Origin of the sequence: Serratia sp. CY44782 (assembly GCF_052168715.1) — a bacterium.
Taxonomy (GTDB): domain Bacteria; phylum Pseudomonadota; class Gammaproteobacteria; order Enterobacterales; family Enterobacteriaceae; genus Serratia; species Serratia nevei.
Window position 1 is genome coordinate 1 of sequence record NZ_JBJNME010000014.1, and the last position, 55,992, is coordinate 55,992.

Sequence of the window (55,992 nt, forward strand, 5' to 3'; positions counted from 1 at the left end):
GCAATAGCGCGGTGGTCCCACCTGACCCCATGCCGAACTCAGAAGTGAAACGCCGTAGCGCCGATGGTAGTGTGGGGTCTCCCCATGCGAGAGTAGGACACTGCCAGGCATCAAATAAAACAACAAGCCTCATGCGAAAGCATGGGGCTTTTTGTTTTGTCTGTTATCTGGCGTTCTGCACGAGCATGGGCATGCGAAAGGCCCGTCGGGAACGGGCCTTAACGCCGCGTGCGGCGGCCCCGGAGGGGAGAGTCTCAGGATGAGACGAATTGTGTAGGACAAATCCGCCGGGAGCGGATTTGAACGTTGCGAAGCAACGGCCCGAAGGGGGCGGGCAGGACGCCCGCCATAAACTGCCAGGCATCAAACAAAGCCGAAAGCCCTGAACTGACGTTCAGGGCTTTTTGCTATGCGTAAAATGGAAAATCCCCGTTGTAACCCGCTTCATCTTTCATCTCACGATTCTATATTCATCACAAAATCAATTCATTTTTTGAATGAACTCCAGATATTCTTCGTCCGCTATTAAGTTTGGCTGTTAACTTATAAGTAACAATAAAGTAACAACCAGGGCGGCAGGAAGCCGAATTTCATCATTGCTATGGCTCGGAGAACATATCATGACAGAAACAACCTCGGCTCTTGAGGGTGAGCGCGGCGTCGAACAGGGGGCGCTGGATAACAAAAAACGCATTTTCGCTATCGTTGGGGCTTCGTCAGGCAATCTGGTGGAGTGGTTTGATTTTTACGTTTACTCCTTCTGCTCAATCTACTTTGCCGCCTCATTTTTTCCAGCGGGCAACAGCACCACGCAGCTGCTGCAAACCGCTGGGGTATTCGCCGCCGGCTTCTTTATGCGGCCTATCGGCGGCTGGCTGTTCGGTTACATTGCCGACAAGCATGGCCGAAAAAACTCAATGCTGCTTTCGGTCTGCATGATGTGCGCCGGATCGCTGGTGATCGCCTGTCTGCCGACGTATGAGTCGATCGGCAGCTGGGCACCGGCGCTGTTGCTGATCGCGCGATTGTTCCAGGGATTGTCGGTAGGCGGAGAATACGGCACCAGCGCCACCTACATGAGCGAGGTGGCGATCAAGGGCCGACGCGGCTTCTATGCGTCGTTCCAATATGTCACGCTGATTGGCGGGCAACTGCTGGCGCTGCTGGTATTGGTGATCCTGCAGCAGGTCTTGTCCGCCGGTGAGCTCAAGGCCTGGGGATGGCGTATTCCGTTTGCCCTGGGTGCCGTGTTGGCGGTGGTGGCGCTGTACCTGCGCCGCTCGCTGAATGAAACCTCCGATGCGAAGACGCGTAACCACAAGGATGCCGGTTCGCTGACGGGGCTGTGGAAAAACCGCAAGGCGTTTCTGATGGTGCTGGGCTTTACCGCCGCCGGTTCGCTGACCTTCTACACCTTCACCACCTACATGCAGAAATATCTGGTGAACACCGCGGGTATGGACGCCAAGCTGGCCAGCGCCATCATGACCGTCGCGCTGTTCGTCTTCATGCTGCTGCAGCCGGCGGTTGGCGCGTTCTCGGATAAAATCGGCCGTCGCAGCTCGATGCTGATCTTCTCAGCATTGGCCACGGTGTTGACGGTGCCAATTCTGTTTGCCCTGAAAGAGGTGACCAACCCCTTTATGGCATTCGGTCTGATCGTGCTGGCGTTGTTCGTCGTCAGCTTCTACACCGCGATCAGCGGGCTACTTAAAGCCGAGATGTTCCCGCCGGAGGTGCGTGCGTTAGGGGTAGGCTTGTCTTATGCGGTAGCGAATGCCCTGTTCGGCGGTTCGGCGGAATATGTCGCGCTGTCGCTGAAATCGTTCGGCGTGGAGAACGCTTTCTTCTGGTACGTTTCCGGCATGTGCCTGCTGGCGTTGCTGGTCTCGCTCCGGCTGCATCGCAAAGGCAAGGAGATACAGCTGTAATAAAAACCCCGGCCTTGGCCGGGGTCAGAGTACATCTTACAGGATACGGCTAATCAGCCGATCGATGCGGATACGCCGCAGACGGCGAATCAGCTTGCGCACCTTGATCGGATACTGCTGAATGCTTTGCAGCTCCTGATAGTGGCCGACCACGGTGGTGTGGGTGCGGATGCATTCCAGCTCTTTTTGCCGCTGCTCGCGCATTTCCTGCTTGGGATCGTGGATCAGAATGGCGTTTTCCAGATCCAGCCGCCAGGCGCGTGGGTTGAGGTTATTGCCGGTGACCAGCTGCCACTCTTCGTCTACCCACATGCCTTTCAGGTGATAGCTGTTATCGCCATCTTTCCACAGACGCACGATCAGCTGGCCGGTGTCGACGTAACGCTGCAACCGGCTCAGGAAGCGGCGCAGGTTGATCTCGTACAGGTAGGGCAGTGCGCCGATGATTTTGAACGGCTGGTCTTCCGGAATATAGAAGTCGTTGGCGGTTTTGTCGCCGACGATGATCTCCACCTGTTTGCCCTGGCGCAGCAGATAAATGATGTTGCGTACCAGCAGCGCCGGCAGGTTGAAATAAGGGGTACACAGCGTCAGTTTCTGGTCGGTGCACGACATCAGGTGATGAATGGTTTTATTCAGCACGCTTTGCTTGCCAAGCCCAACCAGCGGCGTCACCGCCAGCTCATCGTTGCCGGCCTTGTCGCGGAAGTGGTAACCGGCGCGGCGCAGGGCGAAACGGAACAGACGGGTCTCGTTTTTGATCTCCGGGCTTTTCGGCCGATCGCTGCGATCGAGGCGCTGTACGGCGCCGGCGGTGAGCAGATGCTGCTTGATGTAATCGATCAGGGTATCGGCCAACACCTCATTGGTGATCAGCTGGTAGCGATCGTAACGGTATTTCTCATGCTGATGCAGATAGACGTCATTGATGCTGGCGCCACTGTAGATCACGGTATCGTCGACTACGAAGCCCTTCAGATGCAGTACGCCCAGCGCTTCGCGGGTATTGACCGGCACGCCGTAGATTGGCACCGACTGCTCCGGATGCTGGCTGGCCATGGCGCAGTACCAGTCGGCGTTGGTATTGGCCGCGGCGGCACCGATGCGCCCGCGCTGTGCGCGGTGCCAGTCGACCAGTACGCAGATTTCCAGCTCGGGGCGCCGCTGCTTGGCTTGATACAGCGCATTGAGGATCTCGCGCCCGGCGTCGTCATGCTCCAGATACAGGGCTACCAGATAGATGCGTTGGGTGGCGTTGGCGATGGCATCCAGCAGCGTAGTGCGAAAGTCGGACGGCGCGTACAGCGTACGAACATCAGCAACCGTCTGGGGGAGTTTGGGCAGTTGTGCAAGGTGTTGTTGATGTTTGCTACGTTTAAATTTTGACAACATCACAGTGCGTTTCTTCTCTCATGATTGATGGCCGGAACGCCACAGGCTTAAAAACAATAAACCGAATAATCGGGCGATAATACCATTAGTTGCCTCGATTGTGCGTATGTTTTGGCGTTAAGTGGTGGATTCGTAGCGCATTGCGACGCAGGTCACTGCGCGTCGGCGGCCTGCAGCGGCAGCGTCAGATTGACGATGCCGTCCTCAAGCTGCACCTCGATGCCAAAGCCCAGCCGCTGCGCCAGTGCGATCATGCCGCGGTTATTCGGCATGGTGATGCCGCTCAGGCGGGTCAGGCCATGAGCGCGCGCATAGGCGATCATTTTCTCCAGCAGCTGACGGCCCAGGCCCACGCCTTTCAGATCGGAACGCACCAGCACGGCGAATTCGGCGTCGGTGTTGTCTGGATCGGACAGCGCGCGGGTCACGCCGATGATCTCGTCTGCACGCACCGCTACAAAGGCCATTTCTCGATCGTAGTCGATCTGCGTCATGTTGGCCAAATCGTCATGGGTAAACTCGTTGATCTCGCTGAAGTAGCGATAATAGAGATCTTCCTTGGTCACTCTATCGATGAAATGCTTCAGCGCCGGCTCGTCTTCCGGCAGGATTGGGCGGAACAGGCATTGGCTGCCGTCTTTCAGCGCGATGGTCTCTTCCAGCTCCTGCGGATAAGGGCGGATCGCCAGCCGTGCCTGCGGATCGCCGCTGAACGGCGCGAGCTGCATCGAAACGTCCAGCAGGGTGAACTCGCTGCCGGAGGCCAGCACCGGGTGAATATCCAGCCGGGCGATCTCCGGGCAGTCGAGGATCAGGTTGGAGACCTGCACCAGCAGGCGGCTCAGCCCAGGGATATCCAAAGGCCGCAGCGCGCTGCGCCCGCGGATCTTGCCGCCTTTCACCGCCTGCAGCACCAGATAACGCGCCAGCGCCATGTTCAGCGGCGGCAGCGCGACCGCCACCTGATTTTCCTGGCGCCACTCTACGCCGCCTTCGCCCAGCATGATCAGCGGGCCAAAAATCGCATCCTGTTCTACCGCGATGCGCAGCTCCTGGGCGCCGGCGCGGTTGGCCATGCTCTGCACCAGCAGGCCATGGATGCGCGCCTGGGGATAGGTGCGCTTCACGCGGTCGAGGATCGCCTCCGCCGCGCGCTGCACTTCGGTCGCGGTGCGCAGGTAGAGCATGACGCCCTGAACTTCCGATTTATGCGGGATATCCGGCGAACGCAGCTTCAGCGCCACCGGGTAACCGATCTGTTCGGCAATGTGTACCGCTTCGGCGCTGTCCTCGGCAATCCAGGTCGGCAGGGTGCTCAGGTCATAGGCCTGCAGGATGGATTGCACCTCGTGGGTATCCAACTGGGTGGCGCCTTCGGCCAGCGCCTGATGGATAAGGCGGTGGGCGTCGGCGGTGTTGGCGGTCAGGCCGACCGGCAGCGCCGGCGTCTCTTTCAACTGCTTCTGGTTGCGGCGATATTCCACCATATGCATAAAGGCGGTCACCGCGCCTTCCGGCGTGCGGTAGGTGGGAATGGCGGCCTCGGTAAATAACCGGCGGGCCTCTTGCGAAGAGTATTCGCCGCACCAGTTGGTCAGCAGCGTGATGCGTTTGCCGCGCGGATGGCGGTGCAGCGCCTCGATCAGCCGTTCCGCCGTGGCGGTGCCCGGCGCCGCCGCACTTGGCGCGTGGATTAACAGCAGCGCATCATAGTCGTGGCTGTCGAGCAGCGCTTCGATTGCTGCCAGGAAGCGCTGCGGCGTGGCATCGTCGCGCAGGTCGAGCGGGTTGCCGGCGCGGATGAAATCCGGCAGCGCGTCGCTCAATGTCGCCAGGCTCTCATCGCTCAGCGTGGCCAGCTTGCCGTTGCGTCCGAGCAGTTCGTCCAGCGCCATCGCCGCCGGCGCAGCGCCGTTGCTGACGATCATCAGCCGCTCGCCGCGCAGCGGATGCATATGGCTGAGGGTTTCCACCGCCGAGAACAGCTCATGGGTATCCTGCACGCGCAGTAGGCCGGCGCGCTGGATGGCGGCGTCATAGGCGGCGTCCAGCCCCAGCTGGCTGTTGAGCAGCAGCTGCGCCTGTTGGCTGCGGCCGCTTTTGATCACCAAAATGGGCTTGTTGCGCGAGGCGCTGCGCGAGGCGGAGAGAAAGCGCCGCGCATCGCTGATGTTTTCCAGATACAGCAGAATGGCGCTGGTCTTGCTGTCGCGCGCCAAAAAGTCGAGCAGGTCGTCGACGTCGATGTCCAGGCTGTCGCCCAGCGCGATAAAGTAAGAGAAGCCGACTTCGCGCTGCTGCGCCCAGTCGAGAATGGTGTTGGCCACGGCGGCGGACTGCGAGATAAACGCCAGCTTGCCCTTTTGGATCGGCACCGGCGAGAAGCTGGCGTTGATGCCCTGCCACGGCGCCAGCAGCCCCAGGCTGTTGGGGCCCAACAGCCGCATGGCGTAGCGCTGCGCGCAGGCCTTCAGCTCGGCAAACTGTTCCGGCGGCGAAGAGAGTACGATGGCGGTTTTACAGCCGCGTTGGCCCAGCGCTTCAATCAGCGCCAGATTGCGTTTGGCGTGGGTGCAGATGATCGCCAGATCCGGCGTCAGCGGCAGGCTGGCGACGTCGGGGTAGGCCATGACGCCGCAGACCGCCTTGTAGCGCGGCGTGACCGGCAAGATGGGCCCGCCGAAACCGCCGGCCAGCAGGTTGCTCATCATCAGGTTGCCGGCGCGGCCGGGCTGCTGCGAAGCGCCCAGCACGGCGATCGATTTGGGACGTAGTAGCGCTTCTAACCCTCGCTGGCTCATGCACGGCTCCTTTTGGCAACGTTACGCCTGATTTTAGGCGCTTTCTGGCTACATTGCTGTGACCGGTGCCTCCGGCCGGGTCGGTTTTCCCGCCAGATATTGTTGACGGAAATAGCGGAAATGCTGATTCAATCCGTCGGCGGCCGGCAGATCGCCCGCCTGTTGCAGCAGGGCGGCGGCCACTTCCGCCGTGCAGTGTTGCTCGGCGCGGCTGGCTTCGCGCAGCTGGTAGTCCGATGCCGCGTCGACGTTGAGGGAAAACACCGGGAATTGATTGAGGTACGGGCTTTTACGGAACATTTTGCGCGCTTCCGCCCAGGTGCCGTCCAGCATGATGAACAGCGGCGGTTTGCCGCCGGCGGGCAGCTCGCTGAACACCGGCCGTTCGGCGTCGGCGTAGGAAGCGGGGAACACCACATAAGGCTGCCGCGCCGGATCGTTGATGGCCGCCAGCAGGGCCGGATCGACTTCGGTGCGCGACCAGAGGAACGCCTGGGTGTCCGGCAGGATATCGGCGATCAGGCGGCCGGTGTTGCTGGGCTTGAGCGGCTCGGCGCCGAACATGATCAGGCAGAAACGGCTGCCGGCCTGCTGCGGGCGAATGGTGTCGCACAGGCAGTTTTTATGCGGCAGCAGGCAACCCTGACAACGCGCCACCCGGCAACCGCGCGCCAGAAAAGGGCGGGTGGCGCGGTCTAAACGGAATTGGCGCAGGCGAAGTACGGCGTTGTCGGTCATAACGATCCTGGGGAAAAACCGCCATTGTAACGCAGAAAAAAGCCCGCCGGGAGGGGCGGGCTTAATCGGGGCGCGTTCGCGCGCGATGGCGGGATACGGCCTATACTTGCCGAATCACACTAACTCGTTGAGCCAGTTGTCAAACGGCGCTTTTGGCATCGCGCCGTTGAGCATATCGACCATCTTGCCCTGACGGAACACCATGATGGTCGGGATGCTGCGGATGCGGAAACGGGCGCTCAGCTCCGGCTCGGCTTCGGTGTTCACTTTCACGAAGCGCACTTTGCCGGCGCGCTCTTCGGCCACGTCTTCAAAGATCGGCGCAAAGCTGCGGCACGGGCCGCACCACGGCGCCCAGAAATCGACCACGACCGGCAGATCGTCCTGCAGCAACTGGTCCAGCGTGGCGGCGGTGGCATTGATCACTTCACCGTCGAAGAGCTCATGGCCGCAGCGGCCGCATTTCGCGTTGTCCGCCAAACGTTCTTCCGGCACGCGGTTGGTGGCATTGCAAGCTGCACAAACTGTATTCATGTTGACCTCGGGTACAGAGAAAGCATGGTCCCCGCAACGCAGTTGCGGAGATGTTTCTTTAATGCTGACAATTATCGGCAAAACCCGGCGCATGAACAATGAGGTTTGTTCAATGGATGTGATAGTTGGGAGCTTTTAGCGCAAGTTGGTGGCTTCGTGCACCAACATCAGGTAATCTTCGCGCCCTGCGCGTTGGTGGAGAAGACAATGAACGATTCATTTAGTGGCAAGAACGGTAAGGTCAAAGTGATGTACGTCCGCAGTGACGACGACAACGGCGACGACCGCAACAAGAATAAACGTCCGGCCGGCAAAGGCCGTCCGGCTGACGGTGCGCGCTCCGGCCGCACCGGTCAAGACAAGGCGCGCGGCGGCAACGATCGCCGCGGCGCCGACTCCCGCCGCAGTGAAAGCGATCGTCCTCGCCGTCCGGCGCGCACTGAAGATCGCGGTGGCAACGAGTCGCCGTGGAGAACCGTTTCGCGCGCGCCGAATGAAGAGCCGGCGTTCGATCACGGTGGTATCAGCGGCAAAAGCTTTATCGATCCGGAACAGCTGCGCCGTCAGCGCGCGGAAGAAACCCGCGTTTACGGTGAAAACGCCTGTCAGGCGCTGTTCGCCAGCCGCCCGGAAGCGATCGTGCGCGCCTGGTTCGTGCAGTCGGTCACCCCGCGTTTCCGCGAAGCGCTACGCTGGATGGCGGCTAACCGCAAGGCTTACCACGTGGTGGATGAGGAAGAGCTGGCCAAGGCGTCCGGCACCGAGCACCACGGCGGCGTCTGCTTCCTGATCAAAAAGCGTCAGGGCCTGGATGCGCAGACCTACCTGAAAAGCGCACCGGCGACCGACTGCGTGCTGGCGCTGGAAGAAGTGGGTAACCCGCATAACCTGGGCGCCATCGTCCGTTCTTGCGCCCACTTCGGCGTCAACGGCGTGCTGCTGCAGGATCCGGCGCTGCTGGAATCCGGCGCGGCGGTGCGTACCGCAGAAGGCGGCGCAGAGCATATCAAGGCGATCAACGCCGACGATTTCCTGTCGGTGCTGGACACCTTCCGCAAGGCGGGTTACACCATCGTTACCACCTCCAGCCATAAAGGCACCGCGCTGGCGCAGGCCAAGCTGCCGGCCAAGATGGTGTTGGTGCTGGGCCAGGAACGTGACGGTCTGAGCGACAGCGCCTGGCAGCAGGGCGACATGAACGTGTCTATCGGCGGCACCGGCAAGGTGGAAAGCCTGAACGTTTCCGTGGCGACCGGCATTCTGCTGGCGGACTGGTGGCGTCAGAATCAGGCGTAATCTGTTCTACGTCGGATAAAAAAACGGGCGCCCCAGGGCGCCCGTTTCGTTTATTGAAGCTTAGTGAGCGCCGCCGCCCCCACCGCCGCCGGAGCTGAACGGCGGTTTCGCCACCCACACCAGCACCAGCAGCACCAGGAATACCCCGGCCGACAGCCAGAAGATCTCGTTGGCGGAGATGATCAGACCCTGCGCGGTGATTTCGTTGGCGATATACGCCGACGCCTGTTGTTTGCTCATGCCGAGCTGCTCCAGCTGCCGGTACATCTCCTGCGACTGCGGGTTGTACGGATTGACGAACTCCGTCAGCTGCGAATGGTGCTGCGATTCGCGCTGCGTCCACAGGGTGGTGGTGATCGAGGTACCGATCGACCCCGCCAGCGTTCGCGTAAAGTTCGACAGGCTCGACGCCGCCGCCATGCGTTCCGGCGGCAGGCCGGACAGCGTGATGGTGGTCAACGGCATGAAGAAGCAGGCGATGGCAAAGCCCTGGACAAACTGCGGCCAGGCGGAAGCGCCGAAGTCCATGCCCGGTTCAAACGTATAGGCGCGCCAGTAGAAGCACACGGCATACATGATGAAGCTGAAGGTGACCAGCCGGCGCATGTCGAGCCGGTTGCCGAACTTGCCGATGATCGGCGACAGCAGCACCGGGATCAGCCCAACCGGCGCCGACGCCAGCCCCGCCCAGGTGGCGGTATAGCCGTACACCTCTTGCAGCAGCTGCGGCAACAGCACGATGGCGCCGAAGTACAGCATGTAGGCCAGGCTGATACACAGGCAGCCGATGGTGAAGTTGCGCGACTTGAACAGCGACAGATCCACCACCGGATGCTCGTCCGTCAGCTCCCACACCACCAGGAACAGCAGCGCCACCACCGCGACGACGGTGAGCGTGATGATCTCGGTCGAGTTGAACCAGTCCAGCTCCTTGCCCTGATCGAGCATGATCTGCAGCGAACCGATGCCGACGATCAGCAATACCAGGCCGACGGTGTCGATCGGTTTGATCTCGGTTTTGGTTTCCCGCCCCTTCAACGTCGCCATCGCCGCCACGATCACGAAGACGCCGATCGGGATGTTGATGAAGAAGATCCAGCCCCAATGGTAGTTGTCGCTGATGTAGCCGCCGAGGATTGGCCCAAAGATCGGCGCGACGATAACGGTCATCGACCAAAGCGCCAGGGCCATCGCTCGCTTGGCGGGCGGATAGTTGTTCAGCAACAGGCTCTGCGACAGCGGGATCAGCGGCCCGGCCACCACGCCCTGGATCACGCGGAAGAAGATCAGCATGCCGAGGCTGTTGGAGATGCCGCACAGCCAGGAGGCGAGGGCGAACAGCGCGGTGGACCAGAGGAACAGCCGCACTTCGCCGAAGCGCTTCGCCAGCCAGCCTGTGATCGGAATCGAGATGGCGTTCGCCACGCCAAACGAGGTGATCACCCAGGTGCCCTGCGAGTTGGAAGACCCGAGGTTACCGGAAATGGTGGGGATCGCCACGTTGGCGATGGTGGAGTCCAGCACCTGCATGAAGGTCGCCATGGCGAGCGCGACCGTCATCCAGGCAAGCTGGGCGCCTTCAAGCGGTTTCTGTGGCAAGATGGCCTCCCGCGCGCTTAGCCGGCGTTCGCATGGATCACGTCGGCGATCAGCTGGTTAACCGGCGCCAGATTCAACGCCAGCGCGTCGCTCTGGTACAGCGGTTTGTCGCGCACCACGTCGGCCAGCACGCGGCCGTCCAGGTTGGCGGTGTCGACGGTCACCAGCGTAGAAAGACCGATGCGCAGCGGATGATCGGCCACCTGCTTGGCGTCGAGCTCAATACGCACCGGCAGACGTTGCACTACTTTGATCCAGTTGCCGGTGGCGTTCTGCGCCGGCAGCAGCGAGAAGGCGCTACCGGTGCCCATGTCGATACCGGCCACTTTGCCCTGATACACCACGTCGTCACCGTAGACGTCGCTGACTACCGTCGCCGACTGGCCGATGCGCATGTTGGCGATCTGGGTTTCCTTGAAGTTGGCGTCAACCCAAATGTGATCGGCCGGCACCACCGCCATCAGCGGCGAACCGGCGGCGATCTGCGCGCCGACCTGCACGCTGCGGCGCGAGACATAGCCGGTGATCGGGCTGATCACTTTGGTACGCTGCAGCGCCAGCCAGGCATCGCGCATCTGCGCGGCGGCCTGTTGGATCGCCGGCTGCTGTTCCAGCGGGGTGTTCAGCACCATCGCCTGATTGGCGTTGTATTGCTGCACCGCCACTTCCAGCGCGGCCTTGGCACTGTCGACCGCATCGCGAGCGTGTTGCAGCTCTTCGCGGCCGATGGCGTCAACGCTGCCCAGCACCACGCGGCGCTTTAGATCGTTCTCGGCCTTGCTCAGATCGGTCTTGCGCAGGGCGATGTTGGCCTGATATTGCTTGCTGTTGATGATCAGCTGGTGGGTCTGACGCACGCTGTTGGCCAGGCCGGTCTTGGCGCGTTCAAACGCCTGCTCGGCATCGGTCGGATCGAGCGTCAGCAGCACGTCGCCCTGCTTGACGTAGTCGGTGTTGTCGAAATTGACGCTGTTCACGCTGCCGGACACCTGGGCCATGATCTGCACCTGGTTGCCGGAGACGTAGGCGTCGTCGGTTTCCTGGTGATGACGCAGCACCAGGAACCAATACACTAAGTAAGCCACCCCTATAACAATGAAAATAACCGTCAGCAACAGCAGCCAAAATTTACGCTGCTTCTTTTTGCCGTTCGGCTGCTGCGGGTTTTGGATTTCCGCGCTTGCGCTCATGGTGTTCTCCAAGCCTTATATTATTATGCTTTCGAATCCGCTGCGGCCGGGGCCTGATAGCCACCGCCCAGCGCGCGGATCAGTCCTATCTTCGCCTGCAGTAAATTGCTGCTGGCATTCAACTCCGCCTGTTGCTGCTGTAATAGCTGCGTCTGGCTGGTCAACAGATCGTCGCGCCCGATAATCCCTGCCTGGTAACGGGCGTTGGCGACCTGATACACCTGTTGCATCGACCGGGCCGCGGACGCCGCCTGCAGCTGCTGTTGCGCAGAGCTCTGCTGGATGGTGATGGCGTCGGCGGTTTCCTGTACCGCATTCAGGATGGTTTGGTTGTAGGATTCCACCGCTTCGTCATACAGCGCGGATTCCTCGCCCAGCTTGCTGCGCAGCGCCCCGGCGTGGAAGATCGGCAGCGAAATCGCCGGCATCACGTTCCAGGCCTGGCTGGCCGCTTCAAACAGATTCGGGCTGGTGCCACTGGTATTGGTGGTCATCAGGCCGGCGAAGGCTGAAATGGTCAGGCTGGGGTAAAACTCTTTACGCGCGGCGCTGACGCGCTGGCTGTAAGACTCCACCAGCTGGCGTTGCGCGGCGATGTCCGGACGTTTGCCCAGCAGATCCGCCGTCAGCTCGCCCTGTGGCGCCATCAGGTTGTCTGCGGGCAGCGGCACCTGACGCAGGTGCTGCATGGCGTTCGGCCCCTGGCCGGCCAGCGCGGCGAGCTGGTGTCTGAGCTGCTCGATCTGCGATTGCAGCTGCAGGATCTGCTGCTTGGCGACGTCGGACTGCGCCTGGGTTTGTTGCGGCACGTCGACGCCGGTCAGGCCGGCCTGATAGCGCTGTTGGCGCAGCGCGGTCAGGCGCTCATTGTTGTTCACTTCCTGCTGCAGCAGCTTCTCGAGCGCCAGATTGCTCTGCAGCTGATAGTAGGCGGACGCCACCGAACTGGTCAGCGTCAGCGCCGCCTGTTCCTGCTCGGCGCGCGCGGCGTTGACCTGCGCCTTGGCGGCGTTCACCTGGTTGCGGTATTTGCCCCACCAGTCGAACTCGTACGCCAGGTTCAGCCCCAGTGAGTTGGAGCTTTCGTAGATCGGCTTATGCGGATACCCCAGTCCCATATTGACGTTTTGCGGCACGCGCTGGCGTTGGGTGCTGGCATTCAGATCCAGGTTCGGCCCGTTGGCGGCGCTGGCTTCACCCACCACGCTCTGCGCTTCGCGCACGCGGGCGGCGGCCTGCCGCAGGGTTGGCGAGCTTTGCAGCGTCTGCGTCATCAAGGCGTCCAGCTGCGGATCCTTGAGGGCGCGCCACCACTGCGGGCTGACGGCCAGCGAACTGACTTTCGGCTGAGCCAACTGCAGGCTCTGCGGATCCATCAGCGTGGATTGCGGGGCAATATTATCGGTCGAAGCACACCCGGCCAGCAGCAACACGGCGAACAGCGGGGTGAATCTCCAGTTAAATGGGGATCGCATAAGTAGGTACCTGAACAGAAATTGTGAATTAGGATAACTGTTCTGTGATTTCCATTTGATCCAGACGTGCCAGCAATTTGCGCGTCAGCTGTTCCAGCTGTTTTTGCTCATCGTCGGTCAGCGTGGACCACAGGAAATGCAGACATTGGTGCTGCGGCGGCAGCAGTTGACTGAGAAATTCTTCCCCCTGCGGCGTCAGATGCAGATGCAGGCAGCGGCGATCGTTGTCGCTTTCCCGGCGCTCGATCCAGCCGCGTTTCTCCAGCTCGTCGGCGATGCGGGTCGCATTGGTGCGCGAGGAGCCTAAGGCAGAGCTTAGCTCAGAAGGTTGGATGCTGTGGCTTTCCTGCGCATCCAGGGTGATCAGCGCCATAAACAGTGTTTCGTTAATCCCCTGCGCCTTCAGCATCTTATTGCGGTTTTCCAGCAGCTTGCCTTGCATGTGCATGCACAGGCGGGTCAGCAGGATTTCCTGATAAGGGAAATCTTTCTGCCGTGTGGCGCGGAAATTCAGCATTTGTTCTATGGGGGCAAACGAGCTTTCCATAATTTAGGGCCTCATTAATTTCGTTCGAGATAGTAACGACGGTGACAAATAATGTAAATGTTCAGCCGTGCGGATAATTTAGCAATTCGTGTCATTTGTCAGTGTTTGTAAAGAAGTGGCGCATGAAAACGCCAAAGTGAAGCCAAACGATCGGGAGCGGCGTCAGCCTGGACCGAAAAGCATTAACAGCTTTAATGTGACGCCAAAGGCCGTCGCGCCGAGCAGCGTCGACAGAATGATGCTTTTGCTGCGGTAGAAGCACAGCGCCAACGCGGCGAACCCCACCAACGTCGGCAGCAACTTGTCCGGTTCACGCATGACGACCGGTGTGCTGGAGACCACCAGCAGGGCGCAGATCGAGGCGATGCCGATGCTGTCGAGCAGCAGGGCGGCTTTACCGCGTTTGAGGCCGGGCTGGGCGCGCGCCGGGGCCAGCCGCAGCGGCAGATAACGGAACAGGTAATTGGCGCAGCCCACCACCAGGCCGATCACCAGCACATCAGTGTTCATGGTTGGCCTCCGCAGGGGCGGGCTGGAACAGGGCGGCGACGCAGCCGGCGCCGATGCCGGCCAAAATGGCGACCGGAATGGAGAACAGCACCACGCCGAGCAGCGCGCCGGCCAATGCGGCAGCAATGGTCAGGCTCTGCGGGCGCCGGAAGGCGGCCAGCAGGAAACTGAGAAACAGCGCCGGCAGCATGAAGGCCAGCGAGGCTTCGATCACCGGGAACTGCTCCAGCGGGCCGTTGCCGAACAGCGCGCCGAGCGCGGTGCCAGCCACCCAGGAAAGCCAGGAACAGAGCGCGATGCCCAGCATCCAGTTTTCGCTCCAGCTGCGGTTATTGCGCATCAGCCTGGCGGTAGCGGCGGCGAAGACCTCATCGGTCAGGCCAAAGGCCCACATCGCCGTTTTACCGGGCGACATGCGCGAGACGATGCGGTGGCGCAGCGCCGGGCCGTAGAGCAGGTGGCGCACATCCATCGCCATCACCGTCAACGCGGAGACCCACAGCGACATCCCGGCGCTCAACAGGGCGGTGATCACGAACTGGCTGGCACCGGCGTAGATAATGCAGGAGAAGAAAATGCTTTCCAGCGGGGAAAAGCCCAGTTTGACGGCACTGAGGCCAAAGGCGAATGCCACCGGGACATACCCGATGACGATCGGCAAACTGTCGACGACGCCGTTGGCGAAGGTGGCGCTGACGGCGGGCGGATTGAGGCTGTCTGCAGCTTGGCTTTGCATGGTTGTGGGTCGCAGGGTAGATAGGACTTCAATAGTTTATGCCCAGAACATTACCAGAGAGTAAGTAATGTTTATACCCTGCACCGCTAATAAATTTCTTAAGTGACTATTTGCACGATAATCAGATTGTCGCCGGCCCCTGCGGATCGTGGTGCTTGCCGAGCCACCAGGTCAGCAGGTTGAGCAGGCATAACACCCCGCCGGCGGCGGCCACGCCGTACCAGCCGGCATGCTGATAGGCCGAGGCGGAGAGCAGTGAACCGAGGGCGCCACCGATAAAGTAGCTGGTCATGTAGCCGGCGGTCAGGCGGTTGCGCGCGTCCGGCATGATGCGGTACATCACGCTCTGGTTGGTGACGTGTACCGCCTGCACCGCCAGATCGAGGATCAGGATGCCGGCGATCAGCGCCCACAGCGATTGTTTGGCGAACGCGATAGGTATCCAGGACAGCAGCAGCAGCACCAGGCCGACGGTGGTGGTCAATCCGGCTTTGCCCTTGTCCGCCAGATGCCCGGCGCGCGAAGCGGCCAGCGCCCCGGCGGCGCCCACCAGGCCGAACAGCCCGATCACCCCTTCGGAATAGTTGAACGGCGGCGCGGCGAGCAGAAAGGCCATGGAGGTCCAGAGCACGCTGAAGTTGGCGAACGACAGAGCACCGAGGATGGCGCGGGTGCGCAGCAGCGGCGTTCGGCAGAACAGGCTGAAGATCGAGGCCAGCAGCTGCGGGTAGTTCAGCCCGGAGTGTTGCTTATAGCGCGGCAGCGCGCGCCACAGGATCAGCGCCATCAGGATCATCAGCACGCTGGCGACCCAGTAGATGGTGCGCCAGCCGCCGAACGACGCCAGCGCGCCCGCGACGGTGCGCGCCAGCAGGATGCCGAGCAGCAGGCCGCTCATGATGATGCCGACGGTCTTGCCGCGCTTTTCCGGGTGGGCCAGAGTGGCGGCCAGCGGCACCAGGATCTGCGCTACCACCGAGAACAGCCCGGTAAGCGCGGTGCCGAGGATCATCATCGGCAGCGTGGCGGAGGTGGCGGTGATCAGCATGCCACCGGCGGCCAGCAGCGTCATGAACACGATCAGCCCGCGGCGCTCGAACATATCGCCGAGCGGCACCAGCAGCAGCAGCCCGGTGGCGTAACCGAGCTGCGCGGCGGTAACGATAAAGCCGGCCTGATTGACCGACAGGTTGAAGCCGGTGGCGATGGTTTCCAGCAGCGGCTGCGCATAATAGTTGCTGGCGACCGCCAGGCCGGTAGCGATAGCGATCAGTACGGTCAGCGCCGGGCTGAGCCCTGGGTGGGCGTTTTGTTGGCTCATGGTTTTTTCATCACGGGAAGAAGATGGCGCGCAGTATCCGGCAACGCACGCCGGGAAACCAATGTATAATTTTCATTTTATTTATCTCATTTCAAGATAGATGCCATGAACCTGAAACAGATCCGCTATGCGCTGGCGGTGGCGGAAGAGCTGAACTTTACCCGGGCGGCGCAGCGCTGCCATACGGTGCAGTCGGCGCTGAGCCACCAGATCGCCAAACTGGAAGAAGAGCTGGGCTGTACGCTGTTTGAACGCACTTCGCGTCGGGTGCGGTTGACCCCCGCCGGCCAGGCTTTCGTGGCCCCTGCGCAGCGCCTGTTGGCGGCGCAGCAGGCGCTGGTGGAAGAGGTGACGGCGGCTGACGGCGCGGTGTCCGGCACCCTGACCATCGGCACCATTTCAACGATAAACGTGATGGCTCTGACCGAAAGGCTCGACAAGTTTCATCGCCACTATCCGGCGGTGAATATCCGCCTGTACGTCGGCATGAGCGAAGCGCTGCTGGAGGACGTACGCCAGCAAAAATGCGATATGGCGTTCGTCGGCATCTGGCCGGGTGATGCCGATCTGCTGCCGATGTCGCACCGGCAGTTGGCCGATGAGCCGCTGGTGGCGCTGGTGGCGCCGCAGCATCCGCTGGCCGGCCGCGAGCGGGTGAACCTGCAGGCGCTGGCGGAAGTGCCGCTGGTGGATTTCTACAGCGGCACCGGCGCGCGGCGCCAAACCGATCGCGCTTTTCAGGCGGCGGGCATTCGTCGGCACGTCAGTTTTGAAATCGATCATATCGAATGGCTGGAGAATTTGGTGCGGCGCGGGTTGGCGGCGGGCATCGTACCGATCTCGACCGCGCAACGCTTGAGCGCGCTGGTGTCGATTCCGATTGAAGACGGGCCGCGGCGCCAGGTGTATTGCATTTGGCCGCAGCCCATGTCGACTATCGCCGAGCGCTTTTTGCATTTCAGCGGCATCGATATGGCGGGGTAGGGGCGCGGCACTGGCGGCGCCCCTGAACGGTTACGGCTTCGCCGCTTCGGCGGCGGTTTTCACCCAGCCGTCGAAGGTGGCCTGGTGCGCCTTGATCCAACCGTTGACGTGGTTCTGGATGTCGGCTTCCGAAGCCTGGCCTTCATGCATGCGCAGGTTTTGCGCGTTGATGTCGGCGATCGGCAGCTTCATGATGGCGAACAGCTTGGCGGCCGCCGGATTGGCTTCGGCCCACTGCTTATTGGCGGCGATGCGCATGGTGTTGACCGGGAAGCCGTAGTTGGCGCCGTTAGGCAGCTTGGTGTCGACGTTCTTCTGCTCGCCCGGCAGGGAGGAGAACGGCACCTGCAGCCAGACCACGTCGCGCCCCGGCACCATCACATCGCTGACCCAGTACGGCGTCCAGGTGTAATACAGCACCGGTTTGCCCTCTTTGTAGCGGGTGATGGTGTCGGCGATCATCGCCGCGTAGTTGCCCTGGTTGTGTTCGACGGTATTGCTCAGGCCGTAGGCCTTGATGTGGTGGTTAATCACCGCTTCGCAGCCCCAGCCCGGGGTGCAGCCGGTCAGATCGGCCTTGCCGTCGCCGTTGGTGTCGAACAGCTTGGCGATCTTGGGATCCTTGAGCTGCTCGACGTTGGTGATGTGGTACTGTTCGGCGGTTTTCTTGTCGATCAGGTAGCCCTGCGCGGCGCCGTTGACGTAGACGCCTTCGCGGTAGAACTTGGCGTCGCCGCCGGCGGCCTTGTACTGATCGGCGTGCAGCGGATCCCAGTTGACCGCGATAAAGGTCGCGTCGCCGGAGGCGATCGAGGTGTAGGCGACGTTGTAATCCACTTCACGCGGTTCCTTCACGTCGTAACCCAGTTTTTCCAGCGCTTTGCTGACCAGCAGCGTCTGGAAAGTCTCTTCGGAAATGGTGCTTTGCACCGGCTGAACCGCGATCCCCTTGCCGGGTAAATCTGCCGCGCTCACGCTCTGTGAGCCGATCAGCGTCGTCAGGGCGAGAGCCCAGATGCCCGTAGTGCGCATAGTGTTTCCCCTTTTTTCGATGTGGTGGTGTCATAGCCCGCCGGGGCCGCAGCCGCCGGCGGGAAAAGCGTCAGGCTTGTTTGATGAACGGGCGAGTCAGCAGCCCGATGGGGCCGCGGCGGTACCAGCGGCCGATGCCTTTGCTGCGGCGATCGCGCCCCAGCGATTGGGTGAGGCGATCGAGAATGATCGCCAGGATCACGATGCCGACGCCGCCGACGGCGGCCAGGCCCATGTCCAGCCGGCCGATGCCGCGCAGCACCATCTGGCCCAGACCGCCGACGGCGATCATCGAGGCAATGACGACCATCGACAGCGCCAACATCAGCGTCTGGTTAACGCCGGCCATAATGGTCGGCATCGCCAGCGGCAGCTGCACCTTGAACAGCAGCTGACGCGGGCTGGCGCCGAAGGATTCGGCGGCCTCGATCAGATCCTCCGGCACCTGCTTGATGCCCAGAATGGTCAGGCGCACGATCGGTGGCAGCGCGAAGATGATGGTCACTACCACGCCCGGCACGTTGCCGATACCGAACAGCATGACGATCGGCACCAGGTAGACGAAGGCCGGGGTGGTCTGCATGGCGTCGAGCAGCGGTCTAATCACCTTGGCGGCATGCTTGCTGCGCGCCAGCCAGATGCCGAGTGGCAGGCCGATAAGAATGCAGAAGAACAGCGCGGTCAGCACCAGCGCCAGCGTGACCATCGCCTGCGACCAGGCACCGATGGCGCCGATGGCGACCAGGGAGAGCAGCGTGGCGGCGCCCATGCCGAGGCCCGATACCTGCCAGGCGAGCAGCGAAAACACCAGAATGGCGATCGGCGCCGGCATGCCCAGCAGAAGCTGCTGGAAGCCGCTCAGGATCATGTCGACCGGCACGCGGATGCCCTGGAACAGCGGGCGGAAGTGCAGCACCAGCCAGTCGATGCCTTGCGTGACCCAGGTGTCGAACGGCACCCAGGCTTTGTGGAACGGATCGAGCAGGCTGAAGTGTTCCGGCTGCGCCGGGGCGCCGCTGAGCCAATCGGCGCCTTGTCCGGCGGCGTCATGGGCGGCCGGCGGCGGCGCGCTGGACCAGGCGTCGCCGGCGTTGGCGGCGGCATCGTGAGCGGGTGCGGCGCCGGTATCGGCCGGTGCGGTAGCCCAGGGATCTTGGGTCTGCGTGGTATCACTCATTGGCTGAGCCCTCCTTGTCCAACGCCTGCAGCAGCATGGCCTTGGAGATGATGCCGAGATAGTTATGTTCTTCGCACACCACCGGCACCGCGCACGGGGCCTGGGCGACGAGGGAAATCAGATCGCTGAGCGGCGTGTCGGCCGGCACGGCGGCGGGGGCCTCGAGCAGGGCATCGTCCAGCGTTTGATTGGCGGACAGCGCCTTTTTCAGCGACTCTATCGACACTACGCCGATAAATTTCTTCCCGCGTTCAACAACATAACCATAGTCCCGGTCCTCATCGCGCAGCAGCTGCAGCGCCGAACGGGGGCCAAAACCGGGAGTTTTGCGGATCAGCGTCACCGGGCGCCGTTGGGCGATATCCTTGGCGCTGAACACATGGCTGATGTCCACGCCGCGGAAGAAGGTGCGAACATAGTCATTGGCCGGGTTATTCAGGATCTCGTCCGGCGTGCCGACCTGGATCACCTCACCGCCCTGCATGATGGCGATGCGATCGCCAATACGCATCGCCTCGTCCAAATCGTGGGAAATAAACACGATGGTGCGCTGATGCTGGGCCTGTAATTTCACCAGCTCATCCTGCATTTCGGTGCGAATTAACGGATCGAGCGCCGAGAAGGCTTCGTCCATCAATAATATGTCCGGATTATTGGCCATGGCGCGGGCTAATCCCACGCGCTGACGCATGCCGCCGGATAATTCATCCGGATAAGACAATGCATAATTCTCCAGCCCGACCTGACGCAGGGCATCCAGCGCTTTTTCCTGGCGTTCCTGCAGCGGTATGCCGGCTAATTCCATACCAAAGGCGGTATTATTCAAGACATTCATATGCGGCATTAGCGCGAATGACTGAAATACCATGCTGATCTTATTTCGCCGCACGGTGCGCAGCGCGGTATCGGATATTTTGGCGATGTCCTCACCGTCGATCAGCACCTGACCGCGGGTGGGTTCTATCAGACGATTGAGAAGGCGTACCAGGGTGGACTTGCCGGAACCGGAGAGCCCCATGATGACAAATATCTCGCCTTCTTCAATGGCCAGAGTGGCGTCTTTTACGCCGAGCGATAAGCCGGTTTTTTCAAACAACTGATCTTTTGTCAGACCTTTATCCAGCAGTTTGAATGCGCGTTCCGGGTGTTCGCCAAATATCTTATACAGGTTCTTTACTTCGAGTTTAATTGCCATGCAATTTGCTGTTTCCTCTGGTTTAATTAAAGCGATATGAGCTGTCCTTAGCAAAATAAAAGAGCTTTTTACCCTAACACAGTGAATATCTGAGACAACCCTCAATGTCGTTTAAATGGAATATTAGTGGTTTACATCAAGGTTTTAATTAGTTATGGTAATTTGGCCCATGACTCAAAATTGACGGCCGTTATTCGCCATAATGGGTTGGTTTTTGGGAGAAATAACGCGGCATGAAGCAATGGGATATTTCGCTTCTGCGTCTGCCGTTCGGATAATAAAAAACCCGACCAGAGGCCGGGCAAAAATCATCAGTATTTCATCAGTTTTAACGACAGGTGCCGATATCGAGGGGGATATCGTCGGTCGCTATGTTATCGCCGTAATATGACAGCCAGATGGCAGCCTCAGGCCTTGCGATACAGCCGCCGCGGATGGCCGATATTGCCGTACAGCATCTCCACCCGCACGAACTGGGTGGCGACGCAATATTCCAGATAACGGCGGGCGGTGGTTTTGCTGATGCCGACCTGCTCCACCACGTCTTCCACCGCATGCGCCACCGCCGGCTGGGCGATAAACAGCGCCTGCACCAGCTCGAGGGTATTGGTTTCGATGCCTTTGGCGCTCGGCTCGCTGGAGAACTGCTTCGACTGCAGGTTGTACAGCGCATCGACGTTGTCCTGATCGATGATCTTGAAGGTGCGCTGGGTCTGCACGAACTGCATGAAGCGTTCGAGCGAATTGCGCAGCCGCTTGTAAGACACCGGCTTGATGATGTAGTCGAAGGCGCCGTTGCGGATCGCCTGGCTGCAGGTATGCATGTCGCTGGCGGCGGTGATGAAGATCACCGAGCAGGCGGGGTTCTTCACCGCCGGTTCTTCCATCAGCTCGATGCCCTGGCCGTCCGGCAGAAAGTTATCCAGCAGGATCAGCCGCGGCTGATGCGCATTGGCTTTGGCCCGCGCTTCGGCCAGCGTGGCGGCATAAGCCACCACCCGCAGGTTGAAATTTTTCTCGATGAACTCCGCGTGCAGCGTCGCCAGTTGCGGCTCGTCTTCCACGATCAGAACGTCCAGTGCTTGGTGTGACATAATCGGGTGCTCAAAAAATCGGGTTATGGGTTTTATTTAGGGATAAATATAGAGAATATCGCGCCGTGCGGCTCGTTGTCCGACACTTCTATGCTGCCGTGCGCCTGCGCCACGTGGCTGGCGACCAGATGCAGGCCGATGCCGTGGTCGCTTTTATCCGCTTTGGTGGTGACGCCCTGTTCAAACAGCGTATCACGAATCTCCTCGGCGATGCCGGTGCCGCGATCCGCCACCTCGATCACCAGCTCGTCGCTGCCGTCGCTGATATAAAGCTCGATCGCTTCGTGCGGGGCCGGGCAGTGCAGCGTCGCCTCCACGGCATTATCCAGCAGATTGCCGACGATCGACATCAGTTCGGTCTCATTCAGCGCCGCCGGGATCTGCCGCAGCTGGCAGGCCGGATCGAAGCGCAGCTCAATGCCTTTTTCTCTGGCGCTGGAGTATTTGCCCAGCAGCAGGCCGCACAGCGCCGCCGAGCTGAAGCGCTGCGAGATGAAATCGAGGATCTCCTGCGCGCCCTCCGACTGGGCCTCCACGTAGCGGATAGCCTCGTCGTAGCGCTGCATATGCAGCAGCCCGGCCAGCGTCGCGGTCCAGTTCAGCTGCTCGTGGCGCATGATGCGCAGGTTGTCGGCATAGCGTTTCACCTGGCTGAGCTGGCTGCTCAGGGTATTGATATCGTTCTTGTCGCGGAAGCTGATCACCCAGCCTTGCAGCTCCTGTTCCTGCATGATGCGCACCCGGCTGGCGATCACCCGCACGTGGTTGAAGCGGCACACCTCGTCATGCGTATCCTGGCCCAGCTGCGCGGCGGCGAAGAAGTTCGGCTGCGCCTGGATCACGTCGCCGATCGGCCGCCCCAGCAAGCCGGCGGCGGGCTGGTGCAGATCCAGCAGCTCGCGCGCCGCATGGTTGATGGTGATGATCCGCATCTGCGGATCGATGGCGATCACCCCTTCATAGATGGCTTCCAGCAGCGCTTTTTGCTGGCGCACCAGCAGCGCGATCTCTTTCGGCTCCAGCCAGAACATCTGGCGCTTGAGGTTTTTCGACAGCAGCCAGGAAAAGACGAACAGGGCGATCAGCAGCAGGACGATGGAGCCGATAATTTGCGTCAACGTCCTGGCATTTAAATTATCGATATGCGATTTCAAATAGCCGACCGAAACGATGCCGATCACGCGATTATTTTCATCCACGATCGGCGCCTTGCTGCGCAATGAAACGCCAATGCCGCCCTTGCGAATGGAAATAATGCTTTTTCCTTCCAGCACCTCTTTATTATCGCCGCCGATCATCGGCGTGCCCAGGCGGCCTTCATATTCGGAATGATAAAGGTGGCGGGCATGATTATCGCCGATGACGATATAACTGGCGTCGCTGCTGGCGCGGATTTTTTTCATCAGCGCGGCGATCCGGGCGTCGTCGTTGTTCTCCACTGCGTCCACCAGCGAAGGAATGAGGGCGATTTCCCGCGCCTGTACCTGGGCGCGGGCGCCGAGATCGCGGTGCAGCTGCGCATCCAGCTGGTAATAGGTATAGGCGCCGATACAGGTCAGCAGCAGGCAGGAGAAGGCCACCAGGCACAGAAACAGCTTGATTTGAAATGAGAGTTTGAGGCGCATGGCGGTGCTTCACCGTAAAGAGATCCTGAAGCCTTACCCTATCACGAGAAGCGGGGTCTGTAATATTGAGCCCGATCAACTTGTGATCCCTCACACGGGATTAGAGTGAACCGGACGAGAATTGTTCGTCTGCGATAAAGTTGATAAGCTTTAAAATAAAAACGGTATTAACACCATTAAAACCACGCCGGTTTTTACATAATCTTAATTAACCCCATAGAAACCATAACCACCATTAAAAACCCTTTTTAACTTTGAACATAATCACAGCAGATAATCCGTGCGCTTCTCTATGATGGCTGAACAAACTAATAAGAGGCCAGATTATGAGCACAACAGATGATTCTTACCTCGTAGCCAAAGACAAGGCCGCCGATATTCCTCTGCGTGAGAAATGGTGGCGGATACTGGACAATTATAAAGTAGGGATTATTCCGTTACCGTTCTTTATTCTGGCCGGTGTATTGATTCTGCTCGACTGCCTGGAAGGCAAATTGCCGAGCGATATCGTGGTGATGGTGGCCACCCTGGCGTTCTTCGGTTTCGCCTGCGGCGAATTCGGCAAGCGCCTGCCGCTGATCGGCAAAATGGGCGCGGCGGCGATCTGCGCCACCTTCATTCCTTCCGCGCTGGTGCACTACGGTCTGCTGCCGGACGTGGTGGTGGAGTCGACCACCAAGTTCTACAAATCGACCAACATTCTTTATCTCTACATCTGCTGCATCATTGTCGGCAGCATCATGAGCATGAACCGCCAGGTGCTGATCCAGGGCTTCCTGCGCATCTTCATTCCGATGCTGTGCGGCGAGATCGTCGGCATGCTGGTGGGGATGGGCGTCGGCATGGCGCTGGGCCTGGAGCCGTTCCAGATCTTCTTCTTCCTGATCCTGCCGATCATGGCCGGCGGCGTGGGTGAAGGGGCGATCCCGCTGTCGATGGGCTACGCGGCGATCCTGCACATGGAGCAGGGCGTGGCGTTGGGGCGCATTCTGCCGATCGTGATGCTCGGCAGCCTGACTGCCATCGTCATCGCCGGCCTGCTTAACCAACTGGGCAAGCGTTATCCGCACCTGACCGGCGAAGGCAGCCTGATGCCGAGCAAGCAGGGCGACAGCGACATGAACGCGGTGGAAAAAATCAGCGGCAAGGTGGACGTCAGCACCATCGCCTGCGGCGCGCTGCTGGCCATCCTGCTGTATATGGTGGGCATGCTGCTGCACCGCCTGATCGGTCTGCCGGCGCCGGTGGGCATGCTGTTCGCCGCCGTGGCGGTGAAGCTGGCGCACGGGGTGTCGCCGCGCATTCAGGAAGGCTCGCAGGTGGTGTACAAATTCTTCCGCACCGCCGTGACTTATCCGATCCTGTTCGCGGTCGGCGTGGCCATCACGCCGTGGCAGGAGCTGGTGGACGCGTTCACCGTACAGAATCTGATCGTGATCGTCACAACCGTCAGCGCGCTGGTGGCGACCGGTTTCTTCGTCGGCAAGAAAATCGGCATGCACCCTATCGACGTGGCGATTGTCTCCTGCTGCCAGAGTGGGCAGGGCGGTACCGGCGACGTCGCGATCCTCACCGCCGGCAACCGCATGTCGCTGATGCCGTTCGCCCAGATCGCTACGCGTATCGGGGGCGCTATCAACGTCTCGCTGTCGCTGCTGGTGTTGGCCAAGTTCTTCGTATAACTCCTATAAATCCTTAGCGTTACTTTGCCTTTCCCCGCCCCCGCGGGGATTTTTTTTGCCCGCGCGCCGGCCGTACGCGCGGGCCGGGATAATGCCGGTTACGCTGCCTGTTTCATGGCGGCGTCGTACCAGGTGAAGTAGCGCTCTACGCCGCGGCGGCCGGATTCGATCAGCGCGCGTTTCTTTTCCTCGCTGATGCCGAACTCCAGCGTGCCGACGTCGAGCGTGTCGACATACACGGTGCGCTTCCAGTCGTCGCTGTCCAGGTGCACCTTGGTTTGGATGTCCAGCATCACGTTGGCCACCGCCAGGGTGAAATCAAACAGGTTGTTGACCGGCGTGCGCGGGCCGGCCTGCCCGGCGGCCTGGGCGATTTCGCCGGCGGAGTCCAGGCGAAGGCCCAGGGTGCGGGTGTTGATGCGCTGGCTGGAACTGTCGATATAAGGCGGCGTGGCGGAAAAGTCATAGTCGAACAGCCGCACCGGGTAGTTGTCGATCATGCCGCCGTCGATGCACAGATCGCCCAGGGTATTGTTCTTCGCCACGAAGGCGAACGGGAACGACATCGAAATGCGCAGGCCGTCCGCCACTTTCATGCGCGGCGTGGTGCGATGCGAATAGACCTCGCGTTGGCCGCTGTTGAGGTTGGCGCCGATAAAGTAAATCGACTTGAATCCTTTCGCCGCTTTCATCGCTTCGAACTGCTCGAAGGTAATATCCGGGTTGCCGGTATATTGCTTGATAATATCGCGCGACCATTGATAGAAATAATCGCCGGGCGCGATGCCGTATTGATTGAACAGACGATAGGCATCCTGGATCGTACCGAAAAAGCCGCCGTTATAATCGAGGAATTTTTTAAAATCCATCGCCGACAGAATTTTAGTGACGTCCGCCGAGCTGCAGCCCAGGCCGACCAGCAGCGCGGCGATGGCGCCCGCCGAGGCGCCGGAGGTTTGCTTGATCTGCGGCATGATGCCTTTGGCTTCCAGCAGTTCCAGCGCGCCGCCATAGGCGATGCCTTTTACGCCGCCGCCTTCAAAGACCAGATTTTCGAATTGATAGTTCATGATATTTCCTCACTCTTGGTTTAGGGAGTAAGAAAAATAACCAAGTGGCGAGCGAGAAAATATGGATTGGGGTTGTGTGGCTCGGCAAACAAAATTATTCATAATAAATATATTATTTATATATTTATCAAAGGCATTTATTAAACAGGCGCATCGGACCTTTTGCGTCAATACTTAGCGCTGTCCAATTATCGCAAGGAGTCATCATGTTCTGGAAACGTTGTCTGCTGGGCGCGGCGCTGGCCGTTATGTCATTACAGGCCGGGGCCGCCGCGCCGCAGGCCAAAACCCCGACGCCGGGATTTTACCGCATCATGCTGGGCAGCTTTGAAGTGACCGCGTTGTCCGACGGCGTCATTCGCCTGCCGGCGGACAAGCTGTTGCTGAACACCACGCCGCAGCAGATCGCCGCCGGGTTGGCCGAGCGGCATCAAAGCCTGCCGGTGGTCACCTCGGTCAATGCCTATCTGATCAATACCGGCGACAAGCTGGTGATGATCGACAGCGGCGCCGGCCAGCTGCTGGGCGACGGCCTGGGCAAGCTGGTGGATAACCTGCGCGCGGCGGGCTACCAACCGGAGCAGGTGGATGAGATCTACCTGACCCACATGCACCCGGATCACCTCGGCGGCCTGACGCACGACGGCAAGGCGGTATTCCCCAATGCGGTGGTGCGCGCCGCCAGCCAGGACGCGGACTTCTGGCTGAGCGCCGACCAGCTGAAACGGGCCAACGCGGAAAATAAAAGCAACTTCGAAAGAGCCCAGGCGGCGATCAAGCCTTATCAGGCAGCCGGGCACTTTAAGCCATTCAACGGCGACGGCGAGCTTTCGCCGGGCATCGCCGCCTTTGCCGCCCACGGGCATACGCCGGGCCACAGCGTCTATCAGGTGACGAGCCAGGGCAAAAAGCTGCTGTTGCTGGGGGATCTGATCCACGTAGCGGCGGTGCAGATGCCGCATCCGAAGGTGGCTATCAGCTTTGACAGCGACGCCAAGGCGGCGGTCGCTCAACGGCTGCGGGTGTTCGGCGACAGCGCGCGGCAGAGCGAGCTGGTGGGCGGCGCGCACCTGTCGTTCCCAGGATTGGGCTACCTGAACCGCCAGGGCGAAGGGTACAACTGGGTGCCGCTGAATTACGGCGCGCTGTAACGCACTCGGTCGCTACCGGTTGCGCTCGGCGAACACCCGGCTGAACCAATCGAGAAACACGCGCACCCGCGGCGAGAGCTGGCGGTTGCGCGGATAAAGCAGCGAGACCGGCATCGGCGGAGAAGGCCAATCCGGCAGCAGCGGCAACAGGCTGCCGTCGGCCAGATCGCCGCGCAGGTGATAGCGCGGCACCTGAATGATGCCCAACCCGGCGCGGGCGGCGGCGACCAGGCTCTCCGCCGCGCTGACCGACACCGTCGCCGGCAGCGTGATGGGCTGCGCTTGCCCCGCCACCGTGAACGCCAGCGGCATCAGCGCACCGGTCGCCGAAGAGCGAAAGCCCACCATGTGGTGATGGCGCAGATCGTCCAGGCTTTGCGGCGTGCCGAAGCGCTGCAGGTAGGCCGGGGCGGCACAGGTCACCTCTTCCAGCTCGCCCAGGCGGCGCGCCACCATGTCGCTGTCCCGCAGTTTGCCGACGCGCACCACGCAGTCGATGCCTTCCCGCAGCGCGTCCACCAGCCGATCGCCTTCGCTCATATAGAGCTCGATATCCGGGTATTGCGCTAAAAAATCGGGCAAGTCGGGCAACAGAAAATGGCGCGCCAGCGTGCCGTGCACCTCGATGCGCAGCAGCCCGCGCGGTTTGGCGCCGGCGAACGCCATCTCCGCCTCTTCGATGTCCGCCAGAATGCTCAGGCAGCGCTGATAGTAGGCTTCGCCGTCCAGCGTCGGGCTGACGTGGCGGGTGGTGCGCTGCAGTAGCCTGACCTGCAGCCGGGCTTCGAGCTGTTTGATGGCGTCGGTCACGGTGGAGCGCGGCAGGTTCAGATCCTGCGCCGCCTGGGTAAAGCTGCGTTGTTCTACCACGCGGGTGAACAGGCGCATGGCGTCGATTCTGTCCATAATTGTTCGTTTATTTCGGATAGTGATAACGAAGAATAGGGGATTATTCGCCGTGCCGAAAGGTGCATGATGACAACTCACTGACCCAGGAGGAGAGACTTATGCAGCACGCCACTCAACGCGTCGCCATCGTCACCGGCGCATCTCGCGGCATCGGCGCCGCTATCGCCGAGCGTCTGGCCGCCGACGGTTTTACCGTCATCGTCAACTATTCAGGCAACCCGGCGCCGGCTGATGAACTGGTGCGCAAGATAGAACAAGCGGGCGGCCGCGCGCTCGGCGCCAAAGCCGACGTCAGCGATGCGGCTGCGGTTTCCCGATTGTTCGACAGCGCCGAACAGGCGTTTGGCGGCGTCGACGTGCTGGTCAACAACGCCGGGGTGATGGCGTTGGCACCGGTGGCGGACATGCGCGATGAAGACGCGGATCGCCTGATCGATATCAACCTGAAAGGCAGCTTCAACACGATGCGCGAGGCGGCGAAGCGCCTGCGCGACAATGGTCGCATCATCAACTTCTCCTCCAGCGTGGTGGGGCTGCTGCAGCCGGGGTACGGCATGTATGCCGCCAGCAAGGCGGCGATCGAGGCGCTGACCAGCGTGCTGGCAAAAGAGCTGCGCGGCCGCAATATCACGGTGAACGCCGTTGCGCCGGGGCCGACTGCGACCGGGCTGTTCCTCGACGGTAAAACCCCGGAGCTGATCGAGCGGCTGGCGAAGATGGCGCCGCTGGAGCGCCTGGGCACGCCGGAAGATATCGCCGCGGCGGTGGCCTTCCTCGCCGGGAACGACGGCGGCTGGATCAACGGCCAAACCCTGCGTGCCAACGGCGGCATCATCTGATTGACGACGCGCCGTCGCCGGATCGGGTATCCTGTGGCGGCACACATCACATCAAGGGCGGTTTATGGCGGGCGACAATCAGCAATTCCAGCACGGCGTGAGATCGCCCTGCGTCAGCCTGTGCCGCATCGACGACGAAACCCAGCGGTGCCGAGGATGTCGGCGCACGCGGGCGGAGATCGCCGCCTGGCCGACCGCCAGCGACGCGGAGAAACGCGCTATTTGGCGGCGGCTTGAGCTGCGTGTGGCCTTCAAGCAAAACACATAGTCGCGGGAGCACGACACGTCGCACTCCCGCGAAAGCCTTTTCCTGATACGGCCAGCCAGCCCTCAGAAATCCCAGTCCTCATCCTCGGTGTTGACCGCCTTGCCGATGACGTAAGACGAACCGGAGCCGGAGAAGAAGTCGTGGTTTTCATCGGCGTTCGGCGACAATGCCGATAGGATAGCCGGGTTGACCTCCGCCATCGCCGGTGGGAACAGCGCTTCATATCCCAGATTCATCAGCGCCTTGTTGGCGTTGTAGTGCAGGAAGGTTTTCACGTCTTCCGTCCAGCCGACGCCGTCGTACAGTTCCTCGGTGTAACGCACCTCGTTGTCGTACAAATCCTGCATCAGGTCGAAGGCGAAGTTTTTCACCTGCCGGCGCCGCGCGGCGTCCACTTTCTCCAGCCCTTTCTGGAACTTATAGCCGATGTAGTAGCCGTGCACCGCCTCGTCGCGGATGATCAGGCGGATCAGATCGGCGGTGTTGGTCAGCTTGGCGCGGCTCGACCAGTACATCGGCAGGTAAAAGCCCGAATAGAACAGGAACGACTCGAGGAATACGCTGGCAACCTTCTTCAACAGCGGATCGTCGCTGCGGTAGTGGGCCAGAATGATGCCGGCCTTTTTCTGCAGCGCGCGGTTTTCCTCGCTCCAGCGGTAGGCGTCGTCCACGTCCGGCGTTTGGCACAGGGTGGAGAAGATTGAGCTGTACGAGCGGGCGTGCACCGCCTCCATAAAGCTGATGTTGGAGTACACCGCCTCTTCGTGCGGCGTCAGCGCATCGGCGATCAGGGCCGGCGCGCCGACGGTGTTCTGGATGGTGTCCAGCAGCGTCAGCCCGGTAAACACCCGAATGGTCAGCTGCTGCTCTTTCGGCGTCAGCGTGGCCCAGGAGGGGATATCGTTGGACAGCGGCACCTTCTCCGGCAGCCAGAAGTTGGAGGTCAGGCGGTTCCATACCTCCAGATCCTTGTCGTCTTCGATGATGTTCCAGTTGATGGCGCGCGCCAGCGGCGCCGATGTTAGGGTCGTCATAAGTTGCCTCACAGCGAGCAGGACACGCAGCCCTGCACCTCGGTGCCTTCCAGCGCCATCTGGCGCAGGCGGATGTAGTAAATGGTCTTGATGCCTTTGCGCCAGGCGTAGATCTGCGCGCGGTTGATATCGCGGGTGGTGGCCGTATCGCGGAAGAACAGCGTCAGCGACAGCCCCTGATCGACGTGCTGCGTGGCGGCGGCGTAGGTATCGATGATCTTTTCCGGGCCAATCTCGTAGGCATCCTGGTAATACGCCAGGTTGTCGTTGGTCATGTAGGGCGCCGGGTAGTAAACGCGGCCGATCTTGCCTTCCTTGCGGATCTCGATGCGCGAGACGATCGGGTGGATGCTGGAGGTGGCGTTGTTGATGTACGAGATGGAACCGGTCGGCGGCACCGCCTGCAGGTTCTGATTGTACAGCCCGTGCAGCATCACCGACTGGCGCAGCGCGCGCCACTCGTCGCGGCCTGGAATGGCGATGCCGGCGGCGGCGAACAGTTCGCGCACCCGCTCGGTCTGCGGCAGCCAGTCGCGTTCGGTGTACTTGTCGAAGTACTCGCCGCTGGCATAGCGGGAGTGTTCAAAACCGTCGAAGGCGCCGCCGCGCTCGATCGCCAGCCGGTTCGAGGCGCGAATGGCGTGATAGGCCACGGTATAGAAATAGAGGTTGGTGAAGTCGATGCCTTCTTCCGAGCCGTAGAAAATGCGCTCGCGCGCCAGGTAACCGTGCAGGTTCATCTGGCCCAGGCCGATGGCGCGGGCGCTGCGGTTGCCCTCGGCGATCGACGGCACCGAGCGGATATCGCTCATGTCGGCCACCGCAGTCAGCGCGCGGATCGCGGTCTCGATCGCCTTGCCGAAGTCCGGCGCGTCCATGGTTTTGGCGATGTTCAGCGAGCCGAGGTTGCAGGAGATGTCCTTGCCGATGCGATCGTAGCTCAGATCCTCGTGATACGTGCTGGCGCGGTTGACCTGCAGGATCTCCGAACACAGGTTGCTCATGTTGATGCGCCCGGCGATCGGGTTCTCCCGGTTGACGGTGTCCTCGAACATCACGTACGGGTAGCCGGATTCGAACTGGATCTCCGCCAGCACCTGGAAGAACTCGCGCGCGTTGATGCGCGACTTGCGGATGCGCTTGTCGTCCACCATCTCGCGATATTTCTCGCTGACGGCAATCTCCGAAAACGGCACGCCGTACACCCGTTCGACGTCGTAGGGTGAGAACAGGTACATCTCTTCGTTGTTCTTCGCCAGCTCGAAGGTGATATCCGGGATCACCACCCCCAGCGACAGCGTTTTGATGCGGATCTTCTCGTCGGCGTTTTCCCGTTTGGTGTCGAGGAAACGCAGAATGTCCGGGTGGTGGGCGTTGAGATACACCGCGCCGGCCCCCTGGCGCGCGCCGAGCTGGTTGGCGTAGGAGAAGGCGTCTTCGAGCATTTTCATGATCGGAATGACGCCGGAGGACTGGTTCTCGATGCGCTTGATTGGCGCGCCCACCTCGCGAATATTGCTCAGCAGGAAGGCCACGCCGCCGCCGCGTTTCGACAGCTGCAGCGCGGAGTTCACCGCCCGCCCGATCGATTCCATATTGTCTTCGATACGCAGCAGGAAGCAGGAGACCAGCTCGCCGCGCTGGCGTTTGCCGCAGTTGAGGAAGGTTGGGGTGGCCGGCTGGAAGCGGCCGGAAATCATCTCCTCCACCAGATCCTGCGCCAGCCCGGTGTCGCCCGCCGCCAGCGTCAGCGCCACCATGCATACCCGATCTTCGTAGCGCTCCAGATAGCGTTTGCCATCGAAGGTTTTGAGCGTATAGCTGGTGTAATACTTAAAGGCGCCGAGGAAGGTCTCGAAGCGGAATTTTTTGGCGTAGGCCTGCTGGAACAGCTGCTTGATAAATGGGAATTCGTACTGCGCCAGCACCTGCGGCTCGTAGTAGCCTTCCTCCACCAGATAGCGCAGCTTTTCCTCCAGGTTATGGAAGAACACGGTGTTTTGGTTGACGTGCTGCAGGAAGTAGTGCCGCGCCGCCAGCCGATCTTTATCGAACTGGATCCGGCCTTCCGCATCGTAAAGATTGAGCATCGCGTTGAGCGAATGGTAATCCAGCGCGCCCGTCTCGGGCCTGGTCAGTTCTGTCGTTGCCAAAATGCGGTTACTCCCTGTCGAACGTTTTCAACGTCTTGCGCGGTGCCGAGCAGCTCGAAGCGGTACAAAAAAGGCACCTGGCATTTTTTGGCGATGATGTCGCCGGCGATGCCGTACGCTGCGCCGAAGTTGGTGTTCCCGGCGGCGATGACGCCGCGCAGGTATGAACGGTTTTGCGGAACGTTGAGAAAGCGGATGACCTGGATCGGCACCGCGCCGACGGCGCTGCCGCCGCCATAGCTGGGCACGATCAAGATATAGGGTTGTTCCATCAGCAATTTGCTGCGGGCTCCGGCGATCGGAATGCGGATCGCCGGCAGGCCCAGTTTCTCAACGAACCGATGGGTGTTCTCCGAGCTGCTGGAGAAATAGACCAGCGGATTCATCGGCGGGCCTCAGCAGGTGAGCGCCAGCGCGCCGATCTTGTCCGGCCGGAACCCGGACCAGTGATCGTCACCGGCGATAATCACCGGAACTTGCTGATAACCTAAGGATTTAACGTGATTCAGCGCCTGCTGATCCTGGGTGAGATCGATCACCTGATAATCAATCCCCTGTTTATCAAATGCGCGATAGGTGGCGTTGCACTGGACACAGTCCGGCTTACTGTAAATAATAATGCTCATGATTCGCATTTACCTTTAGGCTGAAGGAAAGGCGGACAAGTCAGATAACGGAGCATCGTTCCTGGCGTTTCTGACGGCGTTATCAACCGAACGACACTCCCTGCGGCTGACCCATAAAATACTATATGTTGATATTTGTTTTATCAACCACGCTATATATGGTGTTTTGTCGGGTTGGAGGCGCAGGCCGCGCCGGGGCTGGAAAAGGCGAGGGAAAAAATTTTTGCGGGTGAGAAATTCCCCCTCTCAGTGAAGAGGGGGAATCGAGCGCATTACTGACGCATGCTGACGGCCAGCCGGTTGAAGGCGTTCATGATGCTGATGGCGAAGGTCAGATCGGCGATCTCGGTATCGCTGAAGTGCACTTTCAGCGCCTCGAAAGCGCTGTCCGGTGCGCCGGTGGCGGCGATCAGCGTCACCGACTCTGCCCATTCCAGCGCGGCGCGTTCGCGCTCGCTGAACTCATGGCTGACGCGCCAGCCCGCCAGCGTATCCAGCTTGGCATGGCTGAAGCCGCTTTCGCGCAGCGCTTTGCCGTGCATATCCAGGCAGTAGGCGCAGCCGTTGATCTGCGAAACGCGCATAAACATCAACTCGATGGTCGCCTTGTCCAGGGCACCTTTCTCCAGCGCCATCAGCGCGCTTACCATATTTTTGTACGGGGCGGGCGCCAGCTCGGCATAGTTCAAACGTTGCTTAATCATGGTCAACCTCAATCGGTAGTAACGAAATCATGACGCTACTTTAGCGGCCTTATGGTCTATGCTATAGGGCCATAAAATGATTATTTAACCGGGCCATGATGCCATCTTTCCTGACCTCGCTGCGGCTGGACAACCAGCTGGCGGAACCGCTGTACCGGCAGATCTACCTGCGGATTAAAGACGCCATCGCCCAGGGCAGCCTGGCGGCGGGCAGCCGATTACCCTCAGTGCGCGGGTTGGCGAGCGATCTGGGCGTGGCGCGCGCCACGGTGGAAAGCGCCTACGCGCAACTTATTGCCGAAGGTTTCTTGCAGAGCCGTGGGCAGGCGGGCACCTATGTCTCGCCGCAGCTGCCGCACGTGCCGCCGGGTGCGGTATCCGCTGCGCCGCCGCTGGCGGCGATGGCGCCCGATCCGCTGCAGCCGCAGGGCATGCTGCAGCCTTTCCAACTGGGCGTGCCGGCGCTGGACGCGTTTCCCCGGGCGTTATGGCAGCGCATTGTCGCCCGCCAGCTGCGCGGTTCCACGGTGTCTTCCCTGGCGCTGCCGCCGGCCGGCGGCCTGCCTGAGCTGCGTGAGGCGATCGCCCATTATCTGCATTTGTCGCGCGGCATCAGCTGCAGGCCGGAGCAGGTTTTCCTCTGCGCTGGCTATCCGGCGCTGTTGGACTGGGTGGTGGAGACGCTGTTGCACGCCGGCGACGCGGTATGGATCGAAGATCCCGGCTATCCGGTCACGCGCCCGCTGCTGCGGGCCGCCGGCGTCAGGCCGATCGCCGTGCCGGTGGATGAACAAGGCATGGACGTGGCCGCCGGTAGGCTGACGGCGCCTGAGGCGCGGCTGGCGGTGGTGACGCCAACCCATCAAAGCCCGCTCGGCGTCACGCTCAGCCTGGCGCGGCGCATGGCGCTGCTCGACTGGGCGCAGCAGCGCAGGGCCTGGATCCTGGAAGATGACTACGACAGCGAGTTTCGCTATCACGGGCGGCCATTGCCGCCGCTGAAAAGCCTCGATGTTCAGGGGCGGGTGCTGTACGCCGGCACCTTCAGCAAAACGCTGTTCCCGGCGCTGCGCATGGCTTACCTGGTGGTGCCCGCCGGCCTGACGGAGGCCTTTGCGCGCAGCAGTCGGCTACGTGGCTGCGGCTGCCCGCCGCTGCTGCAGGCCGGCGTGGCGGATTTTATCCGGCAAGGGCATTTCTACCGCCACCTGAAACGCATGCGGCCGCTGTACCGCCAACGGCGTGAGTGGCTGACGCAGGCGCTGGAACGGCAGCTGGGGACGTGGCTGACGGCGGTGCCGCAACAGGGCGGCATTCAGCTGTTGGCCCGGCTTCACGACGGCGTAGCGGATGCGCCGTTGGCGGCGCAAGCCTGGCAACAGGGGCTGGCGGCGCAGGCGTTGTCGGACTGGCGAATCGATCATCCGGCGGGGCAAGGATTGCTGCTGGGCTTCGCCAATTTTACTCGGCAAGAGGAGACGGAGCGGGCGGTGCAGGGGCTGGCGCAGCTGTTCAAACGCCTCAATTAAACGGCCCGCGATTTCCGCGGGCCAGACGCACATCTGTTTTATCTTTATGACTGCAGGGGTGTTAACGCCGGGCCAGCAGCACGCCGAGCACGATGCCGACGGCGGCACCGATCCCTACGCCCTGCCAAGGTTTGTCACGCACATAGCTGTCGGCTTGATCGACCGCGTCGCGCGCATGCTGTGTCAGACTGGTGGAGCCATTGAACCGCGCCCGGGCGTCGCGCAGCACGCCTTTCGCCTTGCTGTGCAGCTCTTTCAGTTCCTCTTTGGTCTTGTCACCGGACTCGCGCAACACTTCATCCAGCGTATCGGCCAACAGAGTGACGTCCTGATCGATGTCGCGTTCTGTTCTTTCCGCTTTCTTAAACATTCAGCTCTCCATTTCGACACATGTCTTTTAAGTGTAGACCATGCCGAGATTTGTGTGGTCGATCACGCAAAAAAACGATGATTTCACCGGCGTTAGCAGCCGGCGGCGATAAAATCGCCGTTGGCGCTGACCGGGATCACCGAATTGAACAGCACCAGCGCGAACAGGATCAGGATCACGCCGCCGAGCATCACGGCGATACGCGACGCCTGTGCCAGATAGTAGCCTGTCAGGCCGGGTTGATGGGCCAGAAAGCGCTCGCGCGCGTGGTGCACCAGCGTGGCGAGGATCATGATCGACAGCCCGGTACCCAGTGCCATGCTCATGGCGGAGATCACCCCCCAGGTGAACATGCCGATGGCGTTGGCGAACACCAGAATCAGGATGGCGCCGCTGCACGGACGAATACCGATGGAGACGATCAGCCACAGCGCGTTGCGCCAGCCGCCGGTCAGTTCGGCCGCGCTGGGTTGATGCCGGTGGCCGCACTCGCACGCCGCGCTATGCGCGTGGTCCGCCGGGTGCAGCGCCTGAATGACCGGCGCGCGGCGCCGACGCCAGCGCCAGCCGCTGGCGCGCAGGATCACCATCAGGCCGAAGGCGGCGATGAAGACCGCGCTGCCTTTTTCCACCCAATAACGGCTGAGGCTGAGATCGCCCATCGACAGGTTGAGCGCCACCGCCAGCACCACCACGAACACAATGGCGACCACGCCTTGCATCAGGCTGCCCAGCAGGGTGATCGCCCGGCTGGCGTTCAGCCGTTCGCGGTGGGTGGCCAGATAAGTGGTGATGACGAACTTGCCGTGGCCGGGGCCGATGGAGTGCAGGAAGCCGTAAGCGAAACTGGCCAGCGTCAGCATTAGCCCGCCGCTGTATTGCTGGTTACGCTGCTGCAGCAGATAGAGCACCAGATAGCGGTGCATGTAAATCTGGAAGTTGATGCAATACTGCACAAACTCGGCCCAGTGCCGCACGAACAGGTAGAGCAGCGTCAGCAGCAGCAGACCGGCGAGGGCCAGACCGGCGTAGCGGCCCGGCGCGTGTTTCAGCGAGACGGTTTTCATAGCGTGAGCGAGCCTGTACGAGGGGCATCTTCCTTCAGCATATACCCGCCGATGCGGTTCACAAGCGCCGTTCACAAACGTTGTACATTTGGTTACTCGGCGAAACCAATCACTCACGGAAACGGCAGTTTGATTCCACTAGTATCTGTTTCAACGGCTCCACCGGAGCTTACCGAAACAACACTCTGAGGATTTAAAGATGAAAAAAGTATTAGCGCTGATCGTTGCTGCCACTATGGGTCTGTCTTCTGTTGCTTTCGCTGCTGATACTGCAGCTACTGCTCCGGCTACCACCACCGCGCCAGCTGCGACCACCACTACCGCTGCGCCAGCGGCTGCTGCTGAAAAAGCACCAGCTAAAGCAACGCACCACAAGAAAGCTAAGCACCACAAAAAAGCGCCAGCCCAGAAAGCTCAGGCCGCTAAAAAGCACCACAAAAAAGCGCCAGCTCAGAAAGCCCAGGCTGCTAAAAAACACCACAAAAAAGCGCCAGTGCAGAAAGCTCAGGCCGCTAAAAAACACCACAAAAAAGCCGGTAAAAAAGCTTAATTAAGTGATGTTTGCGGAACCGAAAGGTTCCGCACTCTCCAGCCCGTACTCCAGACACCCGGTTCTTCCGGGTGTCTTCTTTTGAGGCGACGAACGATGATCAATCGCTATCTGTTTGAAGTCATTTTCAGTGCGGTAACCCTGTGCGGGGTGATCGTCGGTTGGGAACTGTTTTTGGCCGGCAGCTTTTTGTAATTATTGCGCCGCGGCGGTTTCGTGCAAATGCCGCCAGCCGAGTACGTTGGGCTGACGTTCAAAGACCACCGTGGAATAGCGCAGCGTGGCGCTTTGCCCCGGCAGGCTCTGTTTTTCCCGGTAGCTGACTACTGCGCCCGTCGGCCATTCGGCCACCAGCTTCATCTCTTCTATCTCGATTTCCAATCCCGGTTTGGCGGCGCGATGCGCGCGGAAAAAGGCGCACAGCGCGGCAAAATCCAGCGGAGCGCCGCTCAGCGCGATCATGCTGAAATCCGGCGTAAAGCGCGCCAGCAGCGCCTGTTCTTCTCCAGCCCCTTTGCCCAGCCAGCGTTCAATGGCGATGTGGGCGTCGATCACTTCGGTAAAGTACGGGTTCATAAAGCATCCTGTTGAGCGTTGAGTTGGCGCACGATGGCGCGGTTGGCGAGGCGCAGGCACAGCAGCAGCGGGATAAATACGCTGGCGCCCGCCAGAATGAAGCAGGTGCGGTAGGCCGCCGCGGGCGGCAGCCCGGTCAGCAGCAAATTCAGCAGCAGGCTGAGCAGCGCCACGCCGAGGCAAAAACTGAGCTGGCGATTGATGTTCCACAGCGCGCTGGCGTCCGCCAGCTGAGCGTCGGGGATCTGCAGGAACGCGCTGCTCTGCGCGGTGCTGCTGCACAGGCTGCCGCCAAACCCCATCAGGGCGAAGGCGGCGATCTGCAATGCGTGCTGGCCGGCCAGATCGATCTGCGCCAGCGTCAGCATGCCGGCGCCTTGTAACAGGCAGCCGGCGATCAGCAGCGGCCGCGGGCCGAGGCGATTAAAGGTTTTGCCGGTCAGCGTGATGGCCAGGAACGACGCCAGCGCCCAGGGCAGCATCAGGCCGCCGACCTGGGCGGCGGGCATCCCCAGCTGGTTTTGCAGATACAGCATCGCCACCAGGCTGACGCCGATGAACAGGCCGGGAATGCACAAATAAACCGCCATGGCGTTGCGCAGCAGCGGATCGGCGACCAGCCGCAGGTTCAGCAGCGGCTGCGGGGTGCGCAGGCTATGGCGCAGATAATAGGCCAGCACCAGCAGGCCGGCGGCCAGCAGCGCCGCGCCGGAAGCCTGATGACCGGCCTCGCTCAGCCGGGTCAGGCCGAGCAGCAGCAGCGTCAACGCCGCGCAGGCGCTCAGCAGCCCTTTGCCGTCGAGCGGTTTACGCACCGCCGTCGACGTTTCCGCGCGCAGCCACAGCGCCGCCAGCGCCAGGGCCAGGGCCGCCAGCGGCAGGTTGGCGAAAAACACCCAGCGCCAGTCCAGCCGATCGACGAGCCAGCCGCCCAGCGCCGGTGACAGCGCCGGCGCCAGCAGCCCCACCAACATGATGGCCGCCGACAGCCCGGCGCGTTCATGGCTGCGGTACAGCTGGTAGGTCAGCGTTTGGCCGATGGGGATCAGTAAGCCGCCGCCCATGCCTTGCAGGGTGCGCCAGCCGATCAGCGCGCCGATGCTGTCGGCGTTGCCCGCACCGAGGGTGGCCAGCATGAACAGCGCCAGCGACAGCAGGAACACCCGCCGCCCGCCGATGCGCTGCGCCAGCCAGGCGCTGAGGGGGATCACCAGCGTCAGGCCGAGAATATAGCCGTTGCTGACCCACGCCAGTTGGCTGACCGACGCCCGCATCGCCTGGCCGATGGCGGGGTAGGCGACGTTGGCGATAAACATATTGATCAGATCGACGAAAAAGCCGAGCAGATAGACGATTGCCACTTTGCTGCGATAAGACATGGTGCCTCCGGTTGAAGGCGAGCAGTGTATCGGGGGGAAAAGTGCGGATAAATCGGCGGCGGGCGATTACACTGTCAAAATGATTTTGACAATAAGGGCGGCGAAATGCTGAATTTGCAGCGCCTGGCGATCTTTGCGGCGGTGGTGGAAGCGGGCAGCTTTACCGCGGCAGCGGCGGCGCTGGGGCAAACCAAGGCGGTGGTGAGCTTTAACGTCAAACAGCTGGAGAACGAGCTGGGGGTGTCACTGCTGGCGCGCAGCACCCGGCGGCTGTCGCTGACCGACGCCGGCGAACGCTTTTACCAGCGCAGCCTGCAGCTGCTGCAGGAGGCGGAAAACGTGCTGGACGACGTGCGTCGCGATCATCACGGACTGAGCGGCGTGCTGCGCATCACCAGCACGCCGGAGTACGGCGCGCAGGTGGTGGTGCCGGCGCTGGCGGATTTTTCGCGGCAGCATCCGCGGCTGCGCATCCAGCATGTCTCTTCTTCTTATCATGCCGATCTGATCTCGGAGCGCTTTGACGTGGCGATCCGCCTGGGCCAGCTGGCGGACTCCAGCCACCGCGCGGCGCTGATCGACAGCTTCGCCATTTTTCCGGTGGCGGCGCCGGGTTATTTGGCCGACCGACCGATTCATTCGCTGACGGATCTGGCGCAGGCGCAGTGGATCGCCCACAGCCGGCTCAGTTCACCGCTCAGCTGGCAGGTGGCCACGCCGCAGCGCGAAGCGGTGCTGTTCAAGGTCGCGGACGCTGCCACGCTCACCGGCGACAGCGCCGCGGCATTGCTGGCGTTCGCCCTGCATGGCGCCGGGGTGGCGCTGCTGCCGGCGTGGCTGGCGCAGCCCGAAATCGACGCCGGCCGGCTGCAGCGGTTGCTGCCGGATCACCGTTTCCCCGAGCAGAGCATCTATGCGCTCTACCCGAACACCCGCCATGTGCCGGAAAAGGTACGGGCGTTTATCGATTTTCTGCGCGCGCGGGTGGCGGCAAAATCGTTAGCGAAATAATAATTCGTTATAACTCTCTCATTTATCATCAGATCCCATCGGGGTATGCTGGCAATCTCTGTCTACCCCGTCCGATGCGAGCCACCTTCGATGACCGCAGAAAATAATCTCCAGCTGAACCGACGCATTCTGTCCGTGGTGATGTTCACCTTCGTCTGCTACCTGACCATCGGCCTGCCGCTGGCGGTGCTGCCGGGATTTGTGCATGAGCATCTGGGCTACAACTCGGTGCTGGCGGGCCTTATCATCAGCGCGCAGTACTTCGCCACGCTGTTCAGCCGCCCGCACGCCGGGCGCTATGCCGATCAGCTGGGGCCGAAGAAGGTGGTGCTGTTCGGCCTGGCGTGCTGCGGCGCCAGCGGCCTGTTTTACGCGCTGGCATTCGGCGTTGACGGTTACCCGTGGCTCAGCCTGCTGTTGCTGTGCGTGGGACGGGTGTTTCTCGGCGTCGGCGAAAGCTTCGCCAGCACCGGTTCCACGCTGTGGGGTATCGGCCGGGTTGGAGCGATGCACACCGCGCGGGTGATTTCCTGGAACGGCGTTGCCACCTACGGGGCGATGGCGGCCGGGGCGCCGCTCGGCGTGTACCTGAATCAGCAGTGGGGCTTGGCCGGGGTGGCGGCACTGATCGTGCTGGCGGTCGCGGTGGCGCTGCTGTTGGCGAGCGGCAAGCCGGACGTCTCGATCGCCGCCGGGCAACGCATCGCCTTTCGCGCGGTGTTCGGTCGCATTTGGGCCTATGGCCTCGGGCTGGCGATGGGCACCGTCGGCTTCGGCGTGATCGCCACGTTCATCACGCTTTACTATGCCGACAAAGGCTGGAGTGGCGCGGCGTTTTCGCTGACGCTGTTCAGCTGCGCCTTCGTCGGCATCCGCCTGATCTTCAGCAACGTCATCAACCGCCACGGCGGTCTGAAGGTGACGCTGGTGTCGTTTCTGGTCGAGATCGTCGGGCTGCTGTTGATCTGGCAGGCCGGTGAGCCCTGGATGGTGCAAACCGGCGCGTTGCTGGCCGGCGCCGGTTTCTCGCTGGTGTTCCCGGCGCTGGGCGTCGAAGCAGTGAAACAGGTGCCGCCGCAGAATCAGGGCACGGCGCTCGGCACCTATTCGGCGTTCCTCGACCTGGCGCTGGGCATCACCGGCCCGCTGGCCGGGCTGCTGATTGGGCAAGCGGGCGTGCCGTCGATCTATCTGGCGGCGGCGCTGCTGGTGGCGCTCGGGGTGTTGCTCACTCTGCGCCTGCTGCAGCGCAGCCGGAGCTGATTCAGGAATAGTCCGAAACCCGGATTCCTCCCCAGAAAATCATTGTTTCGGTGAATGATTACGGTAAGGTCGCTCAGCGGTCCAGAATGAGAGGAGGAATCGATGTATTTACGGCCGGATGAAGTGGCTAAAGTGTTGGAGAATACCGGCTTTGAGCGTGATTATGTCACCGATCAGGCCTATGGCTACCGCAAGGGTGCACACTACGTGTATGTGAATCGCGAAGCGCGGATGGGCAGAACCGCGTTGGTGATCCACCCGGCGTTGAAAGAGAGAAGCGTGCATTTCGCCACGCCAACCTCCCCGGTGCGCACCAGCGAGCAGTATCTGGAGTTTCCCCTGGATTTAAGCGGCGACGCCCCGAACCTGCGTTACGGCATCGCACACGGCTTCAGCTCGCGCGAAGCGCTGTCGCGCTACCTCTTCAGCATGTTCCTGTAATCGGTCCCCCGCCTTGGGGGACGCGATCAGCCGTGGGCCAACGCTTCGCGGTTGAAACGCTCGTTGTAGGCGCGACGGAACTGCGCCAGTTCAAACGCATCGATATCCAGCTCGGCGAAGTAAAACAGCGCCGCTTCGGTGTGCTCGGCGTGCAGCTCCGGCGACAGCCCGGCGCGCAGCAGCACGTCGCGCCACAGGGCAATCTGTTCGTCGTCCGCCTGTTTGATGAACGTCAGGTAGATGAACAGCAGATAAGCCGCCTGGTGCATCTCTTCGGTGTAGCCGTTGTTCAGCATGCGAATAAAGGTCTGGCTTTGGCGGCCGCCCATTTCCTGGATCATCGATTCGATCAGCATCGGTTTGACCCTCAGCAGATGGGCCAGCGAATCGATGGCTTTGCGGGTGTCGGACGTCAGGATGCGGTAACCGATAATGAATACGACGATCAGGGCGGCGAGGATGATCCAGGTCATTTAGGCTTTATTACACTCTCAATACGCCAGAAGAGGGGCGGGAGGCGCTGTGCGACAGCGCCCGCTATCAATGCTGTTCGCCGCTGAAATTACCGACCGCGCTCTGTTGGCGCAGGTGGTGATTGAAGGTGGCCGCGTCTTTGGCCAGCGCGTCCAGATGAGCGCCGAGCATTTTGATCTGCTTCACCAGCGCATGCTGTTCCGGTACCGAACTGGCGGTGCTCAGCTTGCGCGCCAGTTGTTCATTCTGCGCCCGCAGTGCGGCTTCGCGCTGTTTGGCTTCTTCCAGCAGTTGCTGCAGCGCCTGGTAGCTCTGCTGCCATTCGCGGTGTTGCCGTTCGAAGCTGCTCTGCAACTCATTCATCGCATTTTGAAACTGGATTTCCAGCTCGCGCATTGTCATGGGCTCGATCCTTTGCGGCACTCAATGATGGCTTAGCAGTATAGCGAAAACTGTTCGCAAGCTCACCCGTTGACGACAAATGAGACAAATGCCGCTGACAATTCCCGGCTTGCAACCGTGGCAAGGCGTCTTACAATCGACCCCATTCCCGGCCGTAAAGGCTGCCGTTCAAGAGAGGTGGAAGATGAGCGAGCAGGAAAAAGACTTTTTTGAACAGGCGATGGCGGACGTGGTGCCGCTGGCGAGCGGGCGGCAGACGCTGTACCTCAAGCCGCAGGAGGCGGTGGACAAAAGCGCGCGGCGCGAAGCGCAGCGGCTGTTGCAGGAAAACTTCCTCAGCACCGATTTTCTCGAGGTGATCCCCTGCGAACAGCCGCTGGAGTTCAAAGGGGAAGGCATTCAACAGGGCGTGCTGGACAAGCTGCGCAACGGGCGTTATCCGCCGCAGGCGTCGCTGAACCTGCTGCGTCAGTCGGTCGAAGCCAGCCGGCAGGCGCTGTTTCGCTTTATCGTGCAGGCGGAGGCGCAAAACCTGCGTTCGCTGCTGATCGTGCACGGCCGCGGGCGGCAGAACGAAAGCCATCCGAATATCGTGCGCAGTTACGTCGCCAAATGGCTGGCGCAGTTTGAACAGGTACAGGCGTTTTGCCGCGCCTTACCGCGCGACGGCGGCGAGGGCGCCTGCTATGTCACGCTGCGTAAATCGGCGCAGGCCAAGGCGGAAAACTTTGAGCGCCACGCCAAGCGCAGCCGTTGAGTGAGGAAACTGCTATACCTCAGGAGAATGATTGCGGCGTAACATGAGACATGAAGCAGCGGACTTATCGATGGCGACGAGATTTACCCGAAAAGATAACAGTACCGATGATATGGCAGTTGCTGTTGATTGGGATGTAACGTTCCGGCCAATCAGGATTGAGTGCTTTTAGCATCCGTTCTGAGCCCTCTTCAATAAAACGTTTAAATGTGGTTTCGCCGAAGTCGCTCATTAAAGCGATCACGTCATCGCCATTCCAGGGGGTAACATCAGGATCGACAAAAATCAGATCGCCAGGGGAGTATTCCGGGCTCATTGAATCGCCGACCACACGCAAAATGTAGGTCCTTTCCCCACAGGCGACAGGGCAGGGATAGTGTTCTGTTTGAATCAAATCAACCTCTGAAAACGCGATTTCCGTCCAGGCTCCTGCCTGAACCCAGGATATCACCGGAACCAATTTTATCTTTTTATCGTTGCCGTACGATGTTTCCTGAACGTTGGTGTGGCCGGCGGCGTCATGGGTTTTATCCAGCCATCCGGTAGCAAGAGAAAAACAAATTTCCATATGGCGAGCGAGATCGTCGCCAATTTTTTTTGTGGGGTTTTTACCGATAACTCGGCTGATTTGCGTCGCTTCGCGATCCAACATGGCAGCGAAGTTTGAGTTGCCGCCCACGCCGTCGCGCAATTTTCTGGCGTTTTCCCGTCGGATTTCTTCGATCGTTTTCATATCACTTATTACAGCATATGTACCAAAATGGTACAAGTCACTTGTTTAACTATTTTTTATATGCATAATGTATCCATTGGGTACATTTATTGGTGGCTTTAGTCAGGAAAAATGTACTTTAAGCGCATTTTTTGAGTGATAGTGAATTCATAAGGTACATTCCAGGAGGGGGCATGAGGGATATACAGCAGGTATTGATGCGGTGGGGAGGGTGGGCGCGGGAACATCCTTCGATGGGATACTCTCATATCGCTGCGGGCTTTAAGGGATTGTTGCCGCATACGGCAAAGAATCGCCTTTCTTGTTGTGATGAAGACGGATTGGCTGTCGATCGTGCCGTTGCTCGATTGCAGGCTATACGTCAACCAGAAGAGTTGGAATTGATTCTGCGTCACTATGTATATGGCGAATCAAAATCGGCTATCGCACGTGGTTGGAAATGCTCTGAAGGGAGAGTTCGTCAGCAAATGCAAATTGCGGAAGGTTTTATAGATGGATGTTTATCTCATGAGGAAACAAAGTTGCAGATGGAAAATTATTAGCGTATTTATAAAAACGTTGAGATTTTTCACATTTTTTATATAGCCCCGTTTATCGGGGTGTTTTTGTTTGTTTTGTTTTTTAATTTAAAAAAATAATAAAATAATTCTTCTCGCTTCGAATTTTATCATGTAGCTTGATAACATCTGAAGTTGGTATGCATGAGGCATTAATTCTAATTTTCTATTCTCATTGATAAAAACACCGTATAGGGTTGTGTCAATTCCTGATGGGCATGAGAGGATTTATGGATTAAATGATTTGGAGGTTGTGTTGAGTACCTTAAAGATAAAAGATTTGTTTGAGTCGGTACTGTTGCAATGGGCGGAAAAAAACAATATCGACTATACGTTGGCAAATTTCCCTGTTGAGGGAAGTGCGGTGTTGCATCTTGAGCCATTTATTGTTCCTGCAGTCAATCAGGGGGTCGGTGTTTCTCAGGATGTGACGATATACAGCGGTAATTATCAGATCAATATTGTGATAAAAAAAGGCGAGGGGAGCCATGATGGCTATCTGTTAGCGGAGCGGGTGTTGTCACTTTTTCCCAATGGTGCTGAGCTTTCCGATGATTATTTGAGCTGCAGTATTAATGCTCCGGCCAGTATTTTACCTGCTATTCAAAAAGAAGATAGCTATATCATTCCTGTTAGTATCAGTTATTGGTCTCAGTCATGAAGTTTCTAATGCGCTGAGACGTAACCGATTATAAATGTAATGAAGAAGTACATCAAAATGATGTCTTTCTTTTTATCTGTAACCGCCTCCTGGCGGTTTTTTTATATCTAAAAATGGAGAATTACCATGAGTTTTGCATTACCTAATGGCGCAACTGTATTTGCCGGTATCCCTGCTACTTCGACGGTAGCAACGACGGCGGTTAGCAACGCTAATGGCGCTGTATTTACTCTGGCCACAGGTCATGGTTTGAAAATTGGGGACATTGTCATTGTCAATTCAGGCTGGGGGCTGATTGATGACTTGGTTGCCAAGATCACAGCCTCAACCGATACCAGCGTTACTATTGGTGCGATCAATACTTCAGATGTGAAGTTTTTCCCTGCCGGTATCGGTAAAGGTGCACTGACTAAAGTCGCCAACTGGACCCAAATTCCGCAAATTACCGAAGTGGCTCAGTCGGGCGGCGATCAACAATATGCTCAGGTTCAGTTTCTTGAGGATGATCGTCAACGCAACCTGGCGACATTCAAGGCGGCGAAAACGCAAACCTTTACCTTCGCTCACGATTCGACACAGCCAATTTATAGCGTGTTGCAGAATGCGGATCGTAATGGCGATGTTTTGGCATTTTATATGTACGTCCCTAAAGCCAACGAACTGCGCTATTGGTCAGCAATTCCATCTTTTGACCCTCAACCAACAACGGCTGTCAACCAGGTGGAAACTGTGGCTGTATCGCTGGCAATTCAGTCCAGCGACATGACTTTCTATAAAACCACCCTTTAATCGGTACGGCAAACAGGTCTTATCTCGGTAAGGCCTGTTTTTCAACGACACTATTTTTGCTTGGAGCTTTTTCATGATGACTGAATTTACCCTTAACCCAACCCCAACCTTTAGCATTGACGTCGCTATTCCACGTGCGGGAAGCGAGGATGGAATATTGACATTTTCGTTCAAACATAAAAAACGCAGCCAATTGGAAACGCTGGAAAAATCGCTGCGCGAAGCAACCGAACAGCAATTGGATGCGGGTAGCTACAACAATGAACCTATGGCCGATTTCTTGCACGAAATTTGTGATGGATGGGCATTGCCCGACACGTTGAATAGAGAAAGCATTATCACATTGCTTGATAACTATCCGCGCGCGTTTGATGCAATTGCCACTGCGTATACCAAAGAGTTGATGGTGGTACGGGAAAAAAACTGACGGCGCTTGCCGAGGCTTTCTACACGCCTAAAACCCCTCCCGAAGAGCTTGCCGCATTTGGATTAACGATAGATGACTACGAAACGGTCACTCTGGAAATCTGGCCGGATATGGTATCAGCTGTCACTATTTTCCAGATGATGGCGACGCAGTGGCGTATCGGAATGAATGGTGTCACCGGGTTGGATTATAACTGTCTGCCTTGGTTAATGAAGGTTTATGCGGTAGATGACGAGGCGAGCACATTAAATGATATCCGTATTATGGAAAACGCAGCGCTAAGAGTCATTCACCGAAAATGATCGCCTGCGAGGGTGCCAGCCCCGTGCTGGCTTTTGTTGTGGCGAGGAGCCAGACATGGCAGATATTGCAACCATGACGCTGCGTATTCATACCGGTGATTTGCAGCGTGCGAATAAAGAATTGAACGACTTGCAACGAAACGCTTCGGCAACCGTCGGTAAAATCGATGTGCTGAATCGCGCTTTTCGCAGTGGGGCGCAGGATCTCCGCCGCTATAGTGATAGTTTACATCAGATGTCGACTCGGCTGGGTCCGTTAAATAATGAATTGGGCAAGTTGATTCGGCAGCAACGTCAAACCCAGAGTTCAGTTTCCCGCAGCGCCTTCGATGAGCAAGGTTTAAGGCGCCATGGGGCGGCGCTGCAGCAGCTTAGAAGGCAAATGGGGCAGCAAGCTGCTGATATGCATACTGGTAATAATAATGCCAAAGCCTATAAGGAAACATTAAACACTCTATCAACCAATATGTTGGGTTTGGTGTCGTCATTGGCGTCGGGGGAGCCTGTTTGGAAAGTTGCGCTAAATCATGGGACACAACTGGTCACTTCATTTGGTGGTGTAAGCAATACGTTGCAAGCATTGCGCCCATTGCTGGCGACCACCAGCGCCGCTTTGGGTGGGGTCATCGGTGGTGTCGCAACGTTGGCCAGTTGGGGCTATAACGTCCGTGAATCATTCGACAGTATGCGAACTTCCATCATTATGACCAACGGCCAGGCCTTCAACTCGATTGGCCAAATGGAGTCTCTGGCAGTTTCTATCGGTTCAATGACGAACAGCAGCATCAGTTCGAATGAAACATTGCTCACGTCTTTGAACCGTTTGGGACGTTATTCCGCGCCGCAGATAGGCATTATTGCCAAAGCAACGCAGGACCTTGGTGCGGTGACCGAGGTGACCGCTGAAGAGGTTGAAGCCAACTTCCGCAAAATAGCGGACGATCCCGTTAAAGGATTGGCGGAGTTGGGTAAGCAGTATGGCTTTGTCAACGTTGAGATGTTAGAGCATGTCTCTCGTTTGGTTGATGCTGGGAAAAGCACCGATGCGGCTACGTTGGCGATGCAGTTCTATGGTGATGAGACCGGCAGGCAGTCTGCGGCTATCATGGAAAACATGTCTCCGCTGTCGCTGATGTGGATGGACGTTAAAAAATGGGCTTCTGATGCCGCACATGGCGTTGGCGTGGATATGTTGGCCATGGCCAGGCTGGTGAAAGATATCGTGGGCACGCTTATCGATGAAGTCAGGCTGTTAATCACAAAAGGCGATGGATTGATTTCCGGCTTTATCGTTGATTCTTTGGGGCCTATAGCCAAGATGGCCCACGTTGACTTTCTTAACGGTTTTATTGATACGAATAAAAAAATTGTTGAGGACAGCCAGAAGACCTCCGCTAAGTTAGAAGAGAGCATCTTTCAGGGGCACGCAAGAATCAGTGCCGGTCTTGCAGGTTATCGTGAGGCCATGACGGCGGAACAACCGCCTGTTCACAAGGGAGACAGCCGTGAGCAAATAGATGCCTGGCTGGGTAAGCGCAATAAACGCTCCGGATTTTATTCACCCACGGTGGTAGCGGCCCCTGTCTCGTCGGCGAAAGGGCAAGAAAAGCCCGACTACGGCCGTATTGCGGGGGATTACATTAATCAACAACGCTCGAAATCCCAGCAAGTACTGCAAGAAAGCGGAGTGAGTGAACGTGAATTGCAACGCCGTCGTGAGCTTCAGCAGTTGAGTCGGGAGAATAAAGAAAACCCGTTTGCTGCAAATATGATGAGTGAGCTGGCAAACACATTTGCCGCTGAAGATAAGGTTCGTGGCGACTGGCTCGCCGGTGCACGTAAAGGATGGAGCGAATATCTGGATACTGCGACCAACGTTTACGCCTCTATGGCGGAGGTTGGGCGAGCCACCTTTAACGGCCTTTCCGGAATGTTGACGGATATGGTCACAACAGGGAAAACCAGTTTTCAAGAGTTTACTTCCTCTATCTTGAAAATGATCGTCCAGGTTATCAATCAGTTGTTGGTGGCGTTTATGGTGCAAAAAGCCATGGGATGGATTGCCCGAGACGCTTCTTCGGGCGGTAACACCCCTGGGGCGGTGCCGATGGGGTTGAAGTCCTCCGGTGGGTATACCGGTGATGGCGGCAAGTATGATGCTGCCGGCGTTGTGCATCGCGGTGAGTTTGTCATGACCAAGGAGGCGACGCAGCGTATTGGCGTAGGCCATCTTTACGCCATGATGCGCGGCTACGCTGACGGTGGTTTGGTCGGCGAGCGTGCACCGATGTTCGGGCTGAAAGGCGATCGGGGAGGCGGTATTACGGTAAATAGTACTGTGGTGATGAGCCAAGATGGCAATGCGCGTAACGCCGGTGAGTCTCCTGCGGGAGGGATGGGGAAAATCGTACAGGGTATCGTCAATCAAGCGATTACCGAACGGTTGAGCAAAGAACTAAAACCGGGGGGATTAATTTGGAATGCCTCGGGAGCGCGCTGATTTTATCGGTGCTAAAACTACGAAATATACGGTCACAACCCGCTACGGTGGGTTTTTTTATGTCTGGAGTAAATATGCCAATCGATACTTTTCAATGGCGCACGCAGGCGGCACCTGTCGGCAACTTTTCTCACAATGTACGAAGCGCACAGTTTGGCGACGGATATAAGCAAATCAGCAGCAATGGGTTAAACAGCGTTACCCAATCCTGGCAGCTGGTCTATACCGGCCACCCTACGGTTACGGAGTCGCTGTTGTCTTTTTTAAATGCTCATGTGATCCGCGCCTTTTTCTGGACGCCGCCCGGCGGCAGAAAAAATCTGTTTAGAGTCAAATCTGACTCCATCACGGTATCACCGCTTTCACGCAATGTGTTTTCGGTGAGTTTTACCTTTGAACAGGCCTTCGGGGTGTAGGGGGAGCCATGTCATATCACAGCGATGTGCAAAAATTAGAGCCCGGTGAAGTTATCCAATTGATTGAAATTGATGGGACCGGTTTTGGCGCGGACATCCTGCGCTTCCATGCGCACAGTCTTCCTCGGGAGTCTGAGGAACTTGCCGCGTCTGCAGGGGATGAGCAACGTTTGAAGCCCAGGTCAATTTGGTGGCGGGGTCAGGAATATGAAGCTTACCCGTATGAGATTACCGGCTTGGCCACGACAACCGACGGTTCACAGCCTACGCCGAAACTGCGCGTTGCTAATATCAGCAATGTGGTGACTGCGCTATGTCTGGCGTACAGCGATCTTGTCCAGGCCAAAGTCTCCGTGCATCAGACCTTTGTGAAATACCTTGATGCGCGCAACTTTCCGGCAGGCAATTCGCTGGCGGATGCCAGTCAGGAACGGGTGCAGGTATTTTATATCGATAGCAAAACTGCTGAGACTAACACCGTCGTGGAATTCCAACTGGCCACACCCTTTGATTTGCAGGGGCAACAATTGCCGTCACGGCAAATCCATGGTTTGTGCACGTGGTGTATTCGCGGTTGGTATCGTACAGGAAGAGGTTGCGACTACGGCGGCGTTGCCGGCTTCGACAAAGATGATCAACCGGTGGACGATCCCGCGTTAGACGTCTGTGGCGGCCGTGTTTCCTCATGCAGAAAAAGGTTTGGTGAAGCCCAGCCGCTCTCCTTCGGTGGTTTCCCTGGTTCAAATCTTTTAGGGAAATGAGCATGCAAGAACATGTTATGCAGGCCATATATGAGCATGCCCGCTCGGTGTACCCGAATGAAAGCTGCGGTTTTGTGGTGCTCAGTGGCCGTAAAGTACGGTATTTGCCGTGTGATAATGTGGCTGACAGCCCGCTGGAAGGGTTTGTTATTGCTCCGCAGGACTATGCTCGTGCGGAAGCGTGTGGGGAAATTATTCGCATTATTCACAGCCATCCCGATGTGCCAAATGTAGTTCCTTCTGAGTTGGACCGGGTTCAGTGCGATCATTCGGGTATTGTCTGGGGCATTTTGTCGTGGCCTGAAGGGGATTATCTCGAAATTGCACCGCGTGGCGATCGTCCGTTGATTGGCCGCAACTGGCTGCTGGGACATGCCGATTGCTGGTCATTGATCATGGATTATTACCACCGGCAGCATGGAATCATGCTGAATAATTACTCCGTAGAGCATGAGTGGTGGATAGATGGTCATACCCGACTCTATGACGAGCATTGGTATCGTGAAGGGTTTCGTGAATTTGCGGGAGAAATACGGCCGGGTGACATGATCATGATGCAAATTTCAGCTCCGGTGACAAACCATGCGGGGATTTATTTAGGGGATAGCATGATGTTGCATCATCTCTATGGTCAGTTAAGCCAACGTTATCCCTATAACGGCTATTTCCAAGAACGAACGGTACGAGTGGTCAGGCGTAAGGAGTTGTTATGAACAAGGTAGCGAGAACAATCAGGTTAGGAGGCCAACTGGGCAAGCGGTTTGGTAAGACTCACCGGTTGGTGGTCGAAGATACTTGTGAAGCCTTGCGCGCGTTGTGCGTCACGGTCGAGGGGTTTGAGAAATATATGATGGGCGCTCATCGCCAAGGCATTCACTTCGCTTTTTTCAACGGTGATCAAAATATCGGGGTTGAAGAGTTCGCAACCTCGAAAGGTGATGCCGTGATCCGCATCATGCCGATCATTGCGGGCAGCAAGAACGGCGGCATGTTCCAGATAGTGCTCGGCGTTGCCGCTTTGATAGGGGCATTTTATACGGGGGGCGGCACGTTGGCGCTTTGGAAGGCATCCATGGCAACTTCTCTCACCGTTTCAACGCTCAGCATGATGGGTGCTTCCATGGTGATGGGCGGTGTCATCCAGATGCTGACACCGCAACCCAGCTTCGGCATGCCTGTTTCACAGTCGGTGGAGAACAAGCCCTCGTATGCTTTCGGTTCCCCGGTCAATACCACTGCACAGGGCTACCCTGTGCCCATTTTGTACGGTGAACGCGAGATCGGGGGGGCGGTGATCTCAGCGGGCATTTACGCCGAAAACCAACAATAGGATGTTTCTTTATTCATCACGGTCGCTCAGGCGGCCTTTTTTTATGGGCGCAATATGGCACAGACACTTATTCGCGGGCGCAAAGGTGGTGGTGGCGCGGCGCATACACCGGTCGAATCACCTGATGACTTGCAGTCCAATGCAAAAATTAAAATCCTCCTGGCGTTATCGGAAGGTGAGATCGCCGGCGAACTGGACGGCACGCGCATTCTGCTGGATGGCACACCGGTACACAATGCCGACGGCAGCGAGAATTTCACCGGACTGAAATGGGAGGTGCGCAATGGTACGCAAATGCAGGATTACATTCAGGGGATGCCGGACGTTGAGTCGGAAACCTCCGTCAACGTAAAACTGACGACGACCAATGCCTGGACACGTACTTTCACTAATACTGACATTGATGCATTGCGCATTCGAATGGGATTTCCATCGTTGTTTCGTTATGAAAATAACGGTGATATGCATGGCGCGGTTGTGGAATACAAAATTGAACTCTCCACCGACGGCGCCGCTTATCAAACGGTCGTTGACGGAAAAGTAGAGGGCAAAACCACCAGTTTGTATGAGCGTGACCATCGGGTTAACTTGCCCAAGGCAACAAACGGCTGGACGTTGCGTGTAAGTCGTCTGACGCCGGACTCCACCAGCAGCAAACTGGTAAATAATACCCAGGTTCAGACTTATACCGAGATCGTTGACGCGAAGTTTCGTTATCCCAATACGGCACTGCTGTTCATTGAGTTCGACGCAGCTCAATTCAACGCGGTCCCTAAAATTACCGTCAGGCCAAAAGGCAAGATTATACGCATTCCCGCCAACTACGATCCGTTGGCTCGCAGTTACTCCGGCGCTTGGGATGGCAGTTTCAAATGGGCTTGGAGCAACAACCCTGCCTGGGTGTTCTACGATATTGCGCTTGATAAGAACTATGGGTTGGGGAACCGGGTTTCCGCATTGGAAATGGACAAATGGGGACTCTATCGAATCGCCCAGTATTGTGATGAGCTCGTCAGTGACGGACTGGGTGGTGAGGGTAAGGAACCGCGCTTTTTGTGCGATGTGTATATTCAATCTCAGCAAGATGCTTACACCGTCTTACGCGATATTTCGGCTATTTTCCGCGGTATTACCTACTGGGGTAACGATCAGCTATTTGCCTATGCGGATATGCCGCGCGATATGGATTTTGTCTATTCGCGAGCCAACGTGATTAACGGTGAGTTTACCTATGCCTCAGGTTCTTACAAGAATCGCTATACCTCGGCGTTGGTCAAATGGGGCGATCCATCCAATCATTATGCCGAGGCCGTTGAGGCGGCCTACGATAACGATTTGGTTAAACGGTATGGGGTGAACCAGACCGAAATAACGGCTATTGGCTGCACACGCCGGACCGAAGCTCATCGCCGCGGTCGCTGGGCTATTTTAAGCAATGCCAAAGATCGTACCGTCAGTTTTAACGTTGGACTGGACGGCAATATTCCTCTGCCTGCGCGTATTATCGGCGTCGCGGACGCGATGTTGGCCGGTAAGGCCAATGGCGGCAGGATCCGATCTGCACAGGAACGAACAGTCGTTTTGGATCGTGAGGTCGAGTTTACCGCGGGCGATCGTTTGTGCGTCAATCTGCCGGATGGCACGGCCCAACGCCGCACCATTGCCAGCATTGCCGCTGACAAGAAAACCGTAACGCTCACTGCGGCTTTTCGTCAGCAACCGGAAACGGAAGCGGTCTGGAGCATCGATTCTGACGACCTGGCCGTTCAACAGTTCCGCGTGATTTCAGTGCAATCCAACGATGACGGCACTTTCACCATCAGTGCGGTAGAGCACGATCCAAATAAATACGCGTTTATCGATAACGGTGTTCGGTTGGATTCTCCGCCGCTTACTGTCACCCCCCCTGGCACGATAGCCGCACCCGCCAATATCACTCTTTCCCGGTATGACTATGTCAGCCAAGGGATCAATATCGCCACTCTGCGCGTGCAATGGGCGAGGGTGACCGGTGCGCTGAAGTATGAAGCGCAATGGCGCAAAGACAGCGGCAACTGGGTGAATATCGGTGCGACCTCTTCGCTTGGGTTTGAAGTCAACGGTATTTTCGCAGGCAATTATGATGTTCGGGTGCGTGCGGTTAATGCAGTCGACGTCTCCTCACCTTGGGGCCGCTCGGAAACCACCTATTTGGCCGGTAAAGAAGGGGCACCGCCGCGAATCGTTGGGCTGCGCGCTTCTTCCGATCGGGTATTTGGTATCCAACTTTCCTGGATGTTTGGTACAGGGGCTGAGGATGGTCTGAAAACAACGCTAGCCGTTGCTGCACGAGCGGATTTCTCTGATGAGAAACTGCTGGCAGACGTGCCTTATCCGCAAAATAACTATGACATGCAAGGACTCAGGGCGGGGCAAACGCTGTATTTTCGCGCGGCGTTTACGGATAAAAACGGCTTACAGTCTGAATGGACGGAGTTTGTACGCGGCATTTCCTCCGATAAAGCGGATATCGTTTTGGAACAGATTGCCAACAGCATTACCGAGACGGAGTTAGGTAAAGAACTGTTGGATAAAATCTCCAGTCTGCCGTCCGATCAAAACGTTCAGGATCTGGCGAATAAGATCGCTAAGGCGCAGCGTGACATTGAGCAAAACAAGGAGGCACTGGCCGACGATGTCGGTGCGTTGGAGCAGGCTCTCGAGAGTGTTAAAGAACAAGTTGCCGGCACCAATACCGATCTGAACATGACCGTAGAAGGTTTGCAGCGCAACCTGGAGCAAATCAGCAAGGCGGCGATTGAGAATAGCCTGACACTCGATTTGGCACGCACTGATTTGACGATGGCGAAGCAAACGTTGGCCGGAGATATTCAAGATGCCCGGCATGAGCTCAGCGGGACGCGAGCGGCTCTGCAGCGGGCCGATGCCGAGTTGCAGGCTAAAGTAGACGCATTGACCGGCGGTGACGGCACCAGCATTGCAGAGGTGATTTCTCAGGTTAGCGTCTTGCGAGAACAGGACCAAGCGCTGGCAGAGCAATTGGCTGCCGTCGTGGCCAAATCAGCGGGCAACGCGGCGCAAATTGCTCAAGAAAAGCAGGCAAGGAGTGATGCCGATGAGGCAATGTCCCAGATTATCAATTCGGTAAAAGCCGTTTCCGATAAGCAGCAGGGAACGATCGCCCAATTGGAACAAACGCAGGCAGATGCTCAAGCGGCGTTGGCCAAAGTGGAATCGGATGTGGCCGCCAGTGCCCAAATTGTCGATGACCATCATGCGGAGCAAGGTCGGGTTAATGCGGCCGTTACGGCAAAAACGGAAGCATTGGCTAACCAGCAGCAGGCAATGGGTGAGCAGTTGGGCGGATTGGGCGCCGAGTTTAGCGATAATCAGGCCCAGGTTACGCAGCAACTGAAGACTTTGACGGATAGCGAGTCGGCTCTGGCGCGGCAACTCAGTGCCCTGGAATCACAAACGGGCTCCAATACGGCAGCGATAGCAGCGGAATCGCAGACTCGCGCAGAAGCTGACAGCGCTCAGGCGAAAGCGCTTAACACGTTGGGAACGGCCGTTGATGGCCAGGCTTCGGCCATCAATGTACTTCAGCAGGCAGCCAGCAATGCCGAGAGTTCAATGGCGGGCATTACGCAATCGCTGGAAGCACTCAGCAAAGCGGATATCGAGAACGCATTAAATCTTGATAACAGCAAAAAAGATCAGCACGAAGTTAACGCCACGATTACCGCCCAACAGCAAGTTCAGGCCGATCGGTTGGCGTCTCAGGCACGGCAGTTGACACGTTTGCAGGCCAACTTTGGTGATGTTTCTGCAGAACTCCAGCAAGAGTTAACCGTGCGTGCAACGGAAGACAGCGCGCTGTCACGACGTTTGGACTCGCTCAATAGTCAAGTGGGCGATAGTCGTGCAACCTTGGCCCAACTGCAGCAGGTTGTCAGCGATGCCGAAAGCGCACGGGCGGGAATGACGCAGTCGCTGGAAGCCTTGAGCAAAGCGGATATTGAGAATGCGCTAAACCTTGATAACAGCAAGAAAGAGCAGGTTGGGGTAAACGCCGGGCTTATTT

At 58.7% G+C, this 55,992-nt stretch carries 54 protein-coding genes and 1 rRNA gene (1 of these 55 only partly in view); 25 read left to right on the plus strand and 30 right to left on the minus strand.

Annotation, left to right across the window (positions count from 1 at the left end):
• A 5S ribosomal RNA gene (gene rrf / locus ACJ8HT_RS22740) occupies nt 1–109 on the plus strand; the annotation flags it as partial.
• Between the two features lie 511 nt (nt 110–620).
• On the plus strand, nt 621–1,931 hold the full coding sequence (locus ACJ8HT_RS22745; protein WP_049200886.1) for an MFS family transporter: 1,311 nt from the start codon (nt 621–623) through the stop codon (nt 1,929–1,931).
• A gap of 36 nt (nt 1,932–1,967) precedes the next feature.
• Here ACJ8HT_RS22745 and pssA read toward each other — a convergent pair whose 3' ends face one another.
• The 4 genes from pssA to trxC all read right to left on the minus strand — a co-directional run bounded on the left by pssA (nt 1,968) and on the right by trxC (nt 7,396).
• Nucleotides 1,968–3,323: a CDP-diacylglycerol--serine O-phosphatidyltransferase gene (gene pssA, locus ACJ8HT_RS22750; RefSeq protein WP_197653523.1), complete on the minus strand. Its 1,356-nt coding sequence runs from the start codon at nt 3,321–3,323 to the stop codon at nt 1,968–1,970.
• Between the two features lie 152 nt (nt 3,324–3,475).
• Nucleotides 3,476–6,124, minus strand: a complete 2,649-nt coding sequence (locus ACJ8HT_RS22755) for a bifunctional acetate--CoA ligase family protein/GNAT family N-acetyltransferase (protein ID WP_049272601.1) — start codon at nt 6,122–6,124, stop codon at nt 3,476–3,478.
• 48 nt (nt 6,125–6,172) lie between these two features.
• A complete protein-coding gene (locus tag ACJ8HT_RS22760) occupies nt 6,173–6,862 on the minus strand; it encodes a tRNA-uridine aminocarboxypropyltransferase (RefSeq protein ID WP_060431249.1) in 690 nt (229 codons plus the stop codon).
• Between the two features lie 114 nt (nt 6,863–6,976).
• Complete coding sequence (gene trxC / locus ACJ8HT_RS22765) at nt 6,977–7,396, minus strand: thioredoxin TrxC (RefSeq protein ID WP_004928868.1); 420 nt, start codon at nt 7,394–7,396, stop codon at nt 6,977–6,979.
• Between the two features lie 207 nt (nt 7,397–7,603).
• Here trxC and ACJ8HT_RS22770 point away from each other — a divergent pair, with 207 nt between their 5' ends.
• A complete protein-coding gene (locus ACJ8HT_RS22770) occupies nt 7,604–8,692 on the plus strand; it encodes a tRNA/rRNA methyltransferase (RefSeq protein WP_038872863.1) in 1,089 nt (362 codons plus the stop codon).
• A gap of 60 nt (nt 8,693–8,752) precedes the next feature.
• Here the strand turns inward: ACJ8HT_RS22770 and emrB are convergent, their stop codons facing one another.
• The 7 genes from emrB to ACJ8HT_RS22805 all read right to left on the minus strand — a co-directional run bounded on the left by emrB (nt 8,753) and on the right by ACJ8HT_RS22805 (nt 16,070).
• Entirely contained in the window at nt 8,753–10,291 is a 1,539-nt protein-coding gene (gene emrB, locus ACJ8HT_RS22775) for a multidrug efflux MFS transporter permease subunit EmrB (protein ID WP_194571958.1), read from the minus strand.
• Nucleotides 10,292–10,308: 17 nt separating this feature from the next.
• The gene (gene emrA / locus ACJ8HT_RS22780; protein ID WP_049200874.1) at nt 10,309–11,481 is read right to left on the minus strand and encodes a multidrug efflux MFS transporter periplasmic adaptor subunit EmrA; all 1,173 of its coding nucleotides are present in this window, start codon (nt 11,479–11,481) and stop codon (nt 10,309–10,311) included.
• 23 nt (nt 11,482–11,504) lie between these two features.
• Nucleotides 11,505–12,956, minus strand: coding sequence for an efflux transporter outer membrane subunit (locus tag ACJ8HT_RS22785; RefSeq protein WP_049200871.1), 1,452 nt, complete (start codon nt 12,954–12,956; stop codon nt 11,505–11,507).
• Between the two features lie 28 nt (nt 12,957–12,984).
• Entirely contained in the window at nt 12,985–13,503 is a 519-nt protein-coding gene (mprA, locus tag ACJ8HT_RS22790; RefSeq protein WP_025160249.1) for a transcriptional repressor MprA, read from the minus strand.
• A gap of 162 nt (nt 13,504–13,665) precedes the next feature.
• Entirely contained in the window at nt 13,666–14,013 is a 348-nt protein-coding gene (gene ygaH, locus ACJ8HT_RS22795; RefSeq protein ID WP_033635704.1) for an L-valine transporter subunit YgaH, read from the minus strand.
• The gene (locus ACJ8HT_RS22800) at nt 14,003–14,749 is read right to left on the minus strand and encodes an AzlC family ABC transporter permease (protein ID WP_038872849.1); all 747 of its coding nucleotides are present in this window, start codon (nt 14,747–14,749) and stop codon (nt 14,003–14,005) included. Before ACJ8HT_RS22800 ends, ygaH begins: the two co-directional genes overlap by 11 nt.
• Nucleotides 14,750–14,870: 121 nt before the next feature.
• Nucleotides 14,871–16,070: an MFS transporter gene (locus ACJ8HT_RS22805; RefSeq protein ID WP_033632267.1), complete on the minus strand. Its 1,200-nt coding sequence runs from the start codon at nt 16,068–16,070 to the stop codon at nt 14,871–14,873.
• Between the two features lie 105 nt (nt 16,071–16,175).
• On the opposite strand from ACJ8HT_RS22805, the gene ACJ8HT_RS22810 reads away from it, so the two are divergent.
• Nucleotides 16,176–17,054 carry a LysR family transcriptional regulator gene (locus tag ACJ8HT_RS22810; protein ID WP_038872847.1) on the plus strand — a complete coding sequence of 293 codons (879 nt, stop codon included), beginning with the start codon at nt 16,176–16,178 and terminating at the stop codon, nt 17,052–17,054.
• Between the two features lie 30 nt (nt 17,055–17,084).
• Here ACJ8HT_RS22810 and proX read toward each other — a convergent pair whose 3' ends face one another.
• From proX to ACJ8HT_RS22835, 5 genes are all read right to left on the minus strand, one after another.
• Nucleotides 17,085–18,086 carry a glycine betaine/L-proline ABC transporter substrate-binding protein ProX gene (gene proX, locus ACJ8HT_RS22815; RefSeq protein ID WP_033635697.1) on the minus strand — a complete coding sequence of 334 codons (1,002 nt, stop codon included), beginning with the start codon at nt 18,084–18,086 and terminating at the stop codon, nt 17,085–17,087.
• A 70-nt stretch (nt 18,087–18,156) separates the two neighbouring features.
• Nucleotides 18,157–19,263, minus strand: coding sequence for a glycine betaine/L-proline ABC transporter permease ProW (gene proW / locus ACJ8HT_RS22820; protein ID WP_195873734.1), 1,107 nt, complete (start codon nt 19,261–19,263; stop codon nt 18,157–18,159).
• Complete coding sequence (gene proV, locus ACJ8HT_RS22825; RefSeq protein WP_194571791.1) at nt 19,256–20,458, minus strand: glycine betaine/L-proline ABC transporter ATP-binding protein ProV; 1,203 nt, start codon at nt 20,456–20,458, stop codon at nt 19,256–19,258. The genes proW and proV overlap by 8 nt, the downstream gene beginning before the upstream one ends.
• Before the next feature lie 407 nt (nt 20,459–20,865).
• Complete coding sequence (locus tag ACJ8HT_RS22830) at nt 20,866–21,552, minus strand: response regulator (RefSeq protein WP_033635694.1); 687 nt, start codon at nt 21,550–21,552, stop codon at nt 20,866–20,868.
• 32 nt (nt 21,553–21,584) lie between these two features.
• Nucleotides 21,585–23,177 (minus strand): ATP-binding protein, encoded by a 1,593-nt coding sequence (locus ACJ8HT_RS22835; protein ID WP_197653521.1) that lies wholly within the window; start codon nt 23,175–23,177, stop codon nt 21,585–21,587.
• A 326-nt stretch (nt 23,178–23,503) separates the two neighbouring features.
• On the opposite strand from ACJ8HT_RS22835, the gene ACJ8HT_RS22840 reads away from it, so the two are divergent.
• On the plus strand, nt 23,504–24,859 hold the full coding sequence (locus ACJ8HT_RS22840) for a 2-hydroxycarboxylate transporter family protein (RefSeq protein WP_033635692.1): 1,356 nt from the start codon (nt 23,504–23,506) through the stop codon (nt 24,857–24,859).
• Between the two features lie 98 nt (nt 24,860–24,957).
• Here ACJ8HT_RS22840 and ACJ8HT_RS22845 read toward each other — a convergent pair whose 3' ends face one another.
• Nucleotides 24,958–25,929: a patatin-like phospholipase family protein gene (locus ACJ8HT_RS22845; RefSeq protein WP_197653519.1), complete on the minus strand. Its 972-nt coding sequence runs from the start codon at nt 25,927–25,929 to the stop codon at nt 24,958–24,960.
• Nucleotides 25,930–26,135: 206 nt separating this feature from the next.
• Here ACJ8HT_RS22845 and ACJ8HT_RS22850 point away from each other — a divergent pair, with 206 nt between their 5' ends.
• Nucleotides 26,136–27,080, plus strand: a complete 945-nt coding sequence (locus tag ACJ8HT_RS22850; RefSeq protein ID WP_100397075.1) for an MBL fold metallo-hydrolase — start codon at nt 26,136–26,138, stop codon at nt 27,078–27,080.
• A gap of 12 nt (nt 27,081–27,092) precedes the next feature.
• Here the strand turns inward: ACJ8HT_RS22850 and ACJ8HT_RS22855 are convergent, their stop codons facing one another.
• Entirely contained in the window at nt 27,093–27,986 is an 894-nt protein-coding gene (locus ACJ8HT_RS22855; protein WP_194571788.1) for a LysR family transcriptional regulator, read from the minus strand.
• Nucleotides 27,987–28,087: 101 nt separating this feature from the next.
• Between ACJ8HT_RS22855 and ACJ8HT_RS22860 the strand changes: the two genes are divergently transcribed.
• Nucleotides 28,088–28,828: an SDR family oxidoreductase gene (locus ACJ8HT_RS22860; RefSeq protein ID WP_197653518.1), complete on the plus strand. Its 741-nt coding sequence runs from the start codon at nt 28,088–28,090 to the stop codon at nt 28,826–28,828.
• Between the two features lie 64 nt (nt 28,829–28,892).
• Complete coding sequence (locus ACJ8HT_RS22865) at nt 28,893–29,096, plus strand: DUF1289 domain-containing protein (RefSeq protein WP_197653516.1); 204 nt, start codon at nt 28,893–28,895, stop codon at nt 29,094–29,096.
• A 62-nt stretch (nt 29,097–29,158) separates the two neighbouring features.
• Here the strand turns inward: ACJ8HT_RS22865 and nrdF are convergent, their stop codons facing one another.
• From nrdF to ACJ8HT_RS22890, 5 genes are all read right to left on the minus strand, one after another.
• Nucleotides 29,159–30,130, minus strand: coding sequence for a class 1b ribonucleoside-diphosphate reductase subunit beta (gene nrdF / locus ACJ8HT_RS22870; protein WP_197653514.1), 972 nt, complete (start codon nt 30,128–30,130; stop codon nt 29,159–29,161).
• 8 nt (nt 30,131–30,138) lie between these two features.
• Nucleotides 30,139–32,283, minus strand: coding sequence for a class 1b ribonucleoside-diphosphate reductase subunit alpha (gene nrdE / locus ACJ8HT_RS22875; protein WP_141960023.1), 2,145 nt, complete (start codon nt 32,281–32,283; stop codon nt 30,139–30,141).
• The gene (nrdI, locus tag ACJ8HT_RS22880) at nt 32,265–32,669 is read right to left on the minus strand and encodes a class Ib ribonucleoside-diphosphate reductase assembly flavoprotein NrdI (protein WP_015378865.1); all 405 of its coding nucleotides are present in this window, start codon (nt 32,667–32,669) and stop codon (nt 32,265–32,267) included. Before nrdI ends, nrdE begins: the two co-directional genes overlap by 19 nt.
• A 9-nt stretch (nt 32,670–32,678) precedes the next feature.
• Complete coding sequence (nrdH, locus tag ACJ8HT_RS22885) at nt 32,679–32,909, minus strand: glutaredoxin-like protein NrdH (RefSeq protein WP_004928934.1); 231 nt, start codon at nt 32,907–32,909, stop codon at nt 32,679–32,681.
• 272 nt (nt 32,910–33,181) lie between these two features.
• A complete protein-coding gene (locus ACJ8HT_RS22890; protein ID WP_197653513.1) occupies nt 33,182–33,613 on the minus strand; it encodes a carboxymuconolactone decarboxylase family protein in 432 nt (143 codons plus the stop codon).
• A gap of 95 nt (nt 33,614–33,708) precedes the next feature.
• On the opposite strand from ACJ8HT_RS22890, the gene pdxR reads away from it, so the two are divergent.
• A complete protein-coding gene (pdxR, locus tag ACJ8HT_RS22895; RefSeq protein ID WP_197653511.1) occupies nt 33,709–35,142 on the plus strand; it encodes a MocR-like pyridoxine biosynthesis transcription factor PdxR in 1,434 nt (477 codons plus the stop codon).
• Between the two features lie 61 nt (nt 35,143–35,203).
• Here the strand turns inward: pdxR and ACJ8HT_RS22900 are convergent, their stop codons facing one another.
• A complete protein-coding gene (locus ACJ8HT_RS22900) occupies nt 35,204–35,512 on the minus strand; it encodes a DUF883 family protein (protein ID WP_004928950.1) in 309 nt (102 codons plus the stop codon).
• A 92-nt stretch (nt 35,513–35,604) separates the two neighbouring features.
• On the minus strand, nt 35,605–36,579 hold the full coding sequence (locus ACJ8HT_RS22905; protein ID WP_110158365.1) for a nickel/cobalt transporter: 975 nt from the start codon (nt 36,577–36,579) through the stop codon (nt 35,605–35,607).
• Between the two features lie 199 nt (nt 36,580–36,778).
• Here ACJ8HT_RS22905 and asr point away from each other — a divergent pair, with 199 nt between their 5' ends.
• Nucleotides 36,779–37,129 (plus strand): acid resistance repetitive basic protein Asr, encoded by a 351-nt coding sequence (gene asr, locus ACJ8HT_RS22910; RefSeq protein ID WP_004928953.1) that lies wholly within the window; start codon nt 36,779–36,781, stop codon nt 37,127–37,129.
• Nucleotides 37,130–37,324: 195 nt separating this feature from the next.
• Here the strand turns inward: asr and ACJ8HT_RS22915 are convergent, their stop codons facing one another.
• Nucleotides 37,325–37,705 (minus strand): DUF4440 domain-containing protein, encoded by a 381-nt coding sequence (locus ACJ8HT_RS22915; RefSeq protein ID WP_049200826.1) that lies wholly within the window; start codon nt 37,703–37,705, stop codon nt 37,325–37,327.
• Nucleotides 37,702–39,084, minus strand: coding sequence for an MFS transporter (locus ACJ8HT_RS22920; RefSeq protein WP_087762383.1), 1,383 nt, complete (start codon nt 39,082–39,084; stop codon nt 37,702–37,704). The genes ACJ8HT_RS22915 and ACJ8HT_RS22920 overlap by 4 nt, the downstream gene beginning before the upstream one ends.
• Before the next feature lie 105 nt (nt 39,085–39,189).
• Here ACJ8HT_RS22920 and ACJ8HT_RS22925 point away from each other — a divergent pair, with 105 nt between their 5' ends.
• The 3 genes from ACJ8HT_RS22925 (at nt 39,190) to ACJ8HT_RS22935 (ending at nt 41,799) form a co-directional block, all read left to right on the plus strand.
• Nucleotides 39,190–40,095, plus strand: coding sequence for a LysR family transcriptional regulator (locus ACJ8HT_RS22925; RefSeq protein ID WP_197653510.1), 906 nt, complete (start codon nt 39,190–39,192; stop codon nt 40,093–40,095).
• A gap of 90 nt (nt 40,096–40,185) precedes the next feature.
• A complete protein-coding gene (locus ACJ8HT_RS22930; protein ID WP_194571823.1) occupies nt 40,186–41,358 on the plus strand; it encodes an MFS transporter in 1,173 nt (390 codons plus the stop codon).
• A 102-nt stretch (nt 41,359–41,460) separates the two neighbouring features.
• Nucleotides 41,461–41,799: a DUF2002 family protein gene (locus ACJ8HT_RS22935; protein ID WP_038872785.1), complete on the plus strand. Its 339-nt coding sequence runs from the start codon at nt 41,461–41,463 to the stop codon at nt 41,797–41,799.
• Between the two features lie 26 nt (nt 41,800–41,825).
• Here the strand turns inward: ACJ8HT_RS22935 and ACJ8HT_RS22940 are convergent, their stop codons facing one another.
• A complete protein-coding gene (locus tag ACJ8HT_RS22940) occupies nt 41,826–42,272 on the minus strand; it encodes a DUF1198 family protein (protein WP_025303978.1) in 447 nt (148 codons plus the stop codon).
• Nucleotides 42,273–42,339: 67 nt separating this feature from the next.
• A complete protein-coding gene (locus tag ACJ8HT_RS22945) occupies nt 42,340–42,675 on the minus strand; it encodes an MbeD/MobD family mobilization/exclusion protein (RefSeq protein ID WP_004928976.1) in 336 nt (111 codons plus the stop codon).
• Nucleotides 42,676–42,859: 184 nt separating this feature from the next.
• Here ACJ8HT_RS22945 and smrA point away from each other — a divergent pair, with 184 nt between their 5' ends.
• On the plus strand, nt 42,860–43,432 hold the full coding sequence (gene smrA / locus ACJ8HT_RS22950) for a DNA endonuclease SmrA (RefSeq protein WP_048234581.1): 573 nt from the start codon (nt 42,860–42,862) through the stop codon (nt 43,430–43,432).
• A gap of 64 nt (nt 43,433–43,496) precedes the next feature.
• Here the strand turns inward: smrA and ACJ8HT_RS22955 are convergent, their stop codons facing one another.
• Nucleotides 43,497–44,165, minus strand: a complete 669-nt coding sequence (locus ACJ8HT_RS22955; protein ID WP_197653508.1) for a LexA family protein — start codon at nt 44,163–44,165, stop codon at nt 43,497–43,499.
• A 173-nt stretch (nt 44,166–44,338) separates the two neighbouring features.
• Between ACJ8HT_RS22955 and ACJ8HT_RS22960 the strand changes: the two genes are divergently transcribed.
• The 11 genes from ACJ8HT_RS22960 to gpJ form a co-directional block, all read left to right on the plus strand.
• Nucleotides 44,339–44,707: an antiterminator Q family protein gene (locus tag ACJ8HT_RS22960; protein ID WP_197653507.1), complete on the plus strand. Its 369-nt coding sequence runs from the start codon at nt 44,339–44,341 to the stop codon at nt 44,705–44,707.
• 271 nt (nt 44,708–44,978) lie between these two features.
• The gene (locus ACJ8HT_RS22965) at nt 44,979–45,383 is read left to right on the plus strand and encodes a phage tail terminator-like protein (protein WP_197653506.1); all 405 of its coding nucleotides are present in this window, start codon (nt 44,979–44,981) and stop codon (nt 45,381–45,383) included.
• Nucleotides 45,384–45,509: 126 nt separating this feature from the next.
• Nucleotides 45,510–46,172 (plus strand): phage tail protein, encoded by a 663-nt coding sequence (locus ACJ8HT_RS22970; RefSeq protein WP_019455562.1) that lies wholly within the window; start codon nt 45,510–45,512, stop codon nt 46,170–46,172.
• A gap of 73 nt (nt 46,173–46,245) precedes the next feature.
• The gene (locus tag ACJ8HT_RS22975; RefSeq protein WP_019455561.1) at nt 46,246–46,599 is read left to right on the plus strand and encodes a phage tail assembly chaperone; all 354 of its coding nucleotides are present in this window, start codon (nt 46,246–46,248) and stop codon (nt 46,597–46,599) included.
• Between the two features lie 68 nt (nt 46,600–46,667).
• A complete protein-coding gene (locus ACJ8HT_RS22980) occupies nt 46,668–46,901 on the plus strand; it encodes a DUF1799 domain-containing protein (RefSeq protein ID WP_071532865.1) in 234 nt (77 codons plus the stop codon).
• Nucleotides 46,902–46,956: 55 nt separating this feature from the next.
• A complete protein-coding gene (locus ACJ8HT_RS22985; RefSeq protein ID WP_197653505.1) occupies nt 46,957–49,401 on the plus strand; it encodes a phage tail tape measure protein in 2,445 nt (814 codons plus the stop codon).
• Between the two features lie 74 nt (nt 49,402–49,475).
• Complete coding sequence (locus tag ACJ8HT_RS22990) at nt 49,476–49,817, plus strand: phage tail protein (RefSeq protein WP_099816880.1); 342 nt, start codon at nt 49,476–49,478, stop codon at nt 49,815–49,817.
• Between the two features lie 8 nt (nt 49,818–49,825).
• On the plus strand, nt 49,826–50,578 hold the full coding sequence (locus ACJ8HT_RS22995) for a phage minor tail protein L (RefSeq protein WP_123892437.1): 753 nt from the start codon (nt 49,826–49,828) through the stop codon (nt 50,576–50,578).
• A gap of 2 nt (nt 50,579–50,580) precedes the next feature.
• The gene (locus ACJ8HT_RS23000) at nt 50,581–51,291 is read left to right on the plus strand and encodes a C40 family peptidase (protein ID WP_197653504.1); all 711 of its coding nucleotides are present in this window, start codon (nt 50,581–50,583) and stop codon (nt 51,289–51,291) included.
• Nucleotides 51,288–51,908 (plus strand): tail assembly protein, encoded by a 621-nt coding sequence (locus ACJ8HT_RS23005; RefSeq protein ID WP_197653503.1) that lies wholly within the window; start codon nt 51,288–51,290, stop codon nt 51,906–51,908. Before ACJ8HT_RS23000 ends, ACJ8HT_RS23005 begins: the two co-directional genes overlap by 4 nt.
• A 54-nt stretch (nt 51,909–51,962) precedes the next feature.
• On the plus strand, nt 51,963–55,992 hold the 5' portion of the coding sequence (gene gpJ / locus ACJ8HT_RS23010; protein ID WP_197653502.1) for a TipJ family phage tail tip protein. 1,688 nt of this gene lie beyond the right edge of the window; only the first 4,030 of its 5,718 coding nucleotides appear in the window; the start codon lies at nt 51,963–51,965; the stop codon falls past the right edge of the window.

Excerpts from the sequence above, each read along its gene's own strand:
- ACJ8HT_RS22930 (WP_194571823.1), top strand. The coding sequence starts at position 40,186 with ATGACCGCAGAAAATAATCTCCAGCTGAACCGACGCATTCTGTCCGTG.
- ACJ8HT_RS22940 (WP_025303978.1), bottom strand. The coding sequence starts at position 42,272 with ATGACCTGGATCATCCTCGCCGCCCTGATCGTCGTATTCATTATCGGT.
- ACJ8HT_RS22915 (WP_049200826.1), bottom strand. The coding sequence starts at position 37,705 with ATGAACCCGTACTTTACCGAAGTGATCGACGCCCACATCGCCATTGAA.
- ACJ8HT_RS22865 (WP_197653516.1), top strand. The coding sequence starts at position 28,893 with ATGGCGGGCGACAATCAGCAATTCCAGCACGGCGTGAGATCGCCCTGC.
- pssA (WP_197653523.1), bottom strand. The coding sequence starts at position 3,323 with ATGTTGTCAAAATTTAAACGTAGCAAACATCAACAACACCTTGCACAA.
- nrdH (WP_004928934.1), bottom strand. The coding sequence starts at position 32,909 with ATGAGCATTATTATTTACAGTAAGCCGGACTGTGTCCAGTGCAACGCC.
- ACJ8HT_RS22800 (WP_038872849.1), bottom strand. The coding sequence starts at position 14,749 with ATGCAAAGCCAAGCTGCAGACAGCCTCAATCCGCCCGCCGTCAGCGCC.
- ACJ8HT_RS22905 (WP_110158365.1), bottom strand. The coding sequence starts at position 36,579 with ATGAAAACCGTCTCGCTGAAACACGCGCCGGGCCGCTACGCCGGTCTG.
- ACJ8HT_RS22745 (WP_049200886.1), top strand. The coding sequence starts at position 621 with ATGACAGAAACAACCTCGGCTCTTGAGGGTGAGCGCGGCGTCGAACAG.
- ACJ8HT_RS22850 (WP_100397075.1), top strand. The coding sequence starts at position 26,136 with ATGTTCTGGAAACGTTGTCTGCTGGGCGCGGCGCTGGCCGTTATGTCA.
- ACJ8HT_RS23005 (WP_197653503.1), top strand. The coding sequence starts at position 51,288 with ATGAACAAGGTAGCGAGAACAATCAGGTTAGGAGGCCAACTGGGCAAG.
- ACJ8HT_RS22925 (WP_197653510.1), top strand. The coding sequence starts at position 39,190 with ATGCTGAATTTGCAGCGCCTGGCGATCTTTGCGGCGGTGGTGGAAGCG.
- ACJ8HT_RS22845 (WP_197653519.1), bottom strand. The coding sequence starts at position 25,929 with ATGAACTATCAATTCGAAAATCTGGTCTTTGAAGGCGGCGGCGTAAAA.
- pdxR (WP_197653511.1), top strand. The coding sequence starts at position 33,709 with ATGATGCCATCTTTCCTGACCTCGCTGCGGCTGGACAACCAGCTGGCG.
- ACJ8HT_RS22900 (WP_004928950.1), bottom strand. The coding sequence starts at position 35,512 with ATGTTTAAGAAAGCGGAAAGAACAGAACGCGACATCGATCAGGACGTC.
- ACJ8HT_RS22835 (WP_197653521.1), bottom strand. The coding sequence starts at position 23,177 with ATGCGCCTCAAACTCTCATTTCAAATCAAGCTGTTTCTGTGCCTGGTG.
- nrdI (WP_015378865.1), bottom strand. The coding sequence starts at position 32,669 with ATGAATCCGCTGGTCTATTTCTCCAGCAGCTCGGAGAACACCCATCGG.
- emrA (WP_049200874.1), bottom strand. The coding sequence starts at position 11,481 with ATGAGCGCAAGCGCGGAAATCCAAAACCCGCAGCAGCCGAACGGCAAA.
- ACJ8HT_RS22760 (WP_060431249.1), bottom strand. The coding sequence starts at position 6,862 with ATGACCGACAACGCCGTACTTCGCCTGCGCCAATTCCGTTTAGACCGC.
- ACJ8HT_RS22955 (WP_197653508.1), bottom strand. The coding sequence starts at position 44,165 with ATGAAAACGATCGAAGAAATCCGACGGGAAAACGCCAGAAAATTGCGC.
- mprA (WP_025160249.1), bottom strand. The coding sequence starts at position 13,503 with ATGGAAAGCTCGTTTGCCCCCATAGAACAAATGCTGAATTTCCGCGCC.
- ACJ8HT_RS22960 (WP_197653507.1), top strand. The coding sequence starts at position 44,339 with ATGAGGGATATACAGCAGGTATTGATGCGGTGGGGAGGGTGGGCGCGG.
- ACJ8HT_RS22945 (WP_004928976.1), bottom strand. The coding sequence starts at position 42,675 with ATGACAATGCGCGAGCTGGAAATCCAGTTTCAAAATGCGATGAATGAG.
- ACJ8HT_RS22985 (WP_197653505.1), top strand. The coding sequence starts at position 46,957 with ATGGCAGATATTGCAACCATGACGCTGCGTATTCATACCGGTGATTTG.
- ACJ8HT_RS22935 (WP_038872785.1), top strand. The coding sequence starts at position 41,461 with ATGTATTTACGGCCGGATGAAGTGGCTAAAGTGTTGGAGAATACCGGC.
- ACJ8HT_RS22970 (WP_019455562.1), top strand. The coding sequence starts at position 45,510 with ATGAGTTTTGCATTACCTAATGGCGCAACTGTATTTGCCGGTATCCCT.
- ACJ8HT_RS22810 (WP_038872847.1), top strand. The coding sequence starts at position 16,176 with ATGAACCTGAAACAGATCCGCTATGCGCTGGCGGTGGCGGAAGAGCTG.
- proX (WP_033635697.1), bottom strand. The coding sequence starts at position 18,086 with ATGCGCACTACGGGCATCTGGGCTCTCGCCCTGACGACGCTGATCGGC.
- ACJ8HT_RS22975 (WP_019455561.1), top strand. The coding sequence starts at position 46,246 with ATGATGACTGAATTTACCCTTAACCCAACCCCAACCTTTAGCATTGAC.
- proW (WP_195873734.1), bottom strand. The coding sequence starts at position 19,263 with ATGAGTGATACCACGCAGACCCAAGATCCCTGGGCTACCGCACCGGCC.
- ygaH (WP_033635704.1), bottom strand. The coding sequence starts at position 14,013 with ATGAACACTGATGTGCTGGTGATCGGCCTGGTGGTGGGCTGCGCCAAT.
- ACJ8HT_RS22805 (WP_033632267.1), bottom strand. The coding sequence starts at position 16,070 with ATGAGCCAACAAAACGCCCACCCAGGGCTCAGCCCGGCGCTGACCGTA.
- ACJ8HT_RS22860 (WP_197653518.1), top strand. The coding sequence starts at position 28,088 with ATGCAGCACGCCACTCAACGCGTCGCCATCGTCACCGGCGCATCTCGC.
- asr (WP_004928953.1), top strand. The coding sequence starts at position 36,779 with ATGAAAAAAGTATTAGCGCTGATCGTTGCTGCCACTATGGGTCTGTCT.
- ACJ8HT_RS22855 (WP_194571788.1), bottom strand. The coding sequence starts at position 27,986 with ATGGACAGAATCGACGCCATGCGCCTGTTCACCCGCGTGGTAGAACAA.
- nrdF (WP_197653514.1), bottom strand. The coding sequence starts at position 30,130 with ATGACGACCCTAACATCGGCGCCGCTGGCGCGCGCCATCAACTGGAAC.
- ACJ8HT_RS22840 (WP_033635692.1), top strand. The coding sequence starts at position 23,504 with ATGAGCACAACAGATGATTCTTACCTCGTAGCCAAAGACAAGGCCGCC.
- ACJ8HT_RS22995 (WP_123892437.1), top strand. The coding sequence starts at position 49,826 with ATGTCATATCACAGCGATGTGCAAAAATTAGAGCCCGGTGAAGTTATC.
- trxC (WP_004928868.1), bottom strand. The coding sequence starts at position 7,396 with ATGAATACAGTTTGTGCAGCTTGCAATGCCACCAACCGCGTGCCGGAA.
- ACJ8HT_RS22755 (WP_049272601.1), bottom strand. The coding sequence starts at position 6,124 with ATGAGCCAGCGAGGGTTAGAAGCGCTACTACGTCCCAAATCGATCGCC.
- ACJ8HT_RS22830 (WP_033635694.1), bottom strand. The coding sequence starts at position 21,552 with ATGTCACACCAAGCACTGGACGTTCTGATCGTGGAAGACGAGCCGCAA.
- ACJ8HT_RS22990 (WP_099816880.1), top strand. The coding sequence starts at position 49,476 with ATGCCAATCGATACTTTTCAATGGCGCACGCAGGCGGCACCTGTCGGC.
- ACJ8HT_RS22770 (WP_038872863.1), top strand. The coding sequence starts at position 7,604 with ATGAACGATTCATTTAGTGGCAAGAACGGTAAGGTCAAAGTGATGTAC.
- ACJ8HT_RS22920 (WP_087762383.1), bottom strand. The coding sequence starts at position 39,084 with ATGTCTTATCGCAGCAAAGTGGCAATCGTCTATCTGCTCGGCTTTTTC.
- ACJ8HT_RS22785 (WP_049200871.1), bottom strand. The coding sequence starts at position 12,956 with ATGCGATCCCCATTTAACTGGAGATTCACCCCGCTGTTCGCCGTGTTG.
- proV (WP_194571791.1), bottom strand. The coding sequence starts at position 20,458 with ATGGCAATTAAACTCGAAGTAAAGAACCTGTATAAGATATTTGGCGAA.
- ACJ8HT_RS23000 (WP_197653504.1), top strand. The coding sequence starts at position 50,581 with ATGCAAGAACATGTTATGCAGGCCATATATGAGCATGCCCGCTCGGTG.
- ACJ8HT_RS22890 (WP_197653513.1), bottom strand. The coding sequence starts at position 33,613 with ATGATTAAGCAACGTTTGAACTATGCCGAGCTGGCGCCCGCCCCGTAC.
- smrA (WP_048234581.1), top strand. The coding sequence starts at position 42,860 with ATGAGCGAGCAGGAAAAAGACTTTTTTGAACAGGCGATGGCGGACGTG.